Source organism: Marinitoga sp. 1137 (genome assembly GCF_001941525.1).
Lineage (GTDB): Bacteria > Thermotogota > Thermotogae > Petrotogales > Petrotogaceae > Marinitoga > Marinitoga piezophila.
The window spans coordinates 346,028-402,312 of record NZ_CP009471.1 but is presented as its reverse complement, the minus strand read 5'-3'; the positions used below and the strand labels follow the sequence as shown (position 1 = coordinate 402,312).

71 protein-coding genes and 4 tRNA genes (2 of these 75 running past the window's edge) are annotated in these 56,285 nt (G+C 29.2%); 9 read left to right on the top strand and 66 right to left on the bottom strand.

Going from position 1 to position 56,285, the window contains the following annotated elements:
• The 18 genes from LN42_RS02095 to LN42_RS02010 form a co-directional block, all read right to left on the bottom strand.
• A protein-coding gene (locus LN42_RS02095; protein ID WP_014295885.1) for a glycosyltransferase family 2 protein crosses the window boundary here: on the bottom strand, window positions 1-966 show its 5' portion. 168 nt of this gene lie to the left of the window's left edge; 966 of the gene's 1,134 nt are visible here — the first part of the coding sequence; it begins with the start codon at window positions 964-966; its stop codon lies beyond the left edge, outside the window.
• Between the two features lie 2 nt (window positions 967-968).
• Entirely contained in the window at window positions 969-1,742 is a 774-nt protein-coding gene (locus LN42_RS02090; protein ID WP_014295884.1) for a hypothetical protein, read from the bottom strand.
• Between the two features lie 22 nt (window positions 1,743-1,764).
• A complete protein-coding gene (locus LN42_RS02085; protein WP_014295883.1) occupies window positions 1,765-2,019 on the bottom strand; it encodes a hypothetical protein in 255 nt (84 codons plus the stop codon).
• Window positions 2,006-3,424, bottom strand: coding sequence for an exodeoxyribonuclease VII large subunit (gene xseA, locus LN42_RS02080; RefSeq protein WP_075780250.1), 1,419 nt, complete (start codon window positions 3,422-3,424; stop codon window positions 2,006-2,008). The genes LN42_RS02085 and xseA overlap by 14 nt, the downstream gene beginning before the upstream one ends.
• Window positions 3,411-4,100, bottom strand: a complete 690-nt coding sequence (rsmI, locus tag LN42_RS02075; protein ID WP_014295881.1) for a 16S rRNA (cytidine(1402)-2'-O)-methyltransferase — start codon at window positions 4,098-4,100, stop codon at window positions 3,411-3,413. The genes xseA and rsmI overlap by 14 nt, the downstream gene beginning before the upstream one ends.
• A gap of 58 nt (window positions 4,101-4,158) precedes the next feature.
• Window positions 4,159-4,245 (bottom strand) — tRNA-Leu (locus LN42_RS02070).
• A gap of 22 nt (window positions 4,246-4,267) precedes the next feature.
• The gene (locus LN42_RS02065) at window positions 4,268-4,951 is read right to left on the bottom strand and encodes a redox-sensing transcriptional repressor Rex (RefSeq protein WP_014295880.1); all 684 of its coding nucleotides are present in this window, start codon (window positions 4,949-4,951) and stop codon (window positions 4,268-4,270) included.
• Between the two features lie 23 nt (window positions 4,952-4,974).
• Entirely contained in the window at window positions 4,975-7,458 is a 2,484-nt protein-coding gene (gene leuS / locus LN42_RS02060; protein ID WP_041638726.1) for a leucine--tRNA ligase, read from the bottom strand.
• A 69-nt stretch (window positions 7,459-7,527) separates the two neighbouring features.
• The gene (locus LN42_RS02055) at window positions 7,528-8,151 is read right to left on the bottom strand and encodes a hypothetical protein (RefSeq protein ID WP_014295878.1); all 624 of its coding nucleotides are present in this window, start codon (window positions 8,149-8,151) and stop codon (window positions 7,528-7,530) included.
• Window positions 8,148-8,777, bottom strand: a complete 630-nt coding sequence (locus LN42_RS02050; protein ID WP_075780249.1) for a sigma-70 family RNA polymerase sigma factor — start codon at window positions 8,775-8,777, stop codon at window positions 8,148-8,150. Before LN42_RS02050 ends, LN42_RS02055 begins: the two co-directional genes overlap by 4 nt.
• Window position 8,778: 1 nt before the next feature.
• Window positions 8,779-9,525: a class I SAM-dependent methyltransferase gene (locus tag LN42_RS02045; RefSeq protein ID WP_075780248.1), complete on the bottom strand. Its 747-nt coding sequence runs from the start codon at window positions 9,523-9,525 to the stop codon at window positions 8,779-8,781.
• 65 nt (window positions 9,526-9,590) lie between these two features.
• Window positions 9,591-9,668: transfer RNA gene (locus LN42_RS02040), tRNA-Thr, on the bottom strand.
• Between the two features lie 98 nt (window positions 9,669-9,766).
• Window positions 9,767-10,354: a phosphate propanoyltransferase gene (gene pduL / locus LN42_RS02035; protein WP_014295875.1), complete on the bottom strand. Its 588-nt coding sequence runs from the start codon at window positions 10,352-10,354 to the stop codon at window positions 9,767-9,769.
• Between the two features lie 18 nt (window positions 10,355-10,372).
• Window positions 10,373-11,494 (bottom strand): ribosome biogenesis GTPase YqeH, encoded by a 1,122-nt coding sequence (gene yqeH, locus LN42_RS02030; protein ID WP_075780247.1) that lies wholly within the window; start codon window positions 11,492-11,494, stop codon window positions 10,373-10,375.
• 17 nt (window positions 11,495-11,511) lie between these two features.
• Complete coding sequence (locus tag LN42_RS02025) at window positions 11,512-12,282, bottom strand: YdcF family protein (protein ID WP_075780246.1); 771 nt, start codon at window positions 12,280-12,282, stop codon at window positions 11,512-11,514.
• 27 nt (window positions 12,283-12,309) lie between these two features.
• On the bottom strand, window positions 12,310-13,218 hold the full coding sequence (murB, locus tag LN42_RS02020; RefSeq protein ID WP_075780245.1) for a UDP-N-acetylmuramate dehydrogenase: 909 nt from the start codon (window positions 13,216-13,218) through the stop codon (window positions 12,310-12,312).
• A complete protein-coding gene (locus tag LN42_RS02015) occupies window positions 13,215-13,829 on the bottom strand; it encodes a hypothetical protein (RefSeq protein WP_014295871.1) in 615 nt (204 codons plus the stop codon). The genes murB and LN42_RS02015 overlap by 4 nt, the downstream gene beginning before the upstream one ends.
• Before the next feature lies 1 nt (window position 13,830).
• Window positions 13,831-15,441, bottom strand: coding sequence for a DNA repair protein RecN (locus tag LN42_RS02010; protein WP_075780244.1), 1,611 nt, complete (start codon window positions 15,439-15,441; stop codon window positions 13,831-13,833).
• A 157-nt stretch (window positions 15,442-15,598) separates the two neighbouring features.
• Between LN42_RS02010 and LN42_RS02005 the strand changes: the two genes are divergently transcribed.
• From LN42_RS02005 to LN42_RS01995, 3 genes are all read left to right on the top strand, one after another.
• On the top strand, window positions 15,599-16,120 hold the full coding sequence (locus LN42_RS02005; protein WP_041638434.1) for a DUF402 domain-containing protein: 522 nt from the start codon (window positions 15,599-15,601) through the stop codon (window positions 16,118-16,120).
• A 66-nt stretch (window positions 16,121-16,186) separates the two neighbouring features.
• On the top strand, window positions 16,187-17,044 hold the full coding sequence (locus tag LN42_RS02000; RefSeq protein WP_075780243.1) for a sugar transferase: 858 nt from the start codon (window positions 16,187-16,189) through the stop codon (window positions 17,042-17,044).
• 46 nt (window positions 17,045-17,090) lie between these two features.
• A tRNA-Glu gene (locus LN42_RS01995) sits at window positions 17,091-17,165 on the top strand.
• 65 nt (window positions 17,166-17,230) lie between these two features.
• On the opposite strand, the gene LN42_RS01990 is transcribed toward LN42_RS01995, so the two are convergent.
• The 17 genes from LN42_RS01990 to LN42_RS01910 all read right to left on the bottom strand — a co-directional run bounded on the left by LN42_RS01990 (window position 17,231) and on the right by LN42_RS01910 (window position 29,252).
• Window positions 17,231-17,794, bottom strand: a complete 564-nt coding sequence (locus tag LN42_RS01990) for a hypothetical protein (RefSeq protein ID WP_075780242.1) — start codon at window positions 17,792-17,794, stop codon at window positions 17,231-17,233.
• A complete protein-coding gene (locus LN42_RS01985; protein WP_075780241.1) occupies window positions 17,791-18,090 on the bottom strand; it encodes a hypothetical protein in 300 nt (99 codons plus the stop codon). The genes LN42_RS01990 and LN42_RS01985 overlap by 4 nt, the downstream gene beginning before the upstream one ends.
• Complete coding sequence (locus LN42_RS01980; protein ID WP_075780240.1) at window positions 18,077-18,406, bottom strand: phage holin, LLH family; 330 nt, start codon at window positions 18,404-18,406, stop codon at window positions 18,077-18,079. The genes LN42_RS01985 and LN42_RS01980 overlap by 14 nt, the downstream gene beginning before the upstream one ends.
• 170 nt (window positions 18,407-18,576) lie before the next feature.
• Window positions 18,577-18,954, bottom strand: a complete 378-nt coding sequence (locus LN42_RS01975) for a hypothetical protein (RefSeq protein WP_014295864.1) — start codon at window positions 18,952-18,954, stop codon at window positions 18,577-18,579.
• 4 nt (window positions 18,955-18,958) lie between these two features.
• Entirely contained in the window at window positions 18,959-19,219 is a 261-nt protein-coding gene (locus LN42_RS01970; RefSeq protein WP_014295863.1) for a hypothetical protein, read from the bottom strand.
• 4 nt (window positions 19,220-19,223) lie between these two features.
• Complete coding sequence (locus LN42_RS01965; protein WP_075780239.1) at window positions 19,224-19,991, bottom strand: metallophosphoesterase; 768 nt, start codon at window positions 19,989-19,991, stop codon at window positions 19,224-19,226.
• A 60-nt stretch (window positions 19,992-20,051) separates the two neighbouring features.
• Entirely contained in the window at window positions 20,052-20,492 is a 441-nt protein-coding gene (locus LN42_RS01960; protein WP_075780238.1) for a hypothetical protein, read from the bottom strand.
• The gene (locus tag LN42_RS01955; RefSeq protein WP_075780237.1) at window positions 20,489-21,130 is read right to left on the bottom strand and encodes a Panacea domain-containing protein; all 642 of its coding nucleotides are present in this window, start codon (window positions 21,128-21,130) and stop codon (window positions 20,489-20,491) included. The genes LN42_RS01960 and LN42_RS01955 overlap by 4 nt, the downstream gene beginning before the upstream one ends.
• A gap of 122 nt (window positions 21,131-21,252) precedes the next feature.
• Window positions 21,253-21,816 carry a C40 family peptidase gene (locus LN42_RS01950; protein WP_075780236.1) on the bottom strand — a complete coding sequence of 188 codons (564 nt, stop codon included), beginning with the start codon at window positions 21,814-21,816 and terminating at the stop codon, window positions 21,253-21,255.
• A complete protein-coding gene (locus LN42_RS01945; RefSeq protein ID WP_075780235.1) occupies window positions 21,809-22,042 on the bottom strand; it encodes a hypothetical protein in 234 nt (77 codons plus the stop codon). Before LN42_RS01945 ends, LN42_RS01950 begins: the two co-directional genes overlap by 8 nt.
• Complete coding sequence (locus tag LN42_RS01940; protein WP_075780234.1) at window positions 22,039-22,443, bottom strand: hypothetical protein; 405 nt, start codon at window positions 22,441-22,443, stop codon at window positions 22,039-22,041. Before LN42_RS01940 ends, LN42_RS01945 begins: the two co-directional genes overlap by 4 nt.
• Window positions 22,443-25,958, bottom strand: coding sequence for a hypothetical protein (locus LN42_RS01935; RefSeq protein WP_075780233.1), 3,516 nt, complete (start codon window positions 25,956-25,958; stop codon window positions 22,443-22,445). The genes LN42_RS01940 and LN42_RS01935 overlap by 1 nt, the downstream gene beginning before the upstream one ends.
• Before the next feature lie 48 nt (window positions 25,959-26,006).
• Complete coding sequence (locus LN42_RS01930; RefSeq protein ID WP_075780232.1) at window positions 26,007-27,080, bottom strand: hypothetical protein; 1,074 nt, start codon at window positions 27,078-27,080, stop codon at window positions 26,007-26,009.
• A complete protein-coding gene (locus LN42_RS01925; protein ID WP_075780231.1) occupies window positions 27,043-27,780 on the bottom strand; it encodes a GIY-YIG nuclease family protein in 738 nt (245 codons plus the stop codon). The genes LN42_RS01930 and LN42_RS01925 overlap by 38 nt, the downstream gene beginning before the upstream one ends.
• Before the next feature lie 5 nt (window positions 27,781-27,785).
• The gene (locus LN42_RS01920) at window positions 27,786-28,124 is read right to left on the bottom strand and encodes a hypothetical protein (protein ID WP_075780230.1); all 339 of its coding nucleotides are present in this window, start codon (window positions 28,122-28,124) and stop codon (window positions 27,786-27,788) included.
• Window positions 28,125-28,157: 33 nt separating this feature from the next.
• The gene (locus LN42_RS01915; RefSeq protein ID WP_075780229.1) at window positions 28,158-29,033 is read right to left on the bottom strand and encodes a BRO family protein; all 876 of its coding nucleotides are present in this window, start codon (window positions 29,031-29,033) and stop codon (window positions 28,158-28,160) included.
• A gap of 15 nt (window positions 29,034-29,048) precedes the next feature.
• Window positions 29,049-29,252 (bottom strand): helix-turn-helix domain-containing protein, encoded by a 204-nt coding sequence (locus LN42_RS01910; RefSeq protein WP_075780228.1) that lies wholly within the window; start codon window positions 29,250-29,252, stop codon window positions 29,049-29,051.
• A gap of 170 nt (window positions 29,253-29,422) precedes the next feature.
• Between LN42_RS01910 and LN42_RS01905 the strand changes: the two genes are divergently transcribed.
• Complete coding sequence (locus tag LN42_RS01905) at window positions 29,423-30,067, top strand: LexA family transcriptional regulator (protein ID WP_075780227.1); 645 nt, start codon at window positions 29,423-29,425, stop codon at window positions 30,065-30,067.
• 75 nt (window positions 30,068-30,142) lie between these two features.
• On the opposite strand, the gene LN42_RS01900 is transcribed toward LN42_RS01905, so the two are convergent.
• The 29 genes from LN42_RS01900 to LN42_RS01765 form a co-directional block, all read right to left on the bottom strand.
• A complete protein-coding gene (locus LN42_RS01900; protein ID WP_075780226.1) occupies window positions 30,143-34,222 on the bottom strand; it encodes a phage tail tape measure protein in 4,080 nt (1,359 codons plus the stop codon).
• Window positions 34,223-34,234: 12 nt separating this feature from the next.
• Window positions 34,235-34,732 carry a hypothetical protein gene (locus tag LN42_RS01895; RefSeq protein WP_075780225.1) on the bottom strand — a complete coding sequence of 166 codons (498 nt, stop codon included), beginning with the start codon at window positions 34,730-34,732 and terminating at the stop codon, window positions 34,235-34,237.
• A gap of 16 nt (window positions 34,733-34,748) precedes the next feature.
• Window positions 34,749-35,099 (bottom strand): hypothetical protein, encoded by a 351-nt coding sequence (locus LN42_RS01890; RefSeq protein WP_075780224.1) that lies wholly within the window; start codon window positions 35,097-35,099, stop codon window positions 34,749-34,751.
• A gap of 17 nt (window positions 35,100-35,116) precedes the next feature.
• Window positions 35,117-36,082 (bottom strand): phage tail tube protein, encoded by a 966-nt coding sequence (locus LN42_RS01885; protein ID WP_075780223.1) that lies wholly within the window; start codon window positions 36,080-36,082, stop codon window positions 35,117-35,119.
• A gap of 16 nt (window positions 36,083-36,098) precedes the next feature.
• Window positions 36,099-36,410: a hypothetical protein gene (locus LN42_RS01880; protein WP_075780222.1), complete on the bottom strand. Its 312-nt coding sequence runs from the start codon at window positions 36,408-36,410 to the stop codon at window positions 36,099-36,101.
• Window positions 36,411-36,412: 2 nt separating this feature from the next.
• A complete protein-coding gene (locus LN42_RS01875) occupies window positions 36,413-36,832 on the bottom strand; it encodes a phage virion morphogenesis protein (RefSeq protein WP_075780221.1) in 420 nt (139 codons plus the stop codon).
• Between the two features lie 2 nt (window positions 36,833-36,834).
• Entirely contained in the window at window positions 36,835-37,191 is a 357-nt protein-coding gene (locus LN42_RS01870) for a hypothetical protein (protein ID WP_075780220.1), read from the bottom strand.
• Window positions 37,192-37,237: 46 nt separating this feature from the next.
• The gene (locus tag LN42_RS01865; protein WP_075780219.1) at window positions 37,238-38,245 is read right to left on the bottom strand and encodes a major capsid protein; all 1,008 of its coding nucleotides are present in this window, start codon (window positions 38,243-38,245) and stop codon (window positions 37,238-37,240) included.
• 12 nt (window positions 38,246-38,257) lie between these two features.
• Complete coding sequence (locus LN42_RS01860; RefSeq protein ID WP_075780218.1) at window positions 38,258-38,551, bottom strand: hypothetical protein; 294 nt, start codon at window positions 38,549-38,551, stop codon at window positions 38,258-38,260.
• Window positions 38,552-38,553: 2 nt separating this feature from the next.
• Complete coding sequence (locus tag LN42_RS01855; protein ID WP_075780217.1) at window positions 38,554-39,450, bottom strand: phage protease; 897 nt, start codon at window positions 39,448-39,450, stop codon at window positions 38,554-38,556.
• 52 nt (window positions 39,451-39,502) lie between these two features.
• Window positions 39,503-40,432 (bottom strand): minor capsid protein, encoded by a 930-nt coding sequence (locus LN42_RS01850; RefSeq protein ID WP_075780216.1) that lies wholly within the window; start codon window positions 40,430-40,432, stop codon window positions 39,503-39,505.
• Window positions 40,413-41,567 (bottom strand): DUF935 family protein, encoded by a 1,155-nt coding sequence (locus LN42_RS01845; protein WP_075780215.1) that lies wholly within the window; start codon window positions 41,565-41,567, stop codon window positions 40,413-40,415. The genes LN42_RS01850 and LN42_RS01845 overlap by 20 nt, the downstream gene beginning before the upstream one ends.
• 4 nt (window positions 41,568-41,571) lie before the next feature.
• Window positions 41,572-42,948 (bottom strand): phage terminase large subunit, encoded by a 1,377-nt coding sequence (gene terL, locus LN42_RS01840; protein ID WP_075780214.1) that lies wholly within the window; start codon window positions 42,946-42,948, stop codon window positions 41,572-41,574.
• Window positions 42,905-43,366: a hypothetical protein gene (locus LN42_RS01835; protein WP_075780213.1), complete on the bottom strand. Its 462-nt coding sequence runs from the start codon at window positions 43,364-43,366 to the stop codon at window positions 42,905-42,907. Before LN42_RS01835 ends, terL begins: the two co-directional genes overlap by 44 nt.
• A gap of 554 nt (window positions 43,367-43,920) precedes the next feature.
• Window positions 43,921-43,995: transfer RNA gene (locus tag LN42_RS01830), tRNA-Pro, on the bottom strand.
• A 183-nt stretch (window positions 43,996-44,178) separates the two neighbouring features.
• Entirely contained in the window at window positions 44,179-44,646 is a 468-nt protein-coding gene (locus LN42_RS01825; RefSeq protein ID WP_075780070.1) for a hypothetical protein, read from the bottom strand.
• A 71-nt stretch (window positions 44,647-44,717) separates the two neighbouring features.
• Complete coding sequence (locus tag LN42_RS01820; protein WP_075780069.1) at window positions 44,718-44,957, bottom strand: hypothetical protein; 240 nt, start codon at window positions 44,955-44,957, stop codon at window positions 44,718-44,720.
• 14 nt (window positions 44,958-44,971) lie between these two features.
• Window positions 44,972-45,337 carry a RusA family crossover junction endodeoxyribonuclease gene (locus LN42_RS01815; RefSeq protein ID WP_075780068.1) on the bottom strand — a complete coding sequence of 122 codons (366 nt, stop codon included), beginning with the start codon at window positions 45,335-45,337 and terminating at the stop codon, window positions 44,972-44,974.
• A complete protein-coding gene (locus LN42_RS01810; protein WP_075780067.1) occupies window positions 45,334-45,585 on the bottom strand; it encodes a hypothetical protein in 252 nt (83 codons plus the stop codon). Before LN42_RS01810 ends, LN42_RS01815 begins: the two co-directional genes overlap by 4 nt.
• Window position 45,586: 1 nt before the next feature.
• The gene (locus LN42_RS01805) at window positions 45,587-45,874 is read right to left on the bottom strand and encodes a hypothetical protein (protein WP_075780066.1); all 288 of its coding nucleotides are present in this window, start codon (window positions 45,872-45,874) and stop codon (window positions 45,587-45,589) included.
• 11 nt (window positions 45,875-45,885) lie between these two features.
• The gene (locus tag LN42_RS01800; RefSeq protein WP_075780212.1) at window positions 45,886-46,353 is read right to left on the bottom strand and encodes a single-stranded DNA-binding protein; all 468 of its coding nucleotides are present in this window, start codon (window positions 46,351-46,353) and stop codon (window positions 45,886-45,888) included.
• An 11-nt stretch (window positions 46,354-46,364) separates the two neighbouring features.
• Window positions 46,365-47,636 carry a replicative DNA helicase gene (locus LN42_RS01795; protein WP_075780211.1) on the bottom strand — a complete coding sequence of 424 codons (1,272 nt, stop codon included), beginning with the start codon at window positions 47,634-47,636 and terminating at the stop codon, window positions 46,365-46,367.
• The gene (locus tag LN42_RS01790; protein WP_075780210.1) at window positions 47,590-47,844 is read right to left on the bottom strand and encodes a hypothetical protein; all 255 of its coding nucleotides are present in this window, start codon (window positions 47,842-47,844) and stop codon (window positions 47,590-47,592) included. The genes LN42_RS01795 and LN42_RS01790 overlap by 47 nt, the downstream gene beginning before the upstream one ends.
• Before the next feature lie 4 nt (window positions 47,845-47,848).
• Window positions 47,849-48,580, bottom strand: coding sequence for a conserved phage C-terminal domain-containing protein (locus LN42_RS01785; protein ID WP_075780209.1), 732 nt, complete (start codon window positions 48,578-48,580; stop codon window positions 47,849-47,851).
• A gap of 155 nt (window positions 48,581-48,735) precedes the next feature.
• Window positions 48,736-49,635, bottom strand: coding sequence for a phage recombination protein Bet (bet, locus tag LN42_RS01780; RefSeq protein WP_075780208.1), 900 nt, complete (start codon window positions 49,633-49,635; stop codon window positions 48,736-48,738).
• On the bottom strand, window positions 49,628-50,119 hold the full coding sequence (locus LN42_RS01775; protein WP_075780207.1) for a hypothetical protein: 492 nt from the start codon (window positions 50,117-50,119) through the stop codon (window positions 49,628-49,630). Before LN42_RS01775 ends, bet begins: the two co-directional genes overlap by 8 nt.
• 78 nt (window positions 50,120-50,197) lie before the next feature.
• Window positions 50,198-50,656: a hypothetical protein gene (locus LN42_RS01770; RefSeq protein ID WP_075780206.1), complete on the bottom strand. Its 459-nt coding sequence runs from the start codon at window positions 50,654-50,656 to the stop codon at window positions 50,198-50,200.
• 26 nt (window positions 50,657-50,682) lie between these two features.
• Window positions 50,683-50,847: a hypothetical protein gene (locus LN42_RS10910; protein WP_156865370.1), complete on the bottom strand. Its 165-nt coding sequence runs from the start codon at window positions 50,845-50,847 to the stop codon at window positions 50,683-50,685.
• Between the two features lie 23 nt (window positions 50,848-50,870).
• The gene (locus tag LN42_RS01765; protein WP_198029623.1) at window positions 50,871-51,080 is read right to left on the bottom strand and encodes a helix-turn-helix transcriptional regulator; all 210 of its coding nucleotides are present in this window, start codon (window positions 51,078-51,080) and stop codon (window positions 50,871-50,873) included.
• 157 nt (window positions 51,081-51,237) lie between these two features.
• Between LN42_RS01765 and LN42_RS01760 the strand changes: the two genes are divergently transcribed.
• Entirely contained in the window at window positions 51,238-51,576 is a 339-nt protein-coding gene (locus LN42_RS01760; protein ID WP_075780204.1) for a helix-turn-helix domain-containing protein, read from the top strand.
• A 22-nt stretch (window positions 51,577-51,598) separates the two neighbouring features.
• A complete protein-coding gene (locus tag LN42_RS01755) occupies window positions 51,599-52,615 on the top strand; it encodes a hypothetical protein (RefSeq protein WP_075780203.1) in 1,017 nt (338 codons plus the stop codon).
• Here LN42_RS01755 and LN42_RS01750 read toward each other — a convergent pair.
• On the bottom strand, window positions 52,612-52,884 hold the full coding sequence (locus LN42_RS01750; RefSeq protein WP_075780202.1) for a hypothetical protein: 273 nt from the start codon (window positions 52,882-52,884) through the stop codon (window positions 52,612-52,614). The two genes, LN42_RS01755 and LN42_RS01750, sit on opposite strands and share 4 nt — an antisense overlap.
• 41 nt (window positions 52,885-52,925) lie before the next feature.
• Window positions 52,926-53,129, bottom strand: coding sequence for a helix-turn-helix transcriptional regulator (locus tag LN42_RS01745; protein WP_075780201.1), 204 nt, complete (start codon window positions 53,127-53,129; stop codon window positions 52,926-52,928).
• A gap of 184 nt (window positions 53,130-53,313) precedes the next feature.
• On the opposite strand from LN42_RS01745, the gene LN42_RS01740 reads away from it, so the two are divergent.
• From LN42_RS01740 to LN42_RS01730, 3 genes are all read left to right on the top strand, one after another.
• Window positions 53,314-53,934, top strand: coding sequence for an XRE family transcriptional regulator (locus LN42_RS01740; protein WP_014295820.1), 621 nt, complete (start codon window positions 53,314-53,316; stop codon window positions 53,932-53,934).
• Window positions 53,935-54,013: 79 nt separating this feature from the next.
• On the top strand, window positions 54,014-54,832 hold the full coding sequence (locus tag LN42_RS01735; protein ID WP_075780200.1) for a hypothetical protein: 819 nt from the start codon (window positions 54,014-54,016) through the stop codon (window positions 54,830-54,832).
• 74 nt (window positions 54,833-54,906) lie between these two features.
• Window positions 54,907-56,285, top strand: the 5' portion of a protein-coding gene (locus LN42_RS01730; RefSeq protein ID WP_075780199.1) for a viroplasmin family protein. The gene runs 73 nt beyond the window's last position; the window shows 1,379 of its 1,452 coding nt (coding positions 1-1,379); its start codon is at window positions 54,907-54,909; its stop codon lies off the right edge, out of view.

Genomic DNA, 56,285 nt, shown 5'->3' with positions numbered 1-56,285 from the left:
GGCTAATAGAGTTCCCCAGATTATTGTAAAGTAGTATAATAAAATATTTTTTGTGAGTAATGGATATTTAAAGGATATAGCAACAGCAAAAATTGGAATAAAAAGCATTATAATAACGAAAGCATTTAATATAAATACATCAAACCTTTTATTAACAGATGCTTTAAAAAATTCTTCTAATCCTCCAATATACCATCTTTTATGTTGAAAAAATAAATCTTTTAAAGAAGTTGCGTATTGAATTTCTGTTTTTGGTTCAATGATAAAAAACTGCGTAATACCTATTTCATTTAATTTTATTGCCATGTGTACGTCATCAACAAGGGTATTTACATCTATTGGCATAATTTTTTTAAGAATATCTTTTTTAATAAATACACCGTTTCCCATAAAAACAGCTTTTGAAAATATATTTGAATATAAAATATTTCTACTAAATTCAAAATAGATTTCCTGATAATCAAAGATTAATTTTTTATGGTAATTATAAGCTTCAAAGTCTACATATATCATTTCTGTATTTTTATTGGCAAAGTATCTTATATGTTTTTCAAGATAATCATCTGGAAGAATAGCATCAGCATCTAAGAATAATATAACATCCCCTGAAGCATATTCAAAGGCCTCATTTAATGATTGTGGTTTTCCCTGTTTTCCCTTTTTTTTAAAAACTTTGAGATTTGAAAATTTGTTTTCTAAATCTTTTAATATTTTATAAGTATTGTCTTTTGAATTGTCATCAATTACAATTATTTCGTAATTTTTATATGAATTCTTTTCAATACTTAGAATACTTTTTTCTATAACCTTTTCTTCGTTATAAGTTGGTATGATTATAGTGATTTTAGGATGTTGTATATCCTTTAAATCTTTCATTTTAAACATTGTTCTATATAAATTTATATATTTACCCAGCAACTGGAACATCATGGATAAAATAAGTGAATATAATATTATTTGCAACATTTTCATCCCTCGTTTAATTGGTTTTTATCAATGAATTTTCTTAATGCCAATCCAATTTTTTCAAGTAAAGAATACATATCTCTATTTTTATTTAATCGTTTTAATATGGTCCAGAATAACCATATGCCTACAATAATACCTATTGAATCGTATATTAAGTCCATCATTGTATCAAATAAGCTTCCTTCCTGAGCTAAACGATAACCGGGATATCCTGCAAAGATTAAATCAGAAGTAAATTCAAATATTTCCCAAATTGTTCCCATGCTTAATGCAACTGAAAAGGTATAAAAGTTGACTTTTAAAATAAGAGTAGGGATTTTTTGTCTTGAAAAAGTTAGTTCAAGAGATAATATCAGCGGGAAAATAATTAATGCCAGCCATATTCCTCCCGTTAAATGCAAAATATCATCAAAAGCATCATATTTGTCGTAAAAATCAAGGAAAAGTCCAAAAAAACTATGTAGAGCTATTTGAATTATGGTAAAAGTTTTAATTTCTTCAAAAATAACAAAATTTGTCATCCATTCAAAAGCCCATACAAAATAAACTCCTAATGCGTATATTGTATATCCAATAAAATATGGGAGATTAAAATTGTAAATTGAACCAATGATGGGAATTATATTTATAAGAGAAAAGAATAAGTTAAAATGATGAATTATTTTATAATACTTTTTATTTGGTGAAAATAAAGCTTCTCGTATTTCTGGTTCTTTAAAGAGAAATTTTGAAACTTCATAACTTTCTTTTTTTATATATTCAACTACTTTCAACAGGACGCCTCCTTAATTGAAATCAATCAAAATTTTTTTTAATTTCTTCGAAAGCTTTATCTATTTTTTCTTTTTCTTCTTTTGCAAGAATTAGTTTTTCTCTTGCTATTATAAGAAGGTCAAGACTTTTTTTGTATATTTCCAAAGCATATTCCACATCAAGATCATTGTTATGTTGAAAAGTATATGAAATCATTTCAAGCATAGACAAAATATCTTTAAAGGTCATTTTTTTAATATCACTTTTCTTTAAGGATAAAATTTCATCTATTGTCATTTTTTTCTCCTCCAATATTGTTATAATAATTTATACTTTCTATTTTCCCTTTGGCTTCACCATCTTTGAATTTGATTTCTACAGGATCTATTTTTAAATTTTTTATGGTATTGACAATTTCTCCATTTTGAATGACAATTGCACCGTTGCTTAAAAATGCACTAAATGGGCTATTTTGAGTTATTTTGATATATAATTCATCAATGCGTTGAAAGGACATATTTAATTTATTTTCCATATTTTTTTGAATAAGATTTTTTTCATTATTAATTACAGAAGAAAAGTTTATCAGTTTATTATTAATATGATTTGAAATTAAGTTTATAAAATCTAATCTGGAATTAAGTGCTTTCTCATTCATTTCAAAGAATTTGTTTATGTTATTGATTTTATTCGACATTTCCTTTAAGTATTTTTCTTGATTTTTTGTGATGTTATTAAAATAAATGGATAGATTTTCAGATAAGTTTTTTAGCTTAATTTCTGTTGTTGTAAAATTAGAGTTTATTTCATATATAATATTCTGAAATTTTTCATGTAATGTTTGGTGAAAGAACTCAATTTGATTATTAATAGCCCTTGCAACTTCGGTTGGAGTTGAAAATCTTATATATGAAACAAAATCAAGAATTGTGGTATCCTGTTCGTGCCCTATACCAGTAACAATTGGAATTTTGTTATTTGAAAAATAAGCTATATGTTGAGCCAGATTAAAATCATCAAAATACATTAAGTCAGCTTGAGAACCGCCACCTCTTATAATAACTACTAAATCATAATCTATTTTTGATTTTAAAATATTTTTTAAAGCACTTATTATCCCTACAGGAACTTCTACCCCCTGCATGGGTGATGGATAAAGATGGATTAATGGTGGATATTTTGTTTTGTTTATATTTTTTACAAAATCTCCATAACCAGCTGCAGTTTCTGAAGAAATTACAGCTATTTTTTTTATTGGAGGTAACATTTCCAAAGTATTATTTGCTGTTCTTAAAAGACCTTCCAATTTAAGCTTATTTAAAATGGCTCTTCTACGTTTTTCAAGTTTGGATTCACCTACTGGTGAAAGAGATTTTAAAGTAATAGCAATATTTGAAGATGATGGCCAAAAAGATAATCTTCCAACAATTTTCCAGCTTTTATTTTCTAAATCAGAAACATCTTTTAATTCTAAATTTTCAAGTAAAGTTTTTACATAATAACGTGAAAGGAATATGTTTATTTTGTATGTTTTACCAGTTCCTAAACGCTGAGACACCTCAATGAATAAATCTTTTGAGGTACTTAATTTAGCTCTTGATATATCTCCTATAAAAGTAATAGAATCAGAAAATAATTCAGTTGTTTTTAATTCTGAACTTACCCAATCTATTAAAGAAATTAAATCTTTAAACTGTTTCATTATTGCTATCTCTCCCGGATAAAACTACAGTAATTTCACCACGAACCTTATTTTCAGAAAAATGAGCCAATGCTTCGCTTACCTTTCCTCTAAATAATTCCTGATGTATTTTCGTCATTTCACGAGCTATAAAAATATCCCTATCGCCAATAATTTCCAGAATTTCTTTTAATGTATTGACAAGACGTTGTGGGGATTCGAAAAATACGAAAAGTATATCGATATCCTTTATATTTCTTAAAACTCTTCTTTTATTTTTTCCTCTTGGTAAAAAGCCATAAAACATATATTTAGATCCAGGGAATCCACTTAAAGCAATTGCAGCAGAAGGAGCATTTGGACCCGGAATAATGTCAATTTCTATTCCTTCCTCCCAGCATTTATTAATCAATTGGTATCCCGGATCAGAAATAACAGGCATACCAGCGTCGCTAACAAGAGAACAAATGTTTTTTTGCTTTACAATATCAAGAGCTTTTTTAAGTACTTTGTTTGCATTATATTCGCTAAAAGTAAATAATTCTTTTTTTCCAATTTCAAGACTATTTAGTAATTTTACGGTAACTCTCTTGTCTTCAACGAAAATAACGTCGGATTCTTTTAGAGTTTCAACAGCTCTTAAAGATATATCCTTCAAATTTCCAATTGGTGTTCCAATTATGTATAATTTTCCCATAAATTCACCTCAGTATAAAAAATAATTAATAGAAAAAACCGGCATTTAGCCGGTTTGGTGGTGCCGAGAGCGGGACTTGAACCCGCACGGGCAAAAGCCCATATGATCCTGAGTCATACGCGTCTGCCAGTTCCGCCATCTCGGCACAATTTTATTTTTGAATGACTTTATTGTTCTTCAGTATTATTATTGTTTTCTTCGACAACTTCGTATATTTCTTTATATTGAGAAACAATTTCATAAGTTAATGCCTTTAATGAAACTGTGAAATCAACATTTTCAACAGCAATATTTTCCGGCAATTGTAAAGCTATAGGTGTAAAATTCAAAATTCCCTTTATTCCTGTTTCAACTAACTGATCAGCAACCTTTTGTGCAGTTTTACCAGGAACTGATAATATAGCGATTTCTATATTTTTTTCAGAACAAACTTTTTTTAACTCTTTGATATCATACACAAGAACTCCTGCGGCGATTTGAGTTCCGATTTTTTTCTTATCTTTATCAAAAGCAGCTTTTATAAAGAAACCATTTTGTTCCAAACCGGTATAATTTGCAATAGCTGAACCAAGATTACCTACACCAATGATAGCTACATTCCATCTTCTGTGTAAACCAAGAATATTTTTAATTGACTTCATTAGTTTTGGAATATCGTATCCTACACCGCGTTTTCCAAATTCTCCAAAATAAGATAAGTCTTTTCTTATTTGACTTGCTTTTATTCCAAGTGATTCTGCAAGGTCTTTAGATGATGTTTTTTTTATTCCAGCACTTTCCTTGTTTTCGAGGCATCTATAATATATTGCCAATCTTTTAATTGTTGGTTTAGGTATTTTTGGATTTTTCATAATTACCCCCTGCCTATAAAAATTTATTTATTTTTCACAACGATATTTAATAATTTTCCTTTTACAAGGATAACCTTTTTAATTTCTGCATTTTCTACATATTTTTTAATTTTATCTAATTCAAATGCTTTTTCTTTTATTTCATCTTCGCTTGCAGATGCATCAACAATCATTTTATCTCTAACTTTTCCATTAATCTGGATAACAATTTCAATTTCATCAACTTTTAGAGCTTCTTCATCAACTGTAGGCCACTGTGCATTTAGCACGAAATCTTCATGTCCCATCATTTCCCACAATTCTTCAGCAAGATGTGGCGCAAATGGTGAAATAAGTATAACAAAATCTTCAGATAATTCTTTAAGTAAATCTTTATTCCATTTTTCTTGTGGAACAGAATTTAGATAGGCATTTAATTCGTTAATAAGCTCCATCATACCACTAATTGCTGTGTTGAATTGGAAGTTCTTTTCAATATCATTTGTTATCTTTTTAATCATTTGATGTAATTTTCTTCTTAAATTCTTCTCTTCTTTTGTTGTTAAGTTGATATTATTAATATTGCCATCTTTTGAGAATTCAATGATCTTTGTCATTGAATTCCACACTTTATTCATGAATCTTGCAACACCTTCTAATCCTGCATCATTCCATTCAGCATCTTTTTCAGGAGGACCCATAAATAACATGTATAATCTCAAGGTATCAGCACCGTATTTTTCTATCATTTCATCTGGTGAAACTACATTTCCCTTAGATTTTGACATTTTTGCTCCGTCTTTGTAAATCATACCCTGAGTAAAGAGATTTGAGAATGGTTCTTCAAAATTAACATAACCAAGATCATGAAGAACCTTTGTTATAAATCTTGAGTAAAGCAAATGCAATATAGCGTGTTCTACACCACCAATATATTGATCTACGGGAAGCCAGTAATTTACGTCATCTGAATCGAATGGTTTGTCCTCCATTTTTGGATTAATATATCTCAAATAATACCAGCTACTGTCAACAAATGTATCCATTGTATCAACTTCTCTTCGTGCGGGACCTCCACACTTTGGACATGTTGTATTTATAAAATCTTCGTTTGTTGCCAATGGACTTTTTCCAGTAGGTTCGAATTTTACATCTGTAGGTAATTTTACAGGTAAATCCTTTTCAGGAACAGGAACTGTTCCACATTTTTCACAATACACTACAGGTATAGGTGCTCCCCAGTATCTCTGTCTTGAAATTAACCAGTCTCTTAATTTGTATTGAATACTTTTTTTACCATAACCATTTTCTTCAAGCCACTCTACAATTTTTGTAAGAGCTTCTCTGTTTTTCATTCCATTGAATTTGTCGGAATTAATCATTATTCCATCTTCTGTGAAAGCTTCTTCTAAATCTTCTGCTTTTAATTCTTTATCTTTTGGAGTAATAACAACTCTAATTGGAAGATTGAATTCTTTAGCGAATTCAAAGTCCCTCTGGTCATGAGCTGGGACAGCCATAATAGCACCAGTTCCATATTCAAATAAAATGTAATTAGCAACGTATATAGGGATTTTTTCTCCATTTACAGGATTAACAGCATAACTTCCAGTAAATGCACCATCTTTTTTAGCTCCCTGCGCAATTCTCTTAAATTTATCTTCTTTATTTACTCTATTTAAGAATGATTCTACTTCTTCTTTTTGTTCAGGGGTTGTTAATTCTTCAACGAGTGGTGATTCTGGAGCTAATGCCATAAATGTAACGCCCCATAATGTATCAGGTCTTGTTGTAAATACTTTTAATTCTTTATCTGTTCCGTCGATTTTAAAGTTAACTTCAGCACCAACACTTTTTCCTATCCAGTTTTTCTGCATTACTTTTACATTTTCAGGCCATCCTTCAAGTTTTTCGAGATCATTTAACAATCTTTCAGAGTAATCTGTTATTTTGAAATACCATTGTTCAAGTTTTTTCATTTCAATATCTGTTCCACATCTTTCACATTTCCCATTAACTACCTGTTCATTTGCAAGAACAGTTTTACAGCTTGGACACCAGTTTACAGCTGCATGTTTTTTGTATGCAAGTCCTTTTTCGTATAATTTTAAGAATATCCATTGTGTCCATTTATAATAATCTTCTGTACATGTAGCAATTTCTCTATCCCAATCATAACTTATACCGATTTTTTTAATCTGTTCTCTAATCGTTTCAATATTTTTAAATGTCCATTCTCCAGGATTTACGTTACGTTTTATTGCTGCATTTTCTGCAGGTAATCCAAATGCATCATAACCAAAAGGATGCAAAACATTGTATCCCTGCATTTTTTTATATCTTGCAACAACATCACCTATAACATAATTTTTAACGTGTCCAACATGAATAGTTCCTGAAGGATAAGGGAACATTGTGAGTACATAATATTTTTCTTTTTCATTCCTTTGTTCCGTTTTAAAAACATTTTTATCGGACCATTTTTTTTGCCATTTTTTCTCTATTTGAATATGATCGAATTCCATGATCTTCCCTCCTATTACCCAAGTGATAACTTTCTCATTTATTATACCAGATTTTTTGTGAAATATCAAATTTTATTTACCTCTTATTGTTGGAATATAAAGGTTTAGGTCCTCTGAAATATTATCAAGCTTTGAAGAAGGCATTTTTTTTAATCTGCGTTGGCCAGGTTCTTGAATTAAAAAGTAAACATTATCTGGATTTGCTGTTTGTATTTTGGCGTCATAAGGTATATCAATTGTATATGAGGTTTTTACAGACGGATCTTTAAAAAAATAAAATTTATAAGGATTTAATCCTGGTTTTAGCATTCCCTGAAATATATATTTGCTATTTTTATTTTTAATTCCTATCCAGACTTCTCTTGATCCGGTAATATATATTTGAAAGTATCCTACATTCTGATCTTCCTGAGCTAGAGTTAGAAGTTTTTCAAGGTCGCTTAGATGTTTTTCAAGGTTTGTTTTATAGTTTATAAATTTTTCAACAACGCCATTAGGAGCAAAATATTTTTCTAATTCTGATAGTTTCAAATTCATTTGTGAAAGTGAGTCAGTTACCTTGGCATTTTGTCTATTGAACATACTTTCCATATAATTTTTGAATTTAGCATATCTAAATTCATTAGAAATTGATAATGTAATAGATATTATTGAAAGCAATATTGCTATGTATAAAAGAATGCGTGTGAACTTCATAATGTCCCTCCATTGGATATGGTATTATTTACATATTTCATTACTCTATTTGCTATTTTTTTGAATTTTTGAATGGTATTATCAACCTTTTTCTTTGGAACGCCAATATTTTGTGAAATTTCATCGTATGAATTATTTTCCAACCACATTTTTACAATATCTTTTTCTAGGTCTTTCATTTGATCTATAGTTCTTTCAAAAATATAATTATATATAGCCGATTGATGAAGATTAACTTCTGAAGGTACTTCAAAGTAATAATCGGAATCTTCAGAATAGTTTTCAAACATTGATTCAATACTTACAGCATCAGAAAGAACTTTATTTTTTTCTCTGTTGAGATATGTAATAAAAGATTTTATTTCAGAAGAAATATTAAGATAAGCAAATGTAGAGAATTTGGTGGTTTTTTCTTCATTATATGAATAGACAGCCTGAATTAATCCAACATAACCAATTTGCATTAAATCTTGAAATTCTGCCCAGGCACCAAAATATTTAGAAGCAATAGATATGATCATTGGCTCGAATTTAGCAATGATCATATTTAATGCTTCATTATCTCCAGCTTGTGCTAATTTAACAAGTGCTTTTTCTCTTAAGGTACGTAATTTATATTTACTCATATTATTTCACAACCATATATAAAAGGTGTTCAGCAGTATCATAAAAACTTTTTGAAAAATGCAATTCTAATTCTAATACGTCAGCCCAATATTTTGAGAAATCTTCATTAAATTCCCAGGTAAATGGCATTATTGAGAAAATATCAACTTTTTTAAATTTTTTGTGTAAAAGATTATATAAGGAATCATAAGTAAAAAGGTTAGATTTAAATGACATTATATTTGAAACCCCCACCTTCGCAGTTTTGAATTTCTCCATTGATTTTATTATACCAAATTCTTTTGAAAAAAAAGCATCGAGGATAAATTTATTTAAATTATCGACAGTTCCAATAAAGATACCGTCTTTTTTTAAAACACGGTATACTTCTGAGATAAATAAGTTTATATCTTCAGAATAGCTTAATACATCTCCCATAGCAATTATAATATCAAATGAGGAATTTTCAAAAGGTAAATTTTCTCCAATTCCTTTAAAAACTTTTAAATTTGTTTTTTTAAATCTTTCTTTAAGCGTATTAACCATATTTTCAGCAGGTTCTAAGGCATAAACATCGAAACCGTTATCAAGGAAAATTTTACTCCAAAAACCAGTTCCTGCTCCAACGTCGAGCAATTTTCCATTAGAAATATCTATATTATTAAAAATAATTTTTTCAGAAACAGCATTATGCATTTGCCAGTATGAATCCTCATACATTTCATCATATTCTTTTGCTATTTTGTTGTAATATTCCCATGATTTCATAAATGTTCCTCCAGAGAAAAATAAAAATATAAAATAAAAACCCCGAATTAATCGGGGTGTTACTATGGAGCAGGTGATGGGACTCGAACCCACAACCTCTGCCTTACCAAGGCAGCGCTCTAACCTGTTGAAGCTACACCTGCAAACCCAGTCTATTATACTATAAACTTATAAAATAGTCAAGAGTTTTTCTAAAAAAATAATCTATAAAAATAAAGAAAAGCCGGTTTTACCCGGCTTCTTATAATTCAACTATTTTAACTTCATCTCCTGTTTTTAATAAAGCAGCATTTGCTTCATCTGTATCAACATGAAATTCTAAAGCATATTTTGGACTTACCCTTACTAAAACGTCACCAAAAATAAGTTTTCTATCACCTTTATCAACAATTACATATACAAGGTCTTTATCTTTAACGCCATATTTTTCTGCATCTTCTGGTAACATGTGAATATGTCTTTTTGCAAGAATTAAACCTTTTTTAATTTCAACTGAACCTTTTGGTCCTATTAATTTAATTCCAGGTGTTCCATCTAAGTCTCCTGAATCTCTAACAGGTGCTGTTACTCCTAATTTGAAAGCATCTGTTTGTGAAATTTCAACCTGTGTTTCTTTTCTAACAGGACCTAAAACTCTTACTCTTTCTATTTTTCCTTTAGGTCCTTCAAGAGTAACAACTTCTTCAGCTGCATACTGACCTGGCTGTTTTAAATCTTTAATTGGATGTAATTCATATCCTTCACCGAATAAAATTTCTAAATCTTCTTTTGAAAGATGAACATGTCTGTTTGAAACGCCAACAACAATGCCTGGTTCCTTTACTTTCATTATAATACACCTCCGTATTTAAATAATATTTCCTTTTTTAGGAGAAATTAAAGGTTTTCTTATTACCATTTCTATATTTTTAGGTTTTACTACTTCAATATTCAAAGGACCTCTTCTTACAGATATCCACCCAAGGCCCGGCAATGCCAACTCTTCGTTTTCTTCAATCATCACTATTTCCTTTTCATATTCAATATCTAAAGGATAATTTTTCTCATATGGCGGATATAAAACTTCGCCTATTCTATTTTGCAATAAATCTTCCACGCGTTCTTCTTTGGTTTGATGGAAAGAAATATTTTCAGGTGCAAATATTAAGAATATTGGTTTTAAATCATCATGAGCAGGTGATAATATCTTAAATCTAAATAGTGAACTGATAAATATAACTTTTCCAACGTCGGGTTTAAATGTTTTTCTGCTAATAGTTCTTTTAGGAATCATTTCAACCTGAGTGTATATGTCAAAAAAATCTGTAAATCTATTATTTGTTTCAATTCCAGGTGTATCATATAATTCAATACCATAATCAGGAATTTTTCTCCTTACAACTCCTAAAGTTGTTCCTGGAAATGAACTTGTTGTTATTTTTACATTTGTTATTGTATTAAGTAAAGATGATTTCCCAACATTTGTTGTGCCAACAACAATAGCCTTATTAATATTTTGCCCTTTTAAAATCTTCATCAATCTATTTATACCAAAATTCTTTTTCGCACTTATTAAACGAATATTATCTTTTTTAATATTTAAGTCATTTTTTACTCTTTCTAATACCCAATCCTTTAATTCAGTAAAAGCAACGCTTTTGGGAAGTAGATCAACTTTGTTGATGATTAAGAATACATTTTTATCTTTTACTAATTCAAGTATTTGTTTGTCATAGGTACCTTCAAAATCAATTATATCAATAACCCATAGAACGGTATCGAAATTCTTGATAATCTTTTTTAATTCAGAAAGGAAATTAATATCGATTTTCATAGGCATTAATTCGCCATAATGTTTTAATTTAAAACATCTCTGGCATAATGCTTCTTCTTCATTTGAAAGGAATTTCTCAAAAACATGTTCAGGTAAAAAACCAGGCTTTTGAGGGTCAACAGTTTGTATTTCAACTCCGCAACCGTGACATTTCATATACAATCACCCCATTTTTATTTTGTTATTGAAAAGAAAATTAAACCAAGATATTCATGAAATGCGAGCGCATTAGCATATAATGCAGATATATCAGGTTTAAAATCTATCCATGTAACTTTTCCTCTGGTAACTAAATAGTTTGAAGGAACAGGAATAATTTCAACATCTTTTATATATGTTTTAAAAATTTTATATGAACGTGGTAAATGAATAGCCGATGTAACAAGATATACCTTTTCTAATTTCATATTATCAATTAAGTTTTTTACAAAAATAGCATTTTCTTTTGTTGTCATCGAATCAGGTTCCATAAATATGTCTGATGGTGAAACCCCAAATCTTACAAGATATTCCCTCATTACTAATGCTTCTGGTATATAATCAGTTTCTGGTAAACTTCCACCGCTAATGACTATAGGAAATTTTGTATTTTTATATAATTCATATCCCTTAAAAACCCTTTTGAAAGCCTGATCAGATAATTCTCCTATTTCTTCACCAGGAATGTTTTGAATAGAACCTCCACCGAGAATCACTATTATAGAAGGAATATTTTTATCTATTTTTTCATAGTTAATTGGTGGATATAAATCTTCCAAAGGGCGAGTAATATATCTTGCACTATATGGAATTGATAATAGGTAAATTATAGCCGCGACAATTATAACATACTTTTTGAAATTTTTCTGTTCCTTTGATTTTAATAAAAGGAGAATTACAAGGGCAACAAATAAACCCGGTAATTCAATAAAAGATTGTATAATTTTTCTTATTATTATTGCCATAAAACCCTCCTTTTAGCATTTGAAAAATTAATCCCAGATTTCCGGTTCAACTTTTAAGTCTTTATTATATTTTTCTTTAACAATTTTTTTTACATGATTAATAAGTTGCTGAACATCTTCAAAAGTAGCATTTTCTTTATTTATAATAAAACCTCCGTGTTTTTCGGAAATTTGAGCTCCTCCAATTGAAAATCCTTTTAAATTGAGTTTTTCAATTGTGGTGCCTACATAAAAAGTTGGTTCTGGTCGCTTGAATATGCTTCCTGCACTTGGATATTCTAAAGGTTGTTTACTCCAGCGCTTTTCCAACAAATTAAAAATCTCTTGTTTTATTTTTTCATGAATTCCCTTTTTTAATGCAATTGTTGCCCCTAAAATAATCAGATTATTTTTCTGAAAAATACTTGTTCTATAACCAAACTTACAGTTTGAATTACCTAAAAAAAGTATTTTTTTTGATTTTAGATCATAAACTTCAACAGTTTCGATTATGTTTTTCATTTCTCCACCATACGCACCAGCATTCATAAAGATTGCCCCACCTAAACTTCCGGGAATTCCACATGCAAATTCCATTCCGCTTAAACTGTTTTCCATAGCAATAAAAGACAATCTTGAAAGCGGAATTCCACTTTCAGCAATAATTTTTTCATTTTCAATTTCATATCCAGAAATATATTCAGTACTTATAACAACAAAATCATGAAATTTATCGCTAACAATTAAATTAGCACCACCACCTATTATTTTATACTCTATATTATTTTTATCAAGATAATTCAAAACCTCAATAAAAATATTTTTTGTTTTTGGAGTAACATATAATGCTACTTTTCCCCCAATTCTAAATGTTGTGTGTTTAGACATGGGTTCGTTTATTAAAACATTACAACCCATAAGATATAAATCTTTTGCTATTGTTTCAAGGTTGTTCATTTCAACATCCACTCCAGCATTTCTGATATTTCATCACCTGCTGGATGTTCTTTAACTATAGGTAATAAATCTTTATTTTTCACCAACATTTTTTGTATAGAATCAAGAATTAATGCTTTTTGCTGTTTAGAAATATTTTCAGTATATTTATTGAGTAAATAGTTAATGCTTTTGCTAACAGGAAGTTCAGCCATTGCCATAACAGCCAATTCCTGTATTTCGCCTTCATCGTTTAAATAAGTAGCAAGAATATCAAGATATTTCTCATCTTTTGTTAGTCTTAATAGTGCTTCTATGATTATTGGAAAAGCTCTTTCATCAGAATAAAGTTCGAGCATTCTTTCAAGATATGGGGCTAATTCTTTACATTCTAATTCTGATAAGATGTCTATTAAATATAACATGACTACATCATCAAGATTTTTTTGATTGAATCTTTTTAAAAATTCTTTAAATAAGTATTCTTTTGCTTCAGCACCCATTATATCTATTATATCCATTATTAGTTCATATGTTTCAGCATCACTGTCTTCCATCATATCAATCAATATAGGAATAGCTGTTACACCTTTTTCCTCGATTATTCTTTGTATAACATCTTCTCTTTTCATATTATTCCACCTCTTTTTCAAATACTATTTCACCATACATTTCTTTTATCTCTTCTATTCTTTCATCTTTGTTTAATTCCTTTAAGTTTGAGAAGGTTATTCCATCCTCTTCGTATTTGTAAATCTTAAAATGTTTATCCGCATAATTGGCAACCTGAGGCATATGTGTTATTACAATTAATTGTTTGTTTTTAGAAAAATCCTTCAATTTTTTACCTATAATATCAGCCATTCTCTGACCAACACCAGAATCAATTTCATCAAAAAGCATCGTTTCAACAATATGCATATCTCCAAGCGCCTTTTCTATAGCTAAAACAATCCTTGAGAGTTCACCGCCTGAAGCAATTTTTTCAATAGGTAGTAATGGCGATTGTTTAGTAGTTTTAGCTTTTAATCTTATACTATATGTTCCATATCTTGAAGGTTCTTCTAATTTTGAAAATTCAAACTTAATTTCTGTATGTTCCATATTTAAATTTTTGAGTTCTGTTTTAATGGATTTTTCGATTTTTTTGAGAACTGTTTCACCCTGAATCCTTATTTCTTCGCCAATTTTGAATAGCTCTTTTTTTATTTTATCCATAGTTGGTTTTAATTCGTTTATAAGCTTTTCCAATGAAAGAAGTTCATCTAATTCTTTTTTAAATGAATTATAATGTTCAAAAACATCTTCAAGAGTAGGCCCATATTTTCTTTTTAAATTATTGATTTCACTTAATCTATTTGATATTTCCTCAAATTTTTCCGGGTCACTTTCAATTTCGTATAATTTATTTTCAACTTCACTGTATAATTCGTTTATTAAATCCTGAATTGAAACGGCAATATCGAGTTCTGAAGAATATCCATATTCAGAAATATCAGATAAATCATCAACAACTTCTCCAATTAAAACATCTATGTTTTCTTCTTCATCTTTCAATAAAGCTAATGTTTTCGAAAGTTTATTCTTGATTTCTTCTATATTGCTTAATTTCTTATATTCTTCACGTAATTTTTCATCTTCATCTTCTTCTGGGGAAATGCTTTCTATTTCGTCAATTTGGTATTTTAATATATCAATTTTTCTATAAATTTCAGAAGGATCATCAGGAATTTTACTCATTTTGTTTTTTAAAGTAGTATATTCTTTAAATTTTAAATTATATTTTTCAATAAGAGAATTCAATTCCTTTTTTAGTATATTATATGCCAATAAATTGTGATATGAAGGTGTCCTTAATAATACTTGGGAATCTTGAGTATGAACTTCCATAACATATGAACCAATTTTTTCTAAAAAACTTTTTGGGATAATAGTTCCATTAGCTCTAAAGACAGCTCTTTTTTCGGTGAAATTTACATTTAAAATAATCTCGTCATTTTCTAAATTTAAAAAATCTTCAATTTCTTTTTTTATTTCATCAGAAACAGTAATAAAAGCTGAAATAGATCCATTTTCTCCTCTCAAATTTTTTGGTATATTACCACTTAATAATGATATTAGGGCTTTAATAAACATGGATTTTCCAGCACCAGATTCTCCGGTTATAACATTTAACCCTTCGGAGAAATCAACAGAAATATCTTTAAATAATCCAAAATTTTTTATTGATAATGAATGAATCATATGGCACCTCCAACATCCGTAGATTATTTATATTTTACCTCATTTTCTTTAATTTTAGAAATCATTGTAATGAATTCAAAAATTTGACGATTGTAATCATTTATGTTATAATAAATTTAACCTTAATTTTACTTTAGTTTAAGAGGGAGAGATGAAAATGAAAGATTATATTTTCTATTTAAATGAAAAAAAAGAAACTCTTGTTTCACCTACAAGAAAAGTAGAGGTTAATATTGATGAAATAATGGAATTTGATAATTATTATGGTATAGAAAGAAAGTGGATAACACTTGATAATCATAATTCCATAGAAAAAATTAAAAGATTAGTTATACCTGAAAAATTAATAATGCTTACCACATTTAAAACAGCTTTTAATTCACCTCTTAAAGATTATTTGATTTACATTGACTTCGGTAAATATTCATCAAAAAATAACAGTATTGAATTTATAGATTTAGAATTGGATATTATTATAAAAAGAGATTTGAAATTTGTAATTGATGATATGGATGAATTGATTTTGGAATATAGAAGAAAAAATATCCAGCAATCTGATTTCTTTAATGTATTGGAATATAGCACATTTTTAATAAATCATTTTGAACAACTTGGTGTTTTAAACACATTAAAACAAAATTTATCTGATGAATCTATTGAATGGTTATTAAATATTTAGGATTATTGAAAACTACGGTGAAATATTTATTGAAGCCTATTTAATGTAAATTCAGGAGCGATTAAAATGAAATATCTTGTAATTGGTAAAAAGGAAGATTTTAAAAAAATATTAGATGAAATAACACTAAAAACAAATAATAAAATGCAATTTGGCGGATATTTAAATCCGAATCCGACCTCGTTTAAAGAAAACCTAAAGTATTTTGATAGGATTTTAATTGCCGATCCTTCATTGGAACACTATATAAAAAAAGAGTTAGAAGATGCACAAAAGAATGGTTATATTATAGAAATATTACCTGAAATTGCTGAAAAATATTTACAGAGAATTCCTTTAATTGTATTAAAAAAATTCAAATATTATTATTCTGAATTTTTTATTGAAAAAAGTGAAAATAGATTTCTTGATATAATTATAACTTTATTATTTTTAATTATTGCTTCACCATTATTAATAGTAATATATACCATAAACTATTTTATGTTAGGGAAACCTGTAATATTCAAACAAACTCGAGTTGGGAAAAATGAAAAAAATTTTTTGATGTATAAATTTAGAACAATACACAATAATCATATTAATAAATTCTGTAAGTTTTTAAGAAAAACAAGGCTTGATGAATTGCCACAATTTTTTAATGTATTAAAAGGAAATATGAATTTTATAGGTCCAAGACCGGAAATGATTTCATTTCATGATATGTGCATGGAAAATATAGAATTTTATAATTATCGTCTTTTGGTAAATCCTGGTATTACAGGCTGGGCTCAGGTTAAATTTAAATATACAACAAACCTGGAGGATTATAAAATAAAAACAGAATATGATCTTTATTATGTAAAAAATAAAAGTTTGTTACTCGATATAAAAATATTATTATTAACCTTTTTAGCAATTTTTAAAGATCAAGGTTCTTTATGATATTTACAAATATAAAATTTTATGGTATAATAGGATTGCAATTTATGGCCCCATAGGATAACGGCTAGTCCATCGGATTCTCAGTCCGAGAGTCGGGGTTCGATTCCCCGTGGGGCTACCAGACGTAATCCATATAAGTATGGAAAATGGCAGCGAAGATAAATTTAACCGCTGCCTTTTTTATTTTTATATCACTTTTACAAACTCCGGACTTTTAGCAATATCATCCGGACTTATAAATTCAAGATTATCTTTTATCTTAACTCCAGCATCTGCATATATTCTTGCAATCATTTCAGAACATATATAAGCATGTGGATTATCGAATTTCAAACTGTTTTCAAATTCTTCTTCATTTGCAACTATTCCAACTATTTCAGAAATGCTATTTAAAATCAAGCTTTGTAGATCATAAGGCTTATTAATATATTTTGTTGTTTTACCATCTATAAAAGCTTTTAAATCATCTTGGATTCTTTCTCTAATTACTGCTTTTACTCTTTTATTTCTATGTCTAAAAACATCAAATTTTGAAAGTACTGAAATCGGATATTTTGCAATATGAACTCCATTCAGCCAGCTTGCCATAATATATCCATTTCCAATGTACATCTCAGCGTGAAGATAATCCTGATCCGTTAAATTTTTTATTAATTTTGCTGTGTTCTGCCCCAAAAGAGAGGCGATTATTTTGAAGGTTTCAACACTTTCTGTAGGAAGTAGTAGAATATCCCCAATTTCTAATTTCATTTTCTCACCTTCTCAATTTTTTTAAGTCTTACTAAGAAAGATTTTTTATTATCTATATATACATATTCCTCAACGATGTATCCTGGATACTTCATCGCTAGAATTTGTTTTGCTTCTTCCCATGAATCGGAATAAACATATACGTCAATTGTAGCATCTTCTTCTTGATTTAAGTATTGTTCTACAACTACTTTACTTTGTTCTGAGTGTTCTAATTCTGTTACAGCGAAAGGCAAAATAAGAGCAATAATTCCAGCTGCAATTACTAACCAAAGTTTCCAATCACTCAAGTTCATTACTTTCATCTCCTTTCTCTAAATTCATATAAAAGACCATGCTTTCAATTATTGTGTCTATTATTCCATCAGAAACGTTAATGTGTAAATCTTTCAGCATGTTTTTAGCAACAGTTTTTGCATATTTCTTTTTTTGATTTCCGTGTAAGTCTTCAATTTTTGATACTTGCTCTACATATTCCACGGCATGTTTTATTACCTTCCTTATAGTTTTAACTTCGCTTTCAAGTTTTTTGGATTTCAATAACGAATTTACAAGGATATACACAATGCCAACAGCTACATACACAATGGTTTTTAATAAAACTTCTTCCACAAATAACACCTCCTGAAAAGTTTTCTATAAAAGGATTACACGCGCTAAAATTTGAAGGTATTAGCGCTGTTTTTTATACTTTTATGATTGTTTATATATAAATAAAAAAATAACACCTTTATAGGCGCTATATCTTTTTAAGGTTATATTTCAGTTTGTTTTCTTGAATATTACTCAATAATTTTGAAGAATGTATGCTTCACTCCTTCAAATTTTGCAGCTTCAACCTTAAAAATTGTACTCGGTTTTTTCCCTGTTAAATTGAAAAAGAACAGATCACGATATACTGGACTTGATCTTAATTCAATAAATGCTCTATCCACAGCTTTGATACTTTCTTCCATTGCATCTCTTGACACATTGTTTATAACTATTTTCCTATTGTATCCAAGAAAATCTTTTTCCAAAGGATTGAATTTATATTTTTTTTGATGTAACCATCTATTCCAACCAACACAAGCAACAAGGAATTTTTCAAATGCGCTACAATTCTCACACTCTCCCATAACTGCAATAGCAAGCTTTGCTCTATAATCTTCCCAATCCATATTCTCAACCTCCAAAGAATTTCCCAATTAAAAAGCCTATAATTCCTGTTCCTAACGCACTACCTATTGCACCTAATAACCATTTTCCAGCTCTTCGTTCAAGTGCTTCGTTTACTTTTTTTGAGATTAAACCATTATGAAGTTCTTCATTTAGTTTATCTATTTTTTGAGTGAGATTTTCGATTTCTTCTTTAAGTTGAAGCAAAATAACATTATGCTCAACGTTTTTTAATTTTAAATCCCCAATTTCTTTTTCATAGTCCATATTTTCACCTCGCTAAAACTTCAACTTTATGATTTTTTTCTGTATAAAGACGTATTCTAAATATTCCTCTTGCTGTTGGTGCAAGTAATTTCTGCACCGCATATTTTTCATCATTCCATGCTGGAACAGTTACACCCACCACGTCTTTTTTTCGTATCTTTTTGTTCTTGGAATCATACTCAAAAATGGAAAACTTATGCATTTCTGGAACATGTGTATGTCCTGCCAAATAAATATCAATGCCAGTAATAACATCAAAAAAATATCTATGCTGTCTCATGCTTCTTTCTGGAAATCTTCCACCGCTTGAACCATGATGACAAGCTATTTTGTAGTTTATTCTATTCTTGCTTCCCCTAAGTTTTTTCCCTTTTTGTTTTAAATTAATATCAACAACCATAAGATCATCGCTATATGGAATACCTTTTTCTTCACATAATAATGCAATTGGATCAACTCCCACTTTTCTCCATGTTCGCCTTTCGTGATTACCACCAACAACTCCCAAAATTCTTTCCCTAAAAGCATTAAATAATGCATTTACCTGTTGGATAGTTTCATGTGGATTATCTCTTTGTGAATATACATCACCTAAAGAATTTGCAATAGCATTGTCAATTAAATCACCAAGAAAAATTATTTTTGCATCCTTTTCTTGTTCTAATGCTTTAATTATTTTGTTAAAATCTGAAGTTTCACTTCCTAAATGTAAATCTCCTATTGGCAAAATGTCAATATAATCTGTTTCAAATTCGTATGTTGCTACTTCCAAAATTCCACCTCCAAACATGAACAATAAAAAAAGAACCCCGAAGGGTTCTTTAGGATTAATTTATTTGAGTTTGTCTTTAATTTCTTCTTCAACCATATTACTTTTCAATACACCATTAATAATTTTCTCTAAAATTTCTTTAGATATTGGTTCTACAGGAATTATATTTAGTCTGTTTATTACATCATCAGGTGTATATTTCATTATACTCCAACACTGAAAAGCTGTTTCTTCTTTCAACCATTTGTGCGAATTGGGTGGGATCACTACTAAACTATCATCTGGTTCATTAAAAGCTTTTTTTCTTTTTTTGGCTTTCTCAACTCGTGACGTAGCTACAACTGTTAATACATCATCAAAAATAGGATTATTTATCACAACGTGATAATGCCTTTCTCCACCCGCAATATTACTATCTTTTATCCATAAAACACTTCCTTTTTTTATTTTTACTTTTTTGTAATATTCTTGGATTATTTTAACTGTATTCCAATCCGTCATAAGTTTAAAATCCCCATTTCTTCTGCGTAATCTTTAGCAACTTCTAAAATTTCTTCGTCTATTTCAAATGGATCTTTTTCAAAACCATATTTTTTTAATCTTTTAATTTTTTCTTTTGAAGGATTTTCGAAAAAATCTATCATATTCATTTTTTCTGATTTTTTTATTTTTTGGTTAATAAGTTCTTCATATTTACTCCATTCAGGATAAATATGAGATATATCTGCTAATTCAAACTCATCAAACTTTCCAAAAGTATTCCAAGAAAACTCGAATGCTTCAATATCTGTTTTTGAAAAAACTTTAGAGTTAATTTTATTTTCATTTTTTAAACTTATATCATATATTTTATTTAGTTTATCTTTTTTTATATCTATAATTTCATGGAAATATGCAATATTTTCCTCATCATCAAAAGGATAATCTTGTGTTTTTATTAAATCGTATACATTTGATTGAACAGGGCCGAATCTCATAGCTACATATTTATCCCAAAAAATTGGACGACCATATTTTCTGATATGGTATCTTTCAGCAAAATATAATAATTTTATGGCTTTCATATAATTTAATTTGTTTCCATTTTTTTGGGCAAACCAAGCTATGGCTTGAACGGCTTTTTTATAATCAAAACGCACTTTATCACCCCCTCAGTATACTTAACGGGTATTAATTGTATTATTATTATACTACTTTTTTATAAAAAAATGAAGTGGGTTCCTTTACAACTGAGGGGATCAGAAAGTTTTTTAATGATAAATTAGTAAATTTTTGAAACTTTCAATGGTTTTCCAAATAGTGGTCTTTTTTGCCAGAAATTTTTGATAATTCTATTAGTTACAGCATAAATTTTAATTCCATCAGGTTCAGTTGTCGCATCCCATACCCAGATGTTTCCTACTTTATCAAGTTTATCAAATATAGCAACATGGTCAATTTTTCCATCATTATCAGTATCAAAAAATATAAGGTCTCCTTTTTCTATCTGAGCAAAAGATATTTTTTTGACATTATACCAATAAAGATTATTGGCAGAAACATCTTTAACAAGGGAGCTTTTATATTTAAACCATTTTACACCTATTTTATTGTATAAATAAATTATTAATCCTGAACAATCAAAACCGGTTTTAATAGATTGGCCTCCTAATTTATAAGGAGTTCCTTTTAAATGCGGCAATATATTAAACCAAACTTTTTTTTCCTCATCTGATATATTTCTTTGTTCCCATTTTGTAGGAGGAATAAGTTCAACATATAAATTATGAAACACCAAAATACTAATCGCTGTTAAAAAAAGAATCAAAGTAAATTTTTCACTCATTTTTTTTAACCACCTTTATTCCAGTATTTTTAATAGCATTTCTTAGCTGATTTTCATTATTTTCAATAATTCTTTTTAAAGCTTTTATATAGTTGCTTTCAATATGAGAATTATTTGATATGTCTATTATACTATGAACTATTAAGTATAATAAATCATCGGCTTTTATTTTGGAATCTTGTATAATTTCGTTTTTGGGCGGATTAAGTATTAATTTATATTTCATACAATAACCTCCTTATATTCAATTAAAGGATCATCAATAGTTATAAACCATTTTTTTTGTTCATCTTTTATTATATCTATTTCTATCGTATTATTTGATGCAGGAAGTGTTATTTTTTTGCCTGAATTTAATTTATTTCCAATTACTAATTGTACTTTTTTTATACTTAGATTACCGACAAAACTTATTTTTAAATTTCCCTTTTCTTTATTATAAGATATTTTAGCTTTCATTTTAGGTATAAGTTCATTGTTAAATACACAATAATCGTGAATATTAGGGATGTTATGAGGTATTATTAAAAAATTTAAATTTTTTTCTGGGTAACTTAAATCTTTGATATGCATAATGTCATCGAAAGCATATATAATTCTACCCTCGTTATTATATAATATAATCACTAAATCCCAGCCTCCTTTAAAACATAGTATCTAACATACTTTCCAGATGAATAAAAATTTCTTATTCGAATATAATTATTATATGTCCATGCCCAGATTCCCCACTCATGGGAACCCCAATTTTCCCAATATACATATAGTGGCCACTGTGAAACTGTATTAGATTCTCCATCTATATTTGAACCTTGAGCATATAAAAGTAAAGCAGGTCTATAACCTAAAGAAGGAAAATATATAGTAACAGTTTGACCACCATTTACATAAACAGTCCCTGTTTGATGAATTTTAAACATATTACTTTTACCATCAATTACAACAGTTCCAGAGTCATTTTTTAATTGAAAAGCTCCAGAAGTTATATATATTCCATCTCCGCCATTAGGTAAAGTCCCTCTTCCTATTTTTACTGCACCATTATTAACATCTATAATATCATTATTTAAATCAAATTTCGTTTTTCCTGAATTTCCTTTCAACACCCCAGCAGTTAATGTTCCTACATTTGCTGTAAGCGCTGAAAGTTCATTTACGCTTATATGATTTGCATAAACTTTATCTGCTGCTAACAAATCCGCAACTATACTATTTTTTGGAGCATTATCAGGTGTTAGTGTAATTGTAGGCGCAAGGTTTACTTCATCATAACCCGCTGGCGTGATTTGATTAATTTCATCTACAAGAGAGTTAGTGAAATAAGCAATTGCTCCAGAAGGAACGCTAAAAGCAGGTTGCATAATTAATTTATCTGCGGTTATAGTTCCAGCTGCTATTCTGTCTGCATCTAAATATCCTGTTTTTATTTTACTTGCGTCTATACTTGCTATTTTAGCGTCATCTACAGCCAAATCTGCTATTTTCGCATTTGTTATTGCTGCATCTTTTATTTTTGCTTCTGCAATACTTGCATCTTTTATATGTGCTTCTTGAATTACACCTGTTGCGATATTTGCGGCGTTGGTTATGATTTTGTTTGCTCCTATATGTTCTGCTAAAATACTTTCTGCCAATATATTATCTGCTTTGATTTTTACCATTTTATCAAGGTTAGAATATTCATAACCTTCTGGCACAAGTTGGTTTATTTCATCAACAAGTGAATTAGCCCAATATGCGATTGCTCCTTGTGGAAGAGAAATAGCTTTATATCCTAAACTTATATTTAAGTTTTCAATATCGTTTTGAGCGTCTTCCAAAATAGCACTTTCTAAATCTTCATCATAAACCTTTGCAGTTGTTGCTGAAACACTTGCACTCCAATTACTTATATTACCACTTTGATCTATAGCTCTAATTCTGAAATAATATGTTGTATTAGATGCTCCGGAATATGTAAAACTTGTTGTATTAAATTTTATGTTTTCTACATTTTGTGTAAATTCGCTATCAGTTGCTACTTGTAATTCATATTCTTTGAAATCTTCTTCTGAGTTTGCATTCCATGAAACCTGTATTTTTTGAAATAATCCTGTGGCTGTTAATCCTGCTGGAATCGCAGGTGGTGTTTCATCTTTTGCACTTGTTATGTTTTGCACTGCACTCCAGTTTGATTTCTTTCCTTCTGCGTCTAAAGCTCTTAATTTTACGTATATTGTTTTATTTCCTACTACTTCAAATTTCACGAGTGTTTCAGATGTTTTTATATAATTCCAGTCTGTTCCATCGTAACTCCATGCTAGTTCATATCCAATAAGATCGCTTTCTGTGTTTGCGTTCCACGATGCTTTTATAAAACTTAATCCATTCTCGTTTATTGTTGTTAATGATAGATTTAATGGAGTTGCAGGAGCTTTTCCGTCTAAATAGCTTGTTCTATTATCAACCGCATCAGTTTGCTTTTGAAGTGCTTGTACTTGCCCTTGAATTTCTTCGATTTGTGTTTGTTCAGAAGGTTTTACTACTGCATCCGACTTTATAGATTTGGTTATTATTTTATTATTAATATCAAAAGCTATATTTTTCCATTCTGTTATATCGATTACTGTTTCAAACTTTGATGAAGTAAGTTTATGATTAACTTTGTTGATAATGAATATACCATTTGCTATTCCTTTTGGTGCAAGAGAAACATTTATCAGATTTCCAGCGTAAATATCTGGATAAAATTCATTCATTCTAAGGTTAAAGTGTATTTCTTTTTCTGAGTTAGAATATGCAACATCAGCAACATTTGAAAGCATACTTTGATTTGAATAATAAGATTTGATTTTTAATTCTGAATCAGGTTCATTAGTTGTATTTGGAAGCACAACATTGTCTAAACTTATTTTCTTTATAGGTCTTCCTTTAAATCCAACATAATCAATTCTATAATCAACACTACTTGAAAGATTTGTAATTTTTAAAACTAGTTTTTCCGGATATGCTGTTAATTCATCAACTCTTATTAATCCGTTATCGTCACCTTGTTGAAAACTTCCTTTATCTTCAACTATAGTATCTCCTTCATATACTGTTAAAGTTACATATGTATCAAAATCTTTTCCATAGTCACTTGTGTATTCGAGTTCAAATGTAGCCTGTTTCCCAGCTTCTATTATTGCATTATCTCCCTGGAGTTTCGTATCTATAAGTAATTCTGTGTTTGTAGCTCCTATTTCATACCCTTCACTCTCAACAACAATTCTATTGTATTTTTTATCTTTAGTTAATTCATAATTTGCAAAATTATTTTCATTAATACTTACTACTGTTGTTGGTTCAGTGAAGTTTTCAATTCTCGTTCTATACTTTACTTTTCCTTCCGGACTTACTGATATTCTTCCTTGTGTAGCTTCTACAATTTCTTGAATCACTTGCCAATAAGTTTTATCTTGCCCTGCAATAAATACATCAAATGTCGTTGTTAATGATTGCAAATCGTGATAACTGCTATCTATTCCTGCTCTTGTTAATAAGTCTGCTATTATTGCATTAGGGGTCATTTGTGTATAAAGCAAAGGATTTTCCAGTTTCTTTTGAGAAGTTACCCATAATAAATCTTTTATTGCTATTTCTGCTTTTTTGTGTTTTTCTACTATACCATGTGCAGGTTTCCAACCATAGAAGAGTGGAATAACTATTGAATTTTCATCCTCATGAGAGGCAGTATATCCAACAGGTACTGTATCATTCAAACTTCCTAATAATGAATTTCTCCAATATTCAATTGTTCCTGCCGGTAAGTCTATTCCTTCTAACTCTTTTGAAACTATTAAATATATTTTCACTTCCCAAATTTTATTTAAATAATCATCATTTGTCGTTCCATTAATTTGTCCAGATGCAGGGTCAAAACTAGCATTATATTGTGTGGGTGTAAATTCATCATTTAGATTAGCAACTATAATTTTAGCTTCATCAAATGCTGGTTTGGAAAGTAATTGTATTCTATTTGTTGTTTTAACTTGTTGAACGTAATCGCTTAAGTCATACCAATTCGTTCCATCTATTTTTGCATAAAATAATATCTTTTTATATCTCGTTGGATCTCTAATATATTGCAAATAACTTTGATCTATGCTCAAAGGTTCGAACATTATTTTCACCTCGCTTTAAAAAGAAAAGAGAGCCTTACGCTCTCTTGATTATATTATTGGTATCTTAGCTGGTACTGCAAATGGTTTCTTTGCGTTGTAAATTTCTTGAATGAATTCGTCTGTCCAGATTACATTACCGTCTTTATCTTTATAATCTCCTATGAAAAGGTTTGAAATTAAACCGTTTAATAATCTTTGTTTTGTTCCACTATCTCCGATTTTAAACATATATTGTTTTACTGATTCATTGTTTATATTGTTTGTAAATGTAGTGTCCCAAAATAATGAATTTTCATCATATAATTTTATAAATCCTATATCATTATCAAAACCAATAACAACAAACCACCATTTGTTAGTTACATCTGAATTTGATATATAAGGACTTAATAACTCTATAGTATTTGCTTTTAATTTAAATTTACTAGTAATTTGCTCATAATAAAATCCAAAATCGTCAACGCTATTAGTATCATCAGGCGTTTGATCAAAAATCCTCGGATATGGATTATTTACTTTATTTATCTTAAACCATGTTGAAAATACTACATTGTTATAATCCCAATTTTGATTAAATTTAAATTGTCCATATGGTCTTGCACCATTCACGAAACTTGTTGAAAAGGCTTTTCTTTCTAATTGCATATTTTTTGCATATGATCGCCCTGATGAATTAAAAGGATAATGATAAACACCAAAAAATACACTTTTATTTGTTGGGTTTGGCATTCTAACCTGTAGAATACTTTTCTTAAAATCAAATGAAGGTATTGCAGTATTAATATTCCAACTCCAATCCCCGAACCAAAGATAAAAACGCGGATAACCATCGCCGGAGTCTTTTTTTCCTTCAAACTGCCAAGAATATGTGCAATATCCATCTCCTTCATCAATCCATGTTGTTTGTATTTTATCTGTAATATTCCATTGCAAAAATGGATACGTAGTTCCGGAATAAACTTTTCCGGGATCATAACCAGAAGTAGCTAATAAATTCTCCGTTCCCTCTTCCACTGCAAAACTTTTTACACCCTCGAACGGCACATCATCATCACGCAAAGTTACACACAAACTGCCATCATCGTTATAAATGAGGTTGTATGGTGTTTTTATCAAAGCCATGATTTATCACCTCTTTTGAAACAAATCTAAAGGTATATCCTTTTAAAGTTTTTATTCTCCCGTGCAAAACATCCGAAACTGATGAAGGAGATACATTTAAATCTAAAGCAATATCTTTCCTTTTTATATATATTTTTCCATCATCTCTCATAATATACATGTTTTTAGTTTTCTCATAACTTTCATATGGTGAAATCTTTTTTTTCCTATTAGGATATTTTCTCCCCTTTAATTTGTTTCTTATCTTTTCAATGGTTTTTTTACTTCTTGGATTTTTATATTGAAAATGTTTTTCGCCAGCTAACTTTCCTTTATTTTTCGAAGAAATTTTTTTTCGTGTTTCTGAACTTACCTTATGTCCTATTTTGGATGAAGATATTTTCTTTTTTGATATTTCTCTATAATATGAATCTAAAACATTATCGCCACCAGTTGTAAAATTAAATCCTTTTTCAAAGGTGTTGTATTTTTTTATATAAAATTGTTCCGCTTTTGCAGCAGTTATTTTGTCTAAACCGTCTCTTAATATTATAAATTCTACATTGTTTATCCCGACCTTCTTTAAAAAATAATGTATAGGTCTATTAAGATATTTTGTATTATACCTGTACTGCCTTATCCTATTTTTCATATTTTTTGTCATACCAATGTATATAATTTCAGAATTATATTTTATACCATATAAAGTATAATTATCCATATAAATCACTCTCCAATGTTTATTTCTTTTGGTATTTCAGTGTTTGCTAAGGCGAGGTTTTGCATTATTTCATCTTTTTTAGCTGCATACATAGTTTTTAAAACTTCTGGAATAACATTTTTCATGAACAAATCAAATTCACTTTCAAAAATAAATTGCTCATATTCGTACATTGTTTGAGTTTGCATTATTTCATTCCCTTGTTCATCAATTATTGGCATTTCTTCCCGAACTTCTTGAATATTGTAATTGAAAGCATATTTCACTCTTGTTTTTGATTTTCTAATATCATCAGTAACGCTAATTATTTGAATTTCAGAAGGTTTTTCTGAGCTTCTTACCATTATTTCACCTCCGTAATAAAAAAGAGACCCTTTTCAGGTCTCTTTTTGATATTCAGGTTCATATTTAAGTTCTACTTTAAAAATCTCCCTTTGAATACTTGTAACTACGCCAAGAACTGTACATTCGTTTTCCCATACTACTTCTATACCATCTATTGTTGGTTGTAAATTATAGAAAAAAATCCTTCCATCATGCCTGTTTCTTGCACATCTTTTTAGAATTTTTTTACCTTTGTAATATATAACTACATCATTTCCAGGCTCATAATCCTTTTTCTCATAATAAACAATATCTCCTTTCTTATAAGTTGGTTCCATTTTATCATTATCAATTAATAATTTATTTGACATACTTTTATTGTATGGTGGTAACGGAATTATCCTTTTATTTGTTAATAATTTTAAGATTTCTGATTCAATTGTTTTCTTGGTCATTTCATCCAAATCTTCATTTTCTTTTAGAAATTTCTGAAGTTGTAAAGCCCTTAATCTGTTTTCTCTTTGCTTTCTTAGTGAAATTACTTCTTTCATTTTTTCTAATTTTTCAAATTCTGTTTTTTTAGTTTCAACTTCATACTTTCCATATTTTCTTATTGAAGGCAATACTTCATGAGTAACCCATCGTTTGAATTCTTTTGCTTGAGGTTTTTTACTTCCAAGAATTGCATTATAAAGCCCTGATTCGTTGATTATTTTTAATCCTCGTGTTGGAATTTTAAAACCGACATTTTGTAGGTTTTTACTATTAATCAGCATTTGCTCATCTTCATCCAACCTTCTTGTCATTGCTTCGGTATCAGTATATCCTAATATGCTAGCCACATCTTTTCCAATCCACCAAGGTTCTCCATTTCTTAACAATACTCTCACTTCATTACTATTAAAATTAAATTTAACTAAATTTGCCATTGCATCCCCCACCTTTCATTCTGATATAATATCATTATCAAATAAATCATCCACATTAACTCCTAAAACATTCGCAATTTTTTTTAAAGTAAAATACTTTGGATTTTTCAAAATTCCGTTTTCAATTCTAACTATTGTAGAATATGCAAGTTTTGTTTTTTCAGATACATATTTAATAGATAAACCTTTTTTCTTTCGCAATTCTTTAATCCTATTCATATTTTCACCTCCATGTATGCTATTTATATTATTAATAATATAGCGTTATTGCTTTGCAGTGTAATTATATAGCATATATGAAATATTTTCAATTAAATAAATGTAAAAAATAATTTACATTTGCGTTTATGCGAGTGTTATGATATAATAAAAAACAGCGAGGTGATACAATGGCTTTTATGCATGATTGGGAACAAATAGGAAAAAAAATAAAAGAAATTAGGCAAAGCAAAAACATAACAGCTGAGGATTTGGCTCAAGAAATAGGTACGAGTATATCTACTATATTTAGAATAGAAAATGGTCAGGAACCCCGAGCATTAAATCTTGCAAAATTAGCAAAGGCTCTTGATATATCTCTTGATAATTTATTAGGATTAGATAATTCAAAGGATAAAATTTCAGATAATGTGTCAATGGTCAAATTTATTCCTGTAATAAAAAATCTTTTTAAATATATAGAAAATAATTTTGTTTTAGAAGAAGATAATATAATTACACAAATACCTGTTCCTGTAAATAAAAATATTGATTTTGGAATTGAAATTCAGGACGATTCAATGATTCCTCGTTTTCATATAAAAGATATTGCTTTAATAAAGAGACAAAACCTTTTAAACAATAATGATTTTGGAGCTTTTGCTTATAATAATTATTTTTTAATAAGAAAATTTTATCAAGTAGATAGTGTTATACATTTAGTAGCTTTAAATTCTGATTATGAACCTATTATAATTCCAAAATATAAGAAAAAAGAATTAAAAATTTTAGGTAAAGTTGTTGGTAAAATAAGTTGGATTGAAAATGATGAATAAAGATGAATATTTTCAGAATAATATGCCTATTATATTAAATTAAGCGAAGCTCCATAAACGGGCTTCGCTTTTAATTTATGCAAATTTCAATGTTCCATTGTCGAATAATTCTTGAACTGTCTTTGCTAAGTATTCTTTGAAACTACTTTCTCCATCCATTATAAAACTATCATTAGCGTTTATTATAAATGTATTATTCACAACTTCCGGACCACTTCTTTGAACTGTGCTTGTATATTGACTTTGATATGAATTCTCCACATTTTGTTCAACATTCATATCAATTTCTGAAACTTTTTCATTAGCTTCTCTTACAATTTGACCAAAACTTTTTACAGCTCTTTTCCCCATGTCTACAACTCCAAAGGTTAACCCTTTAACTACATCTGAAACAACGTTGTACAACCAATTAAAAGCACTTGCGATCATTCCAAATACTACATAGAATCCACGACCAAGAGGAACTAATACAGCATTATATATCCAAGTTAAAACTGCTCCAAATGCTTGTAATCCAGCGAATAATGGATCGAGTAACGGTATTAATAATGTTCCTAACATTTGTCCAAGTGCTTTTAATATATTTACAAATGGTTGTAAAGCACTATTTATTAAAGGTCCTATTACTGCCATTAAACTTTCCACAATAGTTGTTATTGGATTTAAAAGTGCAACCACGTTACTAAGGCTCATAACTGCTTGAATAACTGGTCCAAATATATCTCCGAGCAATCCTGTTACACCACTAAAAACGTTTTTTAAACCGTCTAATATTGGACCATAAATCGGATCTAAACTTATTTGTGACCCTAATTCTCCCATTGCGTTTCCAAAACTTGAAAGACCTCCGCTAATAGCATTTCCAGCTGATTTGGCATTACTTTTAATCCAATTTGATATATTTTGTGCCCATGATGTTTTCATAATTCCATCAGCAACTAAAGTTCCCACATTTCTTATGCTTCCTGTTAATATATCAAATCCACCTGAAAAAATCTTTCCTAAACTTCCTAATTGATCTTTTTGAAAATTGTAGTATGTTTTTATTTCTTTGTTATCATTTAATTTAAGTATTATTTTGCCAATTAATTCTCTAAATGGATTAAGGTTTTCTTCAGCTATTTCTCTTAAATTTCCCATTCCTAAGTTATTTTTGTTGTTATTTTTAGTTGTATTTGTATTTTCATTTAATGCATTTATTTGTTTTTTAAGTGTATCTTCTAATTTACCAATTTGTTTGTCCATATCTTTATTCATTTTAATCAAACTTACTATTGAATCTACAAGTTTTTCATATCCTTCAGTATCTTCAGAGTGTTTTGCTGTTGTTTCTAAAATAACTTTTAATTGTTTAGGTAAAATATCTTTGAATTTTGATAAATAACTTAAATTCTGTTCCACATAACCTTCTGCAAATCCTGGAAGTTTTAACGTATCGTTATTTATTGCTATAAGTAAATCTCGATATTTTCTTGCACTTTTTGCATTAATTATAGCTTCACCTTTACTTATTCTTGCTAAGATACTGTCACTTGTTTCTGTGCCAGGACCATATACAAAACCGTTTCTGTCAAGTATAGCTCCTGTGGCGAATTTTGGAATATGACCAACAGACATAAAAGGTTGTTCAGTATCTGATAAATGAATAGCTGTTCTATCAGCAACAAATGTTGCTTTTTCTTTAATTGAAGGTGTATATTTTTCTGTCTTCTTGGTTATCCAACCAAATAAATTATTTATAATTTCCTTAACGGTAGTGCTAAATGCATCAGCAAAAGCAAAACCGACTGAAAGTCCCAACATTCTAAAATCATTTATTAATGAAGGTTCTTCTTTTGATAAATCCAACATATTTTTAAGAATTCCACCCCGTATTGAATTTGGTTCATTCATCAGAATATCAATAAGATGTTGTGTATATTCTCTACCTGTTTTGTCTGCTATATCTTTTATCGACATTTCACCTTGTAAAATTTTTTGTAAATTTTGCATATCTTTTCTGACACCAGAAGATAGAAAGTTCATTGCTCCAACTGTAAATCCAACAGCTATACTTAATACCCAACCTTGTTTTAATAAATACTTTGCACCTAAACTTGTAGAAAGACCTGTTATTATAGAGTTAATTGTTTGTTGGTTATCTGTAGCTTCTTGCAATTTTACATATACAATCACTTCTTTTAACCCATTAATAATTGGAACAATTGTTAAGTTATACGTATCAAGAAATGTATTTAAATCCCATTTTAAGGTTGCCCATACGCCTTTGCTTAAGACAGTTATACTATTTAAAATACCCTTTGTTTCGTCACTCATATTCATTTTTAGTGTTCCAATATTTTCATTTAAACTGTTTTTTAAATCATCTATTATATCTTTTAGAGAATTGTTTTTTATGTAATCCCAAGCATCTCCACTTGTTTTTAATCCCCATTCTATAAATTGATTTCCTTTATTCCACAAATATTTAAAAGCGTTTTGAATATAAGGTTCTATCTCTTTCCATGTATTTTTTAACCACTCCCACGCTTTTCCGGTTATTTCAAAACTCCATTTTAGAAATTGTTCTCCTTTATTCCATAACCAAGAAAAAGCTTTTTTTATATATTCGCTTATTGTATCCCAATTATTTATTAACCAATTCCACCCAGAACCTAAAATATCAAAAGTCCATTTAATAAGTTGTTCTCCTGCTTTTATTATTAAATCAAAAGCATTTTTTATATATGGCTCTATTTTTTCCCAGTTGTTTTTCATCCAATCCCAAGCATTTCCAAGAATATTCCATGTCCATTGCACAACTTTATTTTGATTTTCATTAAACCATTTTTTCATAGCGTTGAAAATAGGTTCTATTTTTCCCCACACTTCTTTTGTTTTATCTCTTATTCCATCCCAATTTAATGTCCATGCTCCAGCTAATAATGCAACTCCAACTAATAGCCATGTTATAGGACTCATTATTAATGCTATTATTTTTGGAATCATTAATAATCCAACTGTAACAGATAATATTTTAACTATTGTAGAAGTATAAGATGCAACAAATTCTTTGTTTTTGTTTATCCAATCACCAATATTCGAAACTATTTTTTGAGTTTTATCAATTATATTCTTTATATTTTTGGCCAATGAACTTCCGAATATTCTAGCAACATTTATTGTACTTTCTTTAAGTTTATCCCACGATGCAGATAGTGTATTTAATTGCTCGTCAAGTTTTGATTCAAAATCCACATTACCAACATCTTCCAACGTTTCTTTATAATCTTCAAAATTATTTATTATTGCTAAAATCATTTCCTGTGCTGTATCAGAAACACCAAGAGAATTTAAAATTGCATTCGTTTCTGACGTTGATTTTCCAGCAGTCAATTTATATAATTGTTCCATTACTTTATTTAGTCCCAAAAATTTTCCTTGAGTATCATAGATTTTAATCCCAAGTTTTTCAAAGGCATCTGATTTTTGTTGTAAATCTTGATATAAGTTTTGCAACCTATTAGCAGTTTGATCTGCCTGACCACCAAATACCTGTGTTCCAAAACTTAAAGTAAGTAATGCATTTTTGAAGCTATCTCCAAAACTTTTAGCAATAGGCAAAACTTCACCAATATTCGAAGCTAAATCCTGCATGGTTAATCTACCTTTTTGAACACCTGCAAACATTAATTTTTGAACTTCATCTGCATTCTTTATTTCATCACCATAAGAACGCAATACAGTCAATGTCGCACTGACTGCAGTAGGAATATCAGAGACACCAACGACTGCACCTTTTATTGAGCTCTCCAATATTTGCATAGCTTCTGTGCCATCGTATCCTGCAGATACAATATCATATAATGCATCAGCAAGATCAGTTGCAGATTTTCCGTATTTAGAAGATAGATTTAATAATCCCCTTTCCATTTCTTTAAATGTCATCTTTGACATCGTTTTTACATTAGATATTTTTCTTTCCAATTCTATAAAAGTTTTTGTCGCTCCACCTGCAGCAGCAGAAATTGCGCTTAATGCAATAGTAGCTGCTTTTTTTGCTTGTTCTGCAGTTTGTTTAATTCTTTCAAATCCCTTAGCTACATTGTTTATTTGAGGACTTGCTTTATCTATTGCACTTAATATTATCGCAAGGTTCGCTGTATTATTTAACATGATGTCACCACCTTAAGTTGCGTTATTCTGCTCTTTTAAAACTTCTTTTAATCCATTTTGTGCCATGGTGATTATTTTCATTTTTTCCCATTCCTGATCCTCTATACCAGCTGTTTTTGGTAAATGAATTATATTTCCTCTATGATCAAAATAATATGGTATTTCAAAGATAAGATCATCTAAATATTCCCAAAAATTCTCGCCGTGTTTTATAACCTTTGCTCCTTTAAATCTAAGATAAAAAATCTTAGTTATGATTTTTTCTTCTTTTAGAACGTTTTTATCAAACCTTTCTATTTCTCTACCAATATCTCGAATTATAAAACTCATATATCTATACTTAATTTTTTTTATTGTTTTCTCTGTTATTTTTTGATTAATAGACCAATCTAGTATATAACTTTGCAATAATTTGGTATATCTTTGTGTCTCAAAAAATCTTTTTTCTTTTATACTCAATTCTTTTGGATCTTTTGTTTCTATCCAGTCATTATCGAATTCATACAACATAAGAAAAAGCCTCCTTTCAGCGGAGGCTTAATCCATACATTTCCTGTAGTTTTACCCATAATCTGTTTATAATATTATTATCAAGTTTCTTTAGGTTTTCAACTGTAACTGGAACTTGTTCACTCCAACCTTTTATAACCTTTACCAGAACATTCAAAGGAACTTGCACAGAATTTTCTACATTCATTTTGTAGCTCCCATCAGCATTAACTACCAAATCTTTTGGTGTAACTGCTTTCTTAATTTCTTCACCTAATTCAAAACTTAATTCTTCTAATACTTCAATGTAATCCTGTGTTTCTTTTTCAACTATTCTACCTTCTTCAAAATAAATTTTTATAGTTTTTTCACTTGCAAATAATCCCATAACCTCTACCTCCAATCTTAATATGTTCCAGTTGTATTTTGATAATCAGAAACTTCAATTACATCACCAGTATCAGGAATTAAAGCTGTAAAGTTTGCTTTGAACATTATTTTTTCTGCTCCTCCAATATCGTGTGTCATTTCTGAGAAATTGATTCTTGGAAGATATATTGTTAATTTTTCTCCTGTTGCTTTTTCTAATTTAATACCTATTGCTCCGTCCTGGAAGTTTTTAAATTTACTGTATTCACCACTAACAACAGAAGCATCAAAGATAATATCTAAACTTCCTGTTATTTCTAAATTACCTGCTTCTAATGTTTTTCTTTTCCCTGTTCCATCAAGTCTGTAATCGTCTGCATCTAAGTTATTACCTATATTTAGCTCAATACTTGAATAAAGATCGGTTGTTGTTTGAAAATCATCTGTGTATAGAGTTAATTCTTTAAAGAAAAATGGTTGATCATCTACATCAACTATTGTTCCTTCTGTTCCAGCGCCTAATACTTCCTCTTTACCTACTAAATCTAAACTAATTGAGGGTATTGAACCAACTGCACCACTGAATTTTAATGAATTTACTTTCATTCCTAAATATTTCATTTTTTGTCCTGAATGATCCACTTGAACTGTTGCAGAAGGTATATCTGAATTTAAATCGATAGGTGTAATTTTCGTATATTCATCACCACTATCAGCTGTTCCGTCAGGATCCACTAATGCTGCTTTACCTAAAGCAAGGTAAAAAGCTAATTCTGCAGATGTTGGATAAGCTTCTAATTCAAGAGAGCCTTCTGCACCTTCTTTCGTAGGAGCAAGTGATTTTGTTCCTCTAATTCCAAGCAATGCCTCGGATTTTGCTGTTTCAATTTTGTGATTCAAACTTTCTGATTTGAAAGGCAACTTATATTTCAACGTTGCTTCAGTTGCGAACGAACTCTCTATTCCTAACAATACGCTACTTTTTGCACCTGTATATGCCATTTAATTTCACCTCACTTTAAATTGTTTCTGGAATTACGAATTCTATAACCGAAACATTATTTTCATCATCGATTGAATAATCTATATTTTCAACTTCATCAAAATTTGAATAAATCAATTTTGCAATATTTATAGTAATGTCTTTCAAATTCGTTTTGCTGGTTTTATATATAATCTGAAATTGATGAAATATTCTATATCTATTAGAAGTTAAGGGAGTTATACTTCCTTTTATTTCTCTAACTGCACATGCATTATTTAACAATCTATCAAACTCTACAACTTTATAACCATTATTAGCTAATAATGTTTTTATTGTATCTACCATAATTATTCCTCCAGATATTTAAGGATTATTTTTTTTATAATCTCAATATGTTCATCTCTTATATGCATAAAAGGACGTTTTGGCATTTTTCTTGTTCCTGTTTGATGATATACACCATATTTAACCCCTGTCCATACTTTAGCTGTATATTTGGTGTAAGAAGTATTAAATGATTTTTTTAATTTTCCTGAATCTACTAAAATAGGATATGCTGTTCCTTTTTTTCTTTTCTTATGTTCTTTTGTGGATTTAGATAAATCTTTCCATTTACCATTTTCTGTTCCTTGTTCATCAAAATTTTTTAATACAGATTGTTTCATTATAAGTGCTGCATCCTTCATAACCGGGGATAAATCATTTGTTTTCTTCATGAGAGAATTCAATTTCTTTTTTAAATCTTTATCATTAATTTTTATTTCCATATTCACCACTTCTCTAATTCGTCATCAGTAAATACTTGCGATGCAGAAGAATATGCTACTTTCCCTGAACTGGATGTTTTCTGTTTTTCTCTTTGCAATGTTGCTACATTAAAAGACTCTTGGATCATTTGAGCTTCCTCTATTTTTCCAGCATTTAAATATAATTCTTTTTTAATGTAATTTCTAATCATTTCATCTTTAAAGCTCTCATCAAAATCAGCAAATATTGCATTTATAAAATTAGTTGCATTATCTATTAATTCTTGCAAAACTTCATCTGTTGTATTTACATCATCAGCAGCAAGTTGATCTAATATTTCATCAGGTATTATTTTCTTTATATTATCTATCGTAACCATATAATCACCTCACATAAAACAAGAGAGCCCGCGAAGGGCTCCATTATTATGAAATAGTTACATTAAATATTTTTAAAGCATTTGCATTGATTAAATACGGCAATGGTCTTGACATTACATATAATGCTTTAGCTATACCATCTTTTGTAACTTTTTCCCAAGATAATACATCAGTCATAATTGGATTTCCATTTGGCTGAACGTCAAATTGAACTATAGCACCAAATGCTAATCTAAATGCTTGTGAAGATAACATAATCAATGTTCCATCTGGTATATATTTTTTAACTGTTCCATCGTTATATTCACCCATATATACATACATTGGTGGGATATTTACTGCTTCGAAGCTTCTTCTAACTAAAGCATCTTCATTTTGCATTTGAGCTCTTGCTAAATTCAATTCTTGTTTCTTAATCATATCTTTAATTTGAGTATTATCAAATAATGCTGCTTCAACATCTTTAGACATAATAATCATGTCTGGGGCAAATCCATTTTTCCTAATTTCATCTGCTGCATTTACTAAATCTTTATAAATTTTTGTTGTAGAACTTAATGTGTAATCCACAGGAGTTACGTTGTTGAATGTAATTTCATATTTTCTTTCACCATCATTGTATGATATTTTACCTTCGGAAATTATTTGAGCAAACATTTGTTCAATTCTTCTATTGACTCTTCTTTTTAATCCTTCCATTTTTAAAGCTCTTATGTATTCTTTATTACTTACAACACCTTCAGAACCATTTAGGGCTAATACTCCAGGATTTGCATTTGCAAAAATATCATCTTCAGTTAATTCATCGTATTCAAAAATTTGTGCTGGATCAATCATTGTTTCAGTTACAGTGTTTGTAGTTTTTACTGGTTTAGCTGGATCTCCGACTTTTCCTAAACTTGCTATAGTCATACCGAAATCTTCTGTTCTTATATTTACTTTTGGAACTGGACTAAATTTTTTATTTTTACCAAGTGTTTTTGTTAAGAAATAATTCTCAACTGGTGTTTTTCTATATAATTCAGTTAAAAATTTCCAATCAATTGCACCCATTATTCACACCTCCTAAGCATTTGCTCTATTTTCTAAGAATATCCCAACTTGTCTTAATTGTGCCTTTAAATTTTCTGTTACTGTTACTCCTGAATCTAATTCATCCTCATATACAACCCCAAAGAATATAACTGCTGCTTTTGCTGGATCTTGCGATGCGGATACATCTTCTGCTAATATTCCTACTGGTGTTCCTGCAGATAAAGGAATATATTTTTGGTTTGTGCTATCATACTCTAAAACTGTTCCTTTAGGGATTGCTGAAGTTACATCAACTGGTACTATAGATACCTTTCTGTCTAACATACTTATTCACCTCCATATACTGTTTTAATTACAGTTTCTACTTTTTTACCTAAATCAATTTTGCCTTCTGAATCTGAAAGTTGCTTTTTTTCAACCTTTGGCATAGTTTCAAATACTTCATCATACACTTCAAACATCTTTGGATCAGCTAATACTTTAGCCTTAGCCTTCTCTACTGTAGCTGGAACTACACCTTTCTCCAACCATTCTTTAGCCCATTGTTCAACTTTTGCTTCATGTAATTTCTTAGCTTGTTCTTCTTTTTCAGCTAATAACTTTTTGTTCTCCTCACTTAACTTTTTATTTTCTTCGCTTAATTTTTTAATTTCTTCATCCTTTAACTTGATTTGTTCGGAGAACTTCTTAATTTGTCCTTCTAACTCTGATAACTTCTTTTCTAAATTTTGCATACCACTTTCACCTCCATTTAAAATCTCTTTTAATTTGATTATTTCAGACACTAATTCTTCAAAGGTAATTTTTTTCATATCAGGATGAGCGGGTTTGTTAGTTAAAGCTACACCAATAAATACAGCACCAACATTTTTATTTGATTTTTTATCTTTATACTCTTCAACATATTCTGCAGATAAATATTCAAATTTCTTTTCTTCTAACAACTTAACTCCTTCATCTGTCAATTCAACCTCTATCCATAATCCATCTTCTCTAACTTCCATATTTACTACTTCTCCATATTTTCCTAACTCATCAATATGTGAAATATTGACAGGCGGATTATATGAAGGAATACCGCTTTTAAAATTCTTTACCATTTGCTCTGCTAATTCTTTAGTAATACTTATCTTCCCATATCTTGGATCATAAAACTCAGAAAAAGGTAATGCGTTATGCCAGAACGTCCTTTTTGCTTCTGCAAATTTTGTAACCCTGAACATCTATTTAACCTCCTTTCAGCAATAAAAAAAGCCCCGAAATCTGGGGCTATATTTATAATCTATTCAGTATTTCCATTAAAATATTCACATCATAATCTCTTGTTTGAGGTTTTGGAATATTATCTATTTTCTGTAAAAACTCTAAATTATCTGCTGGTATATTCTCTTTTTTTACTGGAAATTCATTATCATAAATAGTTACTGTTCTTAAAAAACTCCTACAATTAACATGCAATGGCGGTGTATTTCTTGCTAATTTTGCTTTATCATTTTTATCTATATACATTCCCCATCTTGAAATACATATCTTGCTTGTCCTTTTATCTAATATCGCTTCAAATTGATAACCTTTTACTATATTTGATGTATAACTCTCTTCTAAAGCTCCAATATTGTATCCGCGTGTTGCTTCTGTTCTTGCTATAGCTTTAATTCTTTTCTTAGAAAAATCTTGCAAATTATTAGCTATATATTTAATAGCTTCTCTTTCACTCATACCTTCCTCAATTGTTTTACTAACTAATTCAGAAGCTTTTTTTAATGTATCTTCAGCTTCAATATTCGCAAGTTTTACAGAATATTCTTTGAAATAATCCAATATAAACTGATTAGGTTTAAAAAACATTTTCATTGCTTCCTCTGCTGTATATTTTTTTCTTACTAATTTCATTATCAAATCTTTATCCCTCATAAATACAGCAAATATTTCTCTATAATCACTCCATTCTTCAGCAAATTGTTTCTTCTTTTTCTTTGAGAGTAATTCACCTACCATAGTCATTTTTCCGTGTATATATCCACTTAATAATCCAATATAAAAAGCATTAGCTAAAGCTTGTGTATCTATAATATCAGGATTACCTTTTATTTGATTTAATGTGGATTCTCTTATTTGTTTAAATCCTTTTCTTGATAAATTGATTATTCTATTCTCGACTCTTTTAAAACTTTCAGCAATGGTTTTAATTCCAGTTTTTCTCATCTTCCTCATCTACCTTTTGTGTATCTTCATTTTTGGGAAATTTGAATAAATCTCTAATCCAATCATTATCTTCAATAGGATCAACTATACCTGTATTCACTAAAACAGAAATCACTTGTGATAATTTTACTCTTTCATCATTTGTTGGTTGCTCTGATTCTAAGAATTGCCCATAATTATTTACATCTGAATAATTATATTCAAGTATTTTAGCTACAACTGAATCTATTATGTTTTCTGAGTAATATTTGGCTATTTTTCTTACTGATGATAAGAACAAATCCATATGGATTTTACCTAATGAATAGCTTCCAACATTTTGTGTCCCTGATAATAATTGAGGTAATAACAATCCTTTATAAATCAACATATTTGCATATTCAATAGATTTTTCAAATGAATCAGCTATTGTTGCTTTAGGTTCTAATAGCTCAATTGTGGTTTCTGGATCTGTAGCAATAACTCCCTGACTCCAAATAGTCTTTAATGCGTCCAATAGTTCATCTACATCTCCTAAAGTTTTACCATGAGCTATTGGCATTGCATATCTTTCCATTGCTATTGCCCAAAATTTAAATAATACACTTTTAAACTTCCATGGTCTATATATTTTCTCTAATTCTGTTTTACCATATAACTCTCTTTGATTTAACCTAAATATAAAACATTTTTCTGCTGGAATTTCTATATTTTTGTTTGATGTTTTTTGAACTACTTTCACTATTTCACCTTTATCTAAAACAAATGTTATCGTTGTTGGATCTAAAGGAACAATCCTCTTTAAATATAATTTATTATTTTTCAATTCCCATACTAATTCAGAAACAGAAAAACCATAGGCTATTGAATCCGCCAATATTCTTTCTGAAACTATTTCAAGAGAAGTATCAAGATTTTCAAAGTTTTCTTTTACAAAATTATTCTTATCTTCATCTTCATGAATATATTCACCAATGAAATTAACTATATTTTTTGATAAGAAATTTAAAGCAGAAGATACAGTTTCATCTTTCAACATGTTTTTTATAGTTTCACTATCCAAATCAGGCTGATTCATTATCTCTCCAACATCTTGCCTTAAAGCAGCCCATGTTGTAGCTATTTGATTTGTTAATTGCTCTTTTGAAACTTCCATTTTATCACCTCGATTCATATTTCGTAGTTTTAACCACACTACTACTATTAAGAAATTCAAAAATATATGAAACCGCATCAACAATATCATCATGTTTCCCGTTCGGAAAACTTATTAATTGCTCTTCTAATAAAGATAGCTGATTTAAATGTCTTAAAATAAAAACTTTCTTATTTTCGAAATGTGGAGTTATTCTCAAGGCTCTTGTTATTTTATCTGCAGAAGGCCTTAAAGGTTTAACAGGTAATGCTGTTTTTCCTTTAAGATATTGAGTTAATGCTGCTTGATATTGTGTGCTTTCTATACCTATTCTTAACGGTTTCCATTTTTGGTAATAATATTGAATCATTTCTATTTGTTTTAAAAATCCTATATGATCAGCATAATTATCAAGAATAAAAATATTTTTATTAGAATCCATTCCAAAAGTTAAAATAACAAAATAGTCAGCACTATCTTTTTTAGATATTGCTAAATCCACTGTTTGATATATCCTTAAATTTTTTGGATAATTATCTGCATACTGAAACCATTCTCTTTTGAATATATTTCCATCTAAAGCTGTTGGTTTTTGTTGATATAACGCTAACCATTCAAATGTTCCTATATCTCTTTTTATCTTCATTAACTCTTCTTTACTATATCTTTCTTCCCAAAGAGAATCTCCTTTTTTCCTACCCAACACATCATCCTCTTCTGCTATAGCTGGTAATTCTATAATTTCCCATTCGTCTTTTTGTTCTTTAAGTAACCTACCAGCTAAATCATCTTCATGCCATCTTGTTAAAACTAAAATAATTGAAGCATCAGGATAAGCACGAGTTCTAAAGGTTGATCTATACCAATCCCATATTTTATTTCTTATTGTTTCTGAATTAGCCTCTTCTCTGTTTTTTATTGGATCATCTATGATTCCAACATGGAAGCCTCTACCAGTTATAGGACCACCAACACCAGCTGCCATTAATCCACCACGAGTATTTTCAATTCCCCAGTGTTGTACTGCTTGTGTTCTTTTATCTAAACTTACACCGAATAATTTTTCATGTCTTCTCAACGTTTCTCTTGCAATTCTTGAAAAATCATATGCAAGTTCTGCACTATATGCAGTAATGATTATTTCTTTATCTGGATATTTGCCTAAAAACCATGCAGGGAATTTCTTTGATATTAATTCAGATTTTCCATGTCTTGGTGGCATAAACACCATTAATTTTTTAATTTTACCTTCAGCAACTTCTTCTAATTTTTTGGCCAAAAATTTTAAATGATTCCCGTCTTTCCAATACCCAGAACCATCGTACCTAAGGAACTCATAAAAGTTATCTTTAAAATACTTACTTAGAATCTTTTCTTTCTTGATGTAATATTTTTTGCGCAATTTTGCTCACCGCCTCTGGCGATAACATTTCTGGATCTACTTCTATTAGCTCTGTATTATTATTCTCATTTTTAGTTATTTCAGTAGGTTGTCCCATTAATAACTGAATCTTATCTATCAATGTGGCCATACCTACTATTAAATCTTTGTAATTAGCTTTTTCTGCTTTCTCTTTTAATAAATCTAAGCCATAGAAAATTTGATCCCAAGCTTTTTTTATAAACTCTTCTTTTTTAAGTGTGCGTATGTGTGCAGTATCTTCTTTATTTTTTTCTTTCCACCATTTTTGTAATGTTTTTCTTGAAATGTTTAGTTTTTTTGATACTTTAGTCCAATTAGGATTTCCAGTCTGATGATTTATATTATTTTCCAACATTACTAATGCCTTCATTTTATCTTCATCTGTGTATTTAGTCATCTTACCTCACCTCTCTCATCTCCTTTTTATGTGTTATAATAGAAAAAAGGAGGTGCTAATATGAGAAAATTAGCAATCTTCCTACTTGCGGTGCTTTTATCGTAGTATATATTACGGCCAATGTTCCTAGACTACAAATTAGATGTAACTTTAAGTTATGAAAACGTTACATCAAACACAGTATATTAGGATTTTGATAAACTAATATCTGCTTTAGAAGAAATCTAGAAAATAGTGTCTAAAAAAGCGCTGCAAGAGGGAAAAAAGAAAAAAGCACCGTGAGGGAAACCCGCCTATTTGAATAGGTGGGTTTCTTATTTTTAATTATTGTCAATATAATAAAAGCAGGGGCGCCCGTCAGACCCCTGCATGTCGCGACCTCCTCTCTATTCTGGAATTATGCCAGTCAGTATAATACCAACCAGCATAATAATTTAAATTAGTATAATTATAATTAGTAATAAAAAATCCGGCATATAAAATGCCGGAAAAGTGCCGGAAGCTGCCGGATTAATGCCGGAGTGCCGGTATATTTATTTCAAGGAGGGAAGAGCTGGTCAGGATAGCAGGACTCGAACCTGCACCTCCACATCCCAAGTGTGGAATGCTACCATTAACACCATATCCTGATTTGTCACAACATTCTACAAAAATTCTACAGTTGTCACATAGTCACAAATGTTGTCGAACCTGTCGAAATCTGTCGATGTTTGTCGGAATAATAAAAAAAGGAGCCTTAACAGGCTCCTTCTAAGTATAGTATTCCATTCTACTTAATTATACCATATTTTGCGAACCTTGTCAATGATATACTACATATAGTGCAATATTTTCTTAAAAGCTGATGTTTCATACTTTCTTATTTGAGTTTCTGCAACATTTAATCTTTTGGCCAATTGGTATCTACTTTCACCTTTCCAAATACCATTTATTTTTTCTAAATCAATATATCTATAAAAGATCACACTTCTTTCCATTGCGGTTAATACTTCCCAAAACTCATTTACTTTGTCTATTATATATTTTTCCTTTTTATACTTCTCTAAAGCGCCAAGTTCAATTTGTTTAAAAAAATCTCTTACTGGAAAAGAAGTTGCATAAGTTTTTGTAGGGGATAACGCTACTCCTGGAAATCCAACTTCAACACATATTTCAAAATAACTATCTAAATACAAATGTATTTTTCTTTCATAAAAAAGAGTTATTGCTCTTTTGTATCCCATAAGTAGAAATTTGATATCATTAAAAGTAAGCGAGGAATTTTTTAATACATCTTGCATTCTGTTACCCTCCTATGATATAATTTAGAGGGTAGTATTTGGGCATTAGGGGCTTAATTGCCCCAATTTTTTTATATTACTGCTCTATTAGTTTTCTTTTCTGCTTTTTTCAATATTTTAGTCTTAGCTTTAAATTCAATATATACCATTGCATCTTCAACATTAGAAAGTTGTACAACATTTCCACTCTCATCAGTTAAAACTGGGCAAGATGTTTTTAATGCTGAAATTAAATAATAAGCTTCTTCTAAACTTTCAACATAAATTCTCTTAATATGTTTTGAATTAAAGAAATTATAAGCTTTTTTCATTTTTCTTCCTCCCCTCATTTCTGAAATATAACGACTGTTCTTTCTTCACCATCAACAAATGAAAAAGTTGAAACATCAATATTTTTATCATTCTCAAAAACTATCCCTTCAAATGAATCTATAAGAACCTTTAATAAATTGTTTGGATCTGGATGCTTACGATTTTTAAAATGAAAATGAATTTCCATCCGATAAAAATTTTCATCCCTTGGAATTTTTGTCCATTTTTGTTTTTTCATTGCTTGATAAGCTACATAACTTGCATATTCTTTAAACTCTTTTGCTGTTTTAGACATAAACATTCCATAACCTTTTCCACGTTTCTTGTATGCATGATTGACAGAAGGAGGAATCCCTTCTAATTCAATTAGCAAAGTCATTTCTCTATCTCCCCGATAGTTTTTACTTTTCCTCTTCTTAATTTCATATTTTCCGTAAATAACTTTGCTCTTTCTTTGGCCAAATCATTAATTCTTCTTCTTAAAGATTCATTTTCAGCTTCTAAATCAACAATTTTTATTTTTAACCGCATTGCTTCAGAATAAGCATCGGATTCATGTGCTGAAGCTAAAATTGCGGAGATTGAAAATCCAACAAATACACCTACAACAAACACTATAATCGTCATCCTATCTCACCCTTTCCTTATAAATTGAAGAAGCCTCAAATAACAATGAATCAAAATGTTTAGAAGCAAATCGTCTATAAACCTTTTGTTTAGAATATACTCTTAAAATATACTCATCATCTATCTTTCTTAATTCAATTTTGTCAAATCTTTCTGCCAAATTACCTAAAATTTGTTCATATTGTTTATGCAAAGAAGAAGGTTTAACTCCATAAAAGTAAGGTCCCGTATGTTCAAAAGTATTTGACATTCTTCGAGTCCAAAAATCACTTTTTACCCCTCTGTTCATTATTTCACCTCCTAAAACTTAGGTGGAATATCATCTTCTGTGCCGGAATCATCGATCGGGAAAAAGTTTGGAAAGTTATCATTGCTTAAATCAATATTTTCATCTAAATCACCAAATGGTTCTTCTGGTTCAACTATTTCAACGTTTTCACTTTGCTGTTTCTTTGATTCCATAAATTGAATAGTTGTTGCTAAAACTTCTGCTCTTTCCCTATAATTATTATTTTGATCTCTCCATGTATTTATTCTTAATGAACCTTCAGCAAGAATTAATAATCCTTTTCTTAAATAATTTTCAGCAAAATCCGCTTTCTTCCCAAAAGCAACAATTCTAATAAAATCAACTTGTTTTTCATTTCCATATCCTCTATCAACTGCAAGTGTAAAATTTACAACTTTATCTCCAGAAGTAGTCATTCTTATTTCTGGATCTCTTGTAAGCCTTCCAATAAGTATTACTCTATTAAATGAATAACTCATAAATCAGCCTCCTATTTCACCAAATATAAGTCAAAAAAATGTGAATATTTCCCAAAAAATCCCAACTCAACTATTCCTGTTTCTCCTTCTCTTTGTTTTCCAATAATAACTTCTATTTTTTCAGCTTTATCTTCTTTTTCAATCTCTTCTTTCTTCTTTCTTTTGTAATATGCTGGTCGATACAAAAACAATACAATATCTGCATCTTGTTCAATCGCTCCAGAATCTCTAAGGTCACTTAACATAGGTCTTTTATCTTCTCTATGCTCAACATTTCTACTCAACTGGGATAATAAAAACACCGGAATATCAAGCTCCAAAGCAAGTAATTTCAATTGTCTTGTAATAACTCCAAGTTCTTTTACTAAATCCGTTGTTTTACTCATAAGTTGCAGATAATCTATAAACAATCCTTGAATTTTATATTCTCTCTTTAGTTTCCTTGCTACTGACTTTAAACTTTCAATAGTTAGGTTAGTTGTTTTCCCAAGCAAAATGGGTGTTCTTTTCAGTTTTTCAATCACAAATTCCAAGTTGTTTCTCTCTTGCTTATTGATGTATCCATGGGCTATCTTATTATACTCAATATGTGTAGCAGCTGCTAGAATCTTATTTCTTAATTGTTTTTGATTCATTTCTAAACTGAAGAATGCACTCGGATAACCTTCATTTGCCATGTTTGTTGCTATATTTAGAGCAAAAGTTGTTTTACCCATTGCTGGTCTTCCTGCTATAATTACCAGTTGCCCACCTTTAAAGCCTCCTAAAAATTTATCTAAATCATTTATGCCTGAAGGTATTCCTACAAATTCATTGTTTAACCTTCTTTTCTGCATTTCTTCAACTTCTTCAAAATATGTTTCAAGTGTTTCTGCCAATGTTTCATATATTCTATCTCCTATAATTTCTATGCCTAATATCTTTTTTTCAACATATTCGAGCACTTCATATACACTTGCATTATCTAAAGTCTCCGAAATATTTTTAGCAACATGTTTTAATTGCCTTTTTATACTTTCTTCTTTCAATTTTTTTACTGCATTATCAAAGTTAAATAGATCAGGTATTTCATCAACAAAACTCTCTAATGTTTCTGGAGAAATTTTCAAATCCTGAGCTGTAGTAAATACATCTATGACCTCTCCATTTTCTAATCTATTTTTTAAATAATTAAAGATATTTCCAAAATTATTGTTTTCAAAATCTTCTTTATTCAAAACAGAAACATCAATAGAATCATCTAAGAACATATACCCGATTATCCATTTTTCTAATTCCTGCATTATCTATCACCCACTCACTTTTAATTACTGAATCCATAAAGTCAATTAATTCTTTATCTACAAAATCTTCAAAAATCAACAATCGTTTTAATTGTTTATACTTATGCATTATCTTTTTATCTATTGCTTTTGTAAATCTGGTATTAGATAAGTTATATCGTTTAAAATGAAGTTCTATTAAATCATCAAGAAGTTTATAAATATCCATTTAATCATCTCCCAAAAGGATATTCAATATAATAATTTTCTTCTTTTTCTTCTTTCTCAAAACTTTCATTTAGGTAAGAATCAAATTTTTCAGAGTTAAAAAGAGTAGAAGGTCTTAAATATTGTTTCATTTTAGGATCATTAATCCATTGCTTTACTTTTAAATCTATAACTTTAAAGAAATCTTCTTTTTGATATTTTTCTTTGAGTCTTGCATTAATGTATTTAAGATTTCCTTTTGTAGGTTTAAATTTTTTATTTGCTTTTTCGTTTAAGTAGTCCAAAATTTCAATCGCGACATTATATATATTATTATTTTGTTTTTGTTTATGTTTTGTTTTATATATAGGCTCACGATCTGGTTCAGGAACTGGCTCACGGACTGGCTCAGTATCTGGTTCAACATCTGGCTCGCTATCAGGCTCATTTTTTGAACCAGTTATATGTTTTTTATCAGGTAAATCTGGAAACCAAAATTTAGAAACTGAATGATCCTTTTTGCCTTTTTTATATGTAATCAAATTTCTATTTACAAGCTCTTGAACAGCACTCGACAGAGCGTTCCTTGACACTCCTACGATAGCTGCCAAGCGTCTATGGCTGAAGTAGAGAGGACCATCCCAATACAGCTTATTTGCCTTTATGACTAACATGACATAAAGTTTATAAGCAGTAGCGGGCAATGGACGCTTCTCCTCTTCAATCTCAAGACGCTCGAGGAGCTTGAATATATCCATACAAATCACCTCTTTTATTGATGCCGTAATTATTCCAAAACTAAAATCTCGAATATTAACTTGTCAAAGAGCTTTAGAAAAGGGAGTGCTGAAAAAATGAAGGTGCTTATAGGCACTCCCAAAGAAAGATAGTTATCTTAAAAAGGGGGATAGATTTACTCTTGCCAAAGTTTTACTGCTTCTGCCATTAATTGTTCATCTTCTTCATATGGTTCTTCAATTATCACTTCAGGCTCTGTTTTTCTTACTTTTTCTTCTTTTTCAATCCATTTAACAAGATATTTTATTGCTTGATTTCTTTCATCGTTTGTAAATTCACCAAGAGGCTTTTTAGCTCTTCTTTCTAATTCATGCAATATCATTTCTTCTTTTACGCCAAGCATTTCAGATAAAATCCTGACTTTTTCTTTTAATACTTGTACTAAATGTGGATTAGGAAGGTCTTTACTATTTTTTTGCTCTAATTTTGGCCTGCTTGTTGGTTGTTGAGGAGATTCAATCTTTTGTTCTTCAATTACCATATCCATTTCTTCTCTTGTGTATAATCCGTGAATTCTAAATGCTTTCCTTAGTGCTTGTGATTCTGCTACTTTTTGAATCATTGTTCTTGGTTTTTGTAACCATGTATTTTGCCATGTTGTATATTCTTCCTCATACACCTCTTCGGTTACTGGATGACTCCAATCTTTTCTATATACTTTGCACCAACCTTTATATTGCCAATCTCTAACCTTTTTCCCATTTACATATAGTGGTTCATCTACCTTTTCAACTCCAGATTCAAAACCATCAAAATTAGGATTTCTATGAGCAATACTTAAAAAACCATCTCTCCCGGCAAATATTGAAACTTTCTTTCCATATTTTGTGTTATATGCTGTAAGATATATTTCTTTAGCAAATGGATCCAACTGGTATTTCTTTGCTAAATGAATAAACATTTGAAACTCTTCATCGGATACTCCCTGAGGCACTAAAGTTCTTTTTATCAAATCAATTTTTTCTTTATCGAATTCGATTATTTCTTTTGATTCAACTGGTTTAATTTCACTCATCTTTTTCACCTGCCTTTTCAAAGGTTAAAGAAACTTTTTCTTCTTCTTGCAAATATTCTTTTAATTCTTCAAATCCTTTTTTAACTTCTTCTGGAATATCTTCACTAATAGTTCTTTTAATGGTACTTATTGCAGATTTTTTAGGTTTATAAGTTATACTGAAAACTTTCTCTGCAAATTTCGGATATCTTTGAGCAATTATTTTTGCATATTTTTGACTTATTTTGAAATCGATAGTCCAAGTAACTTTCGCTTTAATACCATCTTTTTCAAGATGTATAGTGCTTTTATCATAAGGTTTTGGTAAGCTATCAAATAATTCTTTTTCAAGTTGTTTCCTTTTTTCCCTTAGCTTTGATTCCATATCTTTTATTTCTTTTATTTTTTTTAGATATGAACCATAATCAATTGATTGCTTTTTTTCTTTCATTTCCTTTAATTTATCAATATTTTCTTTTGTAATTAAAAAAGTTTTTTCTGCCATTTTTCTCCCTCCTAATTATTTTTAAATTTAAAATTTTTATGCTATAATTTAAACGGAATAGTTATGGTAGATCCCCATCTACCCAGCCTGCACCGTTTTGGTGTGGGCGTTTTCTTTTTTCAATGGAAGTTTTATCAATCTTTGTTGCTCTTCATTGTACCTTTTTAATCCTTCTCTAATTTTCCATTTTTGATATGGACCTTTGATGTCAAAGAACTTTAGTATTCCATTACTTTTACGATTTTCTGTTTCTATCTGAACTGCTCTAAAAAGTATTAGCATTGTTATTTCATCTTGTGGTTTATCAATTTTCTGGATAGTTTGTAATATTTCTTTGAATCTACTGCGATACGGCTCAGGAGAATCATGTATCCAACTTTCAATCTTTTCCTTGAGTTCATCTTCAATATCTTCATACATCTCAAACCTTTCAAGTAATTGTTTTATGAAAAATGCGTTCGCTATGCTGTTTGAGTTTTCTGCTATTAGTTTCTGAATCGGTACTCCTGATATCATCACTGTTCTTGTTGTCCCCATTTTCTCCCCTCCTCTGCTTTGCAAGATTAATAAGATACTCTCTTGTTTTTGGATTTTGAAATAACGCTACTCCTATCGGATGCAGTTTTTCCATTTTTATCCTCTCCTTTTTCCAAAATGAAATAGATATTAGACAGAATTTTGAATTTTTCTTTTAGTTTAAATTCTTTTACTTCCTTCGTTACTCCCATTGCATCACCTCCTTTGGTATTTGTTATACTTTCGAATGTTCATATTCCTCTGGAAAAATCTCATTCAATTCACAGTCTAAAGCTTTGGCTATTCTTCTTGCTATTGGTATTGTTGGTGCCCTTTTTCCTTGTTCTATAAAAACAATATGAGCTTGAGAAACATTTGAGCGTTTAGCTAATTCTCTTGTTGTTAGGCCTTTTAATTCTCTATAATACTTTAAATTGTTTCTCAATGAAATCACCACCTTTCTTTTTATGTTTCTCATAGTTATCATAACATATTTTACAAAAGTTATCAATTAAAAACAAGTAACGTTTCTTTTAAGAAACTATTGACTTTTTAAAATCCATTTGATATGATTACAATAGTAAAACAATCGAGGTGAAAGTATGAATTTTTCTGAACGTTTAAAACAGCTTAGAGAAGAAAAAGGAATTTCTCAAAGGCAGTTAGCACGTGACCTTAATTTTTCTTCTGCCGCTGTTTCTTTATATGAATCCGGACAAAGAGAACCGACTTTAACTGCTTTAGAAAAACTGGCTAAATACTTTAATGTTTCATTAGATTATTTAATTGGTTTAACTGATAAAGATAACGAACTCCCAGACTTTGTCAAAGAGCAAATTACAAAAATTGATGAATTGAAATCTCTAAAACTCTCTGAAAAATTGGAACTTATCGGTAATGAATTAATTAATATTTCTAAGAAAATTAAAGAGTTTGAGTAAATTTAACTAGGGGGATTGGGATATGTTCAAAACAGCTTTTATGATTATGCCCTTTAATAATAAAGACGCAAATGAAATTTATGAGCATGTAATAAAAAAGGTTTGTTCTGATTTGAATATAGAAATAAAAAGGGTTGATGAAAATAAAACCTCTACTTCCATAACTAAAGAAATTTTTGAATTAATAGAAAATAGTGATTTAATAATTGTAGATTTGAGCAAATCACCTATTGAAGAAAATGAAAACATTTACAGCTGGAATGCAAACGTATTTTGGGAATTTGGTTACGCTTTTTCATTAAAGAAAAATAATATTATTCTAATCATTAATAAAGAAGATTTTGTAAACTTTCCTTTTGATATAAAAGATTTAAGAGTTTTCCCATATGAAAATAGTATTGGGAAAGCGGAAGATTTTAAAACAACTCTAAAAGATGTAATTAAAGAGACACTCAAAATATCCCAAGAAGTCAAAGTAAATAATAAACATAATAATATTCAAAGAGTTCCAGAAATTTATGTTCGATTTCCAAATAAAAAAGATACATTTGAATTAAATAAAAATGAATTTGAAGATGAAATTCTTGTTTCATATGAACTTAAGAAGATTGGAATTGGTTATTTATATACTGATTATGATAAAGTTATCGAATTAAGTGGTAGAAATTTATACCCCATAAAATTTTTATATGGAAATTTTGGTACAAACACAGCGCATAATTCTAAAATTGAAATTACAATTCCAAATAATATTGAGCTTTTAAAAGAAAAAGAAAAAATAATAAAGAAACATCCGTTTATAATGTCTAGTTTTAATATTACTCACATAATTCCAGAATTCACTGAAGAATTGGAGAATAATACTATCCATTTATGGGATAAAAAATTGCTACATAACAAAAAATGGTATGAAACAAAAACTTATTATTTATATTTTGAAAATAACGAACCTAAGGATTTTGAAATTAAATATACAATATTTTGTGAAGAATTACCTGAACTTATAACTGGAATACTGAAAATTAAATTTGTTGATTAATCCCATTCTTTTACTATTTCTTTCCACCATTTATATAATTTTGAAAAAGTTTCAGCTCTTTCTTTTAATTTCAGTGCTTCCTTCTTAAGAGCATCAAAAGAGGAAGCATTTATTATTTTGTCTACATGCATAATTGGTTTATTAGAATAACTGTAATCATCCAAATATCTCCCAACAATATAAGCGTTTGCATCTACAAGTTCATGAAATTTTTCATCTTCAATAACCTTTTTACATAATTTTTTAAATTCTTCAGGATAAACATTCACTCTTCCACCTCCTATTCACTTTCCAAAGAGCCTGCATCATATCACTTACTTTCTGCTACACTTAAATCGAAGAGTTCTTCTACTGTTGTTCCTAATATTCTTGCTATTTTTAGTGCTTTGTCTATGGGTGGTTTGCTTTTTCCTGTTTCCCACATGGCTACAGTGTTTTGTTGTACATTTAAAAGCTTTGCTAGTTCTTTTTGAGTTAAACCTTTTTTTAAACGATAAATCTTTAATTTTTTCATTTACTCACCTCCTATATCATTTGAATCAATTTTTTTCTTCTAAAAATCATTTACATTGATATTATATATCAATTGAATTGATATGTCAATTACAAAAATATGAAATTTATATTAAAAATTGATATTCAAAATATAAATATCAATATTATTGATTTTAGTGTATAATTATTTTTGAGGTGAAATTGTGGAAAAATTTGCTGAAAGGTTGAAACGTGCAAGATTAAATAAAAATTTAAGACAAAAAGATTTGGCTGATTTACTTCATGTAGGTCAGTCCACTGTTGCTATGTGGGAAAGAGGAAAATCAATTCCTGATATTAAAATTGCTTCAGAATTAGCAAAATTATTAGATGTCTCAGTAGACTTTCTTTTGGGAATAGATAACAAAATTAAAAATATCGAAGACAACAAACTCAGCTTGAAGCAAATTCCTGTATATGGATATGTTGCAGCAAATAGTCAGCATGGTGAAGTTGCATATGAAGAATTACTCGATTTTATCGTTATCCCTGAAGGAATGCGAGGAGATTTTGGTTTAATAATCAAAGGAGACTCCATGGAACCACGTCTTAAAGACGGTGATATTGCCGTAGTTTTAAAACAACCTATTCTTGAAAATGGCGAAATCGGAGTGATTATTATTAATGGAAATGAAGGCGTAGTAAAAAAATATTATCAATCTGAAAATGCTATAACATTAATTAGTTTAAATGAAAATCATCCGCCAATAGTAATCCCAAAAAGAAATTGGGACGACATAATTATTGTCGGTAAAGTAGTAGGAAAATATGAAAGATGGGAATAAAGCGAGACCTCGAGGGTCTCGCTTTTTTAATTAATCAAACGATTGATATATTAATTTTAGATTAAGGAGGAAATAAACTATGAAAAGAAGATTCATATTCGTAATTATTATAAGTTTTGTTCTTATTTTCAATTCTTGTTCCGTAACTTATTTAATGACTATTCCAAAACATCAGAAAGAAAGGAAAAAGGCTATAGAATTAACAGAAAAAATTAAAGATCCAGATTTTAAGAAATATGTATTGGAAACTATGCCAGCAACACCAGATTTTACAACTTTTTTACTGTTAGCTACAGGCGATATTTATACTTATACTTATTTTAATTTTTATTCAAATCCTGAAAATGTTTATAAAATCACAGGGACATACGATAGAAGTTCTTTGATTATAACAGACATAATTGTTGGAGGACTTTGGGGATTAGGGGTTCTTTCAAATCTTATCGATTTTTTTACTCCTTCAAATTATGAATATTATAAAACACAAGACTTATCTACAAAACTTAATGATTCGCAATTAGCAACAGATATTGTTTATCAATATTATTATAAGAAATATTTAGATTATTTAGAATACGAAAAAGGAAGAAAAAAACAAATCGAAGAGCAAAAAAAGCGAGAAGAAGAAATGAGAAAAAAAGAAATTGAACGGTTAAAAGAACAATATGGTAAATGGTGGGAATATGTTGACAAAAAAACAATTGTAATCGGAATGCCCGCATGGATTGTAGAAGATATTTTTGGAAAACCTTCAAGCGTAAATAAAACAGTAACTGCAAGTACAGTTTATGAACAATGGGTATATGAAAGATATAATTATGCTTTAAATACATATTGGCCATATCTATATTTGTATTTTGAAAATGGAGTTCTAACATCTTGGCAAGAAACCAACTAAACTCAAGGAGTACGAGAGGAATTGAGGGGATAACCTCTTGGAGGCTAAAATGAAAATTCTAAAGGAGGATTTTTATGGGGAAAAAGAAAAAATATTATGCAGTAAAAAAAGGAAGAAATCCAGGAATATATGAAAGTTGGGAAGAAACAAGAAAACAAGTTGACAGGTTTTCTGATGCAGAATATAAAAGTTTTTCTTCTCTTGAAGATGCGAAAGAATATTTAGGAATAGAAAGAGGAAAATTAGAAACTGCTACCAATAATCCAGATAAGGTCGTTGCATATGTTGATGGTAGCTATGATAATAAAGAAAAAATTTATGGTTCTGGAATTTATATTATTCATAATGGTATAGAGAAAGAATTTTACAAATACGGAAATGATCAGAATTTTTTAAGTACAAGAAATATTGCTGGTGAAATAATAGCAACTTTATTAGCTTTAGAATATGCTAAAAAACAAAATGCTAAAGAAATTGATATATATTATGATTATGAAGGAATAAAAAAATGGGCTGTAGAAGAATGGAAAACAAAAAGCGATATAGCAAAAATCTATAAAATAAAATTTGAAGAATATAAGGAATATTTAAACATTAATTTTTATAAAATCGAATCACATACAAATAATCCTGGAAATACAAAAGCTGATGAATTAGCAAGAAAAGCAATTGAGGAAAAGCAAAACAATATAGAATTTAATATTTCTTTAGATAATCTTGATGAAATAAAAAAATATGATAAAAATGTTAACTTTAAAGTTGTCCTGGAGAAAAAAGAAGATTTTAATTTATTAGAAAAATTATATGAAATTGAAAATTATGAAATTACAAAATTAGAATCACAAGGTTCAGTCATTAGTAGGTTTAAAGTAAAAAGCAAAATGCTTAATAATTATTTATTTTTCAATCTTTATGAAAATAATGTATTATTAATTCAAGGAAAAGCTTATGATGCATTTGTTCAAGCTCAAATGTTTTTTTCAAAATATGGAAGTTATAAGGAAATCCTTAGATTGAATGAAGAATTTTTAAAAGCAAATGTTGAAAAAGCAGAAAATGAATTTGATTTGATAACTAAAAATCTTTCAAATTTTTTACAAGAAGAAATTAAAAATTTAATTTTTACAGCATATTTAATTACCAAACAAGAAAAAATGCCTGGATTAAGTGATTATTCTTTTTACTTAATGCCAATAATGCGAGCTATGGAAGCTTTTTTGCACGCAATATTAGATGAATTTAAGATTGATAATCCTGATAAATTTGATATGTTTGAAACACAAGATAGAATTCATTATTATTTAAAAAACGAATACAAAAAAAATATTAACAATTTTGATGTTGAAATCGCTATAGAAAAATGCTATAATTTCTACCACAAAAGGCATAATTTTGCACATGCTAAAAATAAATTTGCATTAACAAAACTCATTGATGATCCAAATAAAATTGA

What these genes read in the sequence shown, in the direction of transcription:
- LN42_RS01795 (WP_075780211.1), bottom strand. Translation starts at nt 47,636, where the DNA reads ATGCAGGAATTAGAAAAATGGATAATCGGGTATATGTTCTTAGATGAT.
- LN42_RS01905 (WP_075780227.1), top strand. Translation starts at nt 29,423, where the DNA reads ATGGCTTTTATGCATGATTGGGAACAAATAGGAAAAAAAATAAAAGAA.
- LN42_RS01915 (WP_075780229.1), bottom strand. Translation starts at nt 29,033, where the DNA reads ATGGCAAATTTAGTTAAATTTAATTTTAATAGTAATGAAGTGAGAGTA.
- LN42_RS01835 (WP_075780213.1), bottom strand. Translation starts at nt 43,366, where the DNA reads ATGACTAAATACACAGATGAAGATAAAATGAAGGCATTAGTAATGTTG.
- LN42_RS01825 (WP_075780070.1), bottom strand. Translation starts at nt 44,646, where the DNA reads ATGCAAGATGTATTAAAAAATTCCTCGCTTACTTTTAATGATATCAAA.
- LN42_RS02025 (WP_075780246.1), bottom strand. Translation starts at nt 12,282, where the DNA reads ATGGCAATAATAATAAGAAAAATTATACAATCTTTTATTGAATTACCG.
- LN42_RS01860 (WP_075780218.1), bottom strand. Translation starts at nt 38,551, where the DNA reads ATGTTAGACAGAAAGGTATCTATAGTACCAGTTGATGTAACTTCAGCA.
- LN42_RS01870 (WP_075780220.1), bottom strand. Translation starts at nt 37,191, where the DNA reads ATGGTTACGATAGATAATATAAAGAAAATAATACCTGATGAAATATTA.
- LN42_RS02050 (WP_075780249.1), bottom strand. Translation starts at nt 8,777, where the DNA reads ATGAGTAAATATAAATTACGTACCTTAAGAGAAAAAGCACTTGTTAAA.
- LN42_RS01770 (WP_075780206.1), bottom strand. Translation starts at nt 50,656, where the DNA reads ATGGGGACAACAAGAACAGTGATGATATCAGGAGTACCGATTCAGAAA.
- LN42_RS02000 (WP_075780243.1), top strand. Translation starts at nt 16,187, where the DNA reads ATGAAATATCTTGTAATTGGTAAAAAGGAAGATTTTAAAAAAATATTA.
- LN42_RS02010 (WP_075780244.1), bottom strand. Translation starts at nt 15,441, where the DNA reads ATGATTCATTCATTATCAATAAAAAATTTTGGATTATTTAAAGATATT.
- LN42_RS02045 (WP_075780248.1), bottom strand. Translation starts at nt 9,525, where the DNA reads ATGAAATCATGGGAATATTACAACAAAATAGCAAAAGAATATGATGAA.
- LN42_RS01745 (WP_075780201.1), bottom strand. Translation starts at nt 53,129, where the DNA reads ATGAAAAAATTAAAGATTTATCGTTTAAAAAAAGGTTTAACTCAAAAA.
- LN42_RS01900 (WP_075780226.1), bottom strand. Translation starts at nt 34,222, where the DNA reads ATGTTAAATAATACAGCGAACCTTGCGATAATATTAAGTGCAATAGAT.
- LN42_RS01865 (WP_075780219.1), bottom strand. Translation starts at nt 38,245, where the DNA reads ATGGGTGCAATTGATTGGAAATTTTTAACTGAATTATATAGAAAAACA.
- LN42_RS02015 (WP_014295871.1), bottom strand. Translation starts at nt 13,829, where the DNA reads ATGAAAAGAGAAGATGTTATACAAAGAATAATCGAGGAAAAAGGTGTA.
- LN42_RS01950 (WP_075780236.1), bottom strand. Translation starts at nt 21,816, where the DNA reads ATGAGTGAAAAATTTACTTTGATTCTTTTTTTAACAGCGATTAGTATT.
- LN42_RS01930 (WP_075780232.1), bottom strand. Translation starts at nt 27,080, where the DNA reads ATGGCTTTGATAAAAACACCATACAACCTCATTTATAACGATGATGGC.
- LN42_RS02085 (WP_014295883.1), bottom strand. Translation starts at nt 2,019, where the DNA reads ATGACAATAGATGAAATTTTATCCTTAAAGAAAAGTGATATTAAAAAA.
- LN42_RS01850 (WP_075780216.1), bottom strand. Translation starts at nt 40,432, where the DNA reads ATGAGAAAAACTGGAATTAAAACCATTGCTGAAAGTTTTAAAAGAGTC.
- LN42_RS01805 (WP_075780066.1), bottom strand. Translation starts at nt 45,874, where the DNA reads ATGAACAGAGGGGTAAAAAGTGATTTTTGGACTCGAAGAATGTCAAAT.
- murB (WP_075780245.1), bottom strand. Translation starts at nt 13,218, where the DNA reads ATGAACAACCTTGAAACAATAGCAAAAGATTTATATCTTATGGGTTGT.
- LN42_RS02065 (WP_014295880.1), bottom strand. Translation starts at nt 4,951, where the DNA reads ATGAAAAATCCAAAAATACCTAAACCAACAATTAAAAGATTGGCAATA.
- LN42_RS01970 (WP_014295863.1), bottom strand. Translation starts at nt 19,219, where the DNA reads ATGGACTATGAAAAAGAAATTGGGGATTTAAAATTAAAAAACGTTGAG.
- LN42_RS01960 (WP_075780238.1), bottom strand. Translation starts at nt 20,492, where the DNA reads ATGACGGATTGGAATACAGTTAAAATAATCCAAGAATATTACAAAAAA.
- LN42_RS01760 (WP_075780204.1), top strand. Translation starts at nt 51,238, where the DNA reads ATGAATTTTTCTGAACGTTTAAAACAGCTTAGAGAAGAAAAAGGAATT.
- LN42_RS01880 (WP_075780222.1), bottom strand. Translation starts at nt 36,410, where the DNA reads ATGGTAGATACAATAAAAACATTATTAGCTAATAATGGTTATAAAGTT.
- LN42_RS02055 (WP_014295878.1), bottom strand. Translation starts at nt 8,151, where the DNA reads ATGAAGTTCACACGCATTCTTTTATACATAGCAATATTGCTTTCAATA.
- LN42_RS10910 (WP_156865370.1), bottom strand. Translation starts at nt 50,847, where the DNA reads ATGGGAGTAACGAAGGAAGTAAAAGAATTTAAACTAAAAGAAAAATTC.
- xseA (WP_075780250.1), bottom strand. Translation starts at nt 3,424, where the DNA reads ATGAAACAGTTTAAAGATTTAATTTCTTTAATAGATTGGGTAAGTTCA.
- LN42_RS01985 (WP_075780241.1), bottom strand. Translation starts at nt 18,090, where the DNA reads ATGAACTTGAGTGATTGGAAACTTTGGTTAGTAATTGCAGCTGGAATT.
- LN42_RS01910 (WP_075780228.1), bottom strand. Translation starts at nt 29,252, where the DNA reads ATGAATAGGATTAAAGAATTGCGAAAGAAAAAAGGTTTATCTATTAAA.
- bet (WP_075780208.1), bottom strand. Translation starts at nt 49,635, where the DNA reads ATGAGTGAAATTAAACCAGTTGAATCAAAAGAAATAATCGAATTCGAT.
- yqeH (WP_075780247.1), bottom strand. Translation starts at nt 11,494, where the DNA reads ATGAAATGTCACGGTTGCGGAGTTGAAATACAAACTGTTGACCCTCAA.
- LN42_RS01990 (WP_075780242.1), bottom strand. Translation starts at nt 17,794, where the DNA reads ATGAAATTAGAAATTGGGGATATTCTACTACTTCCTACAGAAAGTGTT.
- LN42_RS01735 (WP_075780200.1), top strand. Translation starts at nt 54,014, where the DNA reads ATGAAAAGAAGATTCATATTCGTAATTATTATAAGTTTTGTTCTTATT.
- LN42_RS01855 (WP_075780217.1), bottom strand. Translation starts at nt 39,450, where the DNA reads ATGTTCAGGGTTACAAAATTTGCAGAAGCAAAAAGGACGTTCTGGCAT.
- LN42_RS01885 (WP_075780223.1), bottom strand. Translation starts at nt 36,082, where the DNA reads ATGGCATATACAGGTGCAAAAAGTAGCGTATTGTTAGGAATAGAGAGT.
- LN42_RS01945 (WP_075780235.1), bottom strand. Translation starts at nt 22,042, where the DNA reads ATGAAATATAAATTAATACTTAATCCGCCCAAAAACGAAATTATACAA.
- LN42_RS01935 (WP_075780233.1), bottom strand. Translation starts at nt 25,958, where the DNA reads ATGTTCGAACCTTTGAGCATAGATCAAAGTTATTTGCAATATATTAGA.
- LN42_RS02005 (WP_041638434.1), top strand. Translation starts at nt 15,599, where the DNA reads ATGAAAGATTATATTTTCTATTTAAATGAAAAAAAAGAAACTCTTGTT.
- LN42_RS01785 (WP_075780209.1), bottom strand. Translation starts at nt 48,580, where the DNA reads ATGGATATATTCAAGCTCCTCGAGCGTCTTGAGATTGAAGAGGAGAAG.
- LN42_RS01815 (WP_075780068.1), bottom strand. Translation starts at nt 45,337, where the DNA reads ATGACTTTGCTAATTGAATTAGAAGGGATTCCTCCTTCTGTCAATCAT.
- LN42_RS01925 (WP_075780231.1), bottom strand. Translation starts at nt 27,780, where the DNA reads ATGGATAATTATACTTTATATGGTATAAAATATAATTCTGAAATTATA.
- LN42_RS01790 (WP_075780210.1), bottom strand. Translation starts at nt 47,844, where the DNA reads ATGGATATTTATAAACTTCTTGATGATTTAATAGAACTTCATTTTAAA.
- LN42_RS01895 (WP_075780225.1), bottom strand. Translation starts at nt 34,732, where the DNA reads ATGTTGTATGAATTCGATAATGACTGGATAGAAACAAAAGATCCAAAA.
- LN42_RS01875 (WP_075780221.1), bottom strand. Translation starts at nt 36,832, where the DNA reads ATGGAAATAAAAATTAATGATAAAGATTTAAAAAAGAAATTGAATTCT.
- LN42_RS01975 (WP_014295864.1), bottom strand. Translation starts at nt 18,954, where the DNA reads ATGGATTGGGAAGATTATAGAGCAAAGCTTGCTATTGCAGTTATGGGA.
- LN42_RS01845 (WP_075780215.1), bottom strand. Translation starts at nt 41,567, where the DNA reads ATGGAAGTTTCAAAAGAGCAATTAACAAATCAAATAGCTACAACATGG.
- pduL (WP_014295875.1), bottom strand. Translation starts at nt 10,354, where the DNA reads ATGAAAGTAAAGGAACCAGGCATTGTTGTTGGCGTTTCAAACAGACAT.
- LN42_RS01920 (WP_075780230.1), bottom strand. Translation starts at nt 28,124, where the DNA reads ATGGTAAGAAGCTCAGAAAAACCTTCTGAAATTCAAATAATTAGCGTT.
- LN42_RS01800 (WP_075780212.1), bottom strand. Translation starts at nt 46,353, where the DNA reads ATGAGTTATTCATTTAATAGAGTAATACTTATTGGAAGGCTTACAAGA.
- LN42_RS01775 (WP_075780207.1), bottom strand. Translation starts at nt 50,119, where the DNA reads ATGGCAGAAAAAACTTTTTTAATTACAAAAGAAAATATTGATAAATTA.
- LN42_RS01810 (WP_075780067.1), bottom strand. Translation starts at nt 45,585, where the DNA reads ATGACGATTATAGTGTTTGTTGTAGGTGTATTTGTTGGATTTTCAATC.
- LN42_RS01820 (WP_075780069.1), bottom strand. Translation starts at nt 44,957, where the DNA reads ATGAAAAAAGCTTATAATTTCTTTAATTCAAAACATATTAAGAGAATT.
- LN42_RS01890 (WP_075780224.1), bottom strand. Translation starts at nt 35,099, where the DNA reads ATGGGATTATTTGCAAGTGAAAAAACTATAAAAATTTATTTTGAAGAA.
- rsmI (WP_014295881.1), bottom strand. Translation starts at nt 4,100, where the DNA reads ATGGGAAAATTATACATAATTGGAACACCAATTGGAAATTTGAAGGAT.
- LN42_RS01755 (WP_075780203.1), top strand. Translation starts at nt 51,599, where the DNA reads ATGTTCAAAACAGCTTTTATGATTATGCCCTTTAATAATAAAGACGCA.